General features: G+C 71.9%; 48 protein-coding genes and 1 tRNA gene (1 of these 49 cut by a window edge). 20 read left to right on the top strand and 29 right to left on the bottom strand.

All coding sequences use genetic code 11. The features are described from left to right. Positions 1-40 precede the first annotated feature (40 nt). The 3 genes from E4U91_RS17460 to E4U91_RS17450 are packed head-to-tail and all read right to left on the bottom strand — an operon-like array spanning position 41 to position 2,056. Complete coding sequence (locus E4U91_RS17460; RefSeq protein ID WP_137307718.1) at positions 41-1,186, bottom strand: cystathionine gamma-lyase; 1,146 nt, start codon at positions 1,184-1,186, stop codon at positions 41-43. Then, positions 1,183-1,674 carry a low molecular weight protein-tyrosine-phosphatase gene (locus tag E4U91_RS17455; RefSeq protein WP_137307717.1) on the bottom strand — a complete coding sequence of 164 codons (492 nt, stop codon included), beginning with the start codon at positions 1,672-1,674 and terminating at the stop codon, positions 1,183-1,185. The genes E4U91_RS17460 and E4U91_RS17455 overlap by 4 nt, the downstream gene beginning before the upstream one ends. 4 nt (positions 1,675-1,678) lie before the next feature. Further along, positions 1,679-2,056 (bottom strand): phage holin family protein, encoded by a 378-nt coding sequence (locus E4U91_RS17450; protein WP_137307716.1) that lies wholly within the window; start codon positions 2,054-2,056, stop codon positions 1,679-1,681. A 57-nt stretch (positions 2,057-2,113) separates the two neighbouring features. On the opposite strand from E4U91_RS17450, the gene E4U91_RS17445 reads away from it, so the two are divergent. The 4 genes from E4U91_RS17445 (at position 2,114) to E4U91_RS17430 (ending at position 4,414) form a co-directional block, all read left to right on the top strand. After that, entirely contained in the window at positions 2,114-2,431 is a 318-nt protein-coding gene (locus E4U91_RS17445) for a cupin domain-containing protein (protein WP_137307715.1), read from the top strand. 178 nt (positions 2,432-2,609) lie between these two features. Then, complete coding sequence (locus E4U91_RS17440) at positions 2,610-2,822, top strand: DUF5326 family protein (protein ID WP_137307714.1); 213 nt, start codon at positions 2,610-2,612, stop codon at positions 2,820-2,822. Positions 2,823-3,016: 194 nt separating this feature from the next. Next, a complete protein-coding gene (locus tag E4U91_RS17435) occupies positions 3,017-3,868 on the top strand; it encodes an IclR family transcriptional regulator (RefSeq protein ID WP_241678613.1) in 852 nt (283 codons plus the stop codon). 99 nt (positions 3,869-3,967) lie between these two features. Next, entirely contained in the window at positions 3,968-4,414 is a 447-nt protein-coding gene (locus E4U91_RS17430; protein ID WP_137307713.1) for an SsgA family sporulation/cell division regulator, read from the top strand. A gap of 168 nt (positions 4,415-4,582) precedes the next feature. Here E4U91_RS17430 and E4U91_RS17425 read toward each other — a convergent pair whose 3' ends face one another. Next, positions 4,583-6,205 (bottom strand): YibE/F family protein, encoded by a 1,623-nt coding sequence (locus tag E4U91_RS17425; protein ID WP_137307712.1) that lies wholly within the window; start codon positions 6,203-6,205, stop codon positions 4,583-4,585. Between the two features lie 244 nt (positions 6,206-6,449). Here E4U91_RS17425 and thiC point away from each other — a divergent pair, with 244 nt between their 5' ends. Together thiC and E4U91_RS17415 are read left to right on the top strand one after the other, a co-directional pair. Continuing rightward, a complete protein-coding gene (gene thiC / locus E4U91_RS17420; protein WP_137307711.1) occupies positions 6,450-8,258 on the top strand; it encodes a phosphomethylpyrimidine synthase ThiC in 1,809 nt (602 codons plus the stop codon). Positions 8,259-8,343: 85 nt separating this feature from the next. Next, positions 8,344-9,843: a VWA domain-containing protein gene (locus E4U91_RS17415; protein ID WP_137307710.1), complete on the top strand. Its 1,500-nt coding sequence runs from the start codon at positions 8,344-8,346 to the stop codon at positions 9,841-9,843. A gap of 78 nt (positions 9,844-9,921) precedes the next feature. On the opposite strand, the gene E4U91_RS17410 is transcribed toward E4U91_RS17415, so the two are convergent. The 3 genes from E4U91_RS17410 to E4U91_RS17400 form a co-directional block, all read right to left on the bottom strand. Beyond that, the gene (locus tag E4U91_RS17410) at positions 9,922-10,794 is read right to left on the bottom strand and encodes a hypothetical protein (protein ID WP_137307709.1); all 873 of its coding nucleotides are present in this window, start codon (positions 10,792-10,794) and stop codon (positions 9,922-9,924) included. A 191-nt stretch (positions 10,795-10,985) separates the two neighbouring features. Then, positions 10,986-12,071, bottom strand: coding sequence for a metallophosphoesterase (locus E4U91_RS17405; RefSeq protein ID WP_137307708.1), 1,086 nt, complete (start codon positions 12,069-12,071; stop codon positions 10,986-10,988). A 458-nt stretch (positions 12,072-12,529) separates the two neighbouring features. Continuing rightward, a complete protein-coding gene (locus E4U91_RS17400; protein WP_137307707.1) occupies positions 12,530-13,642 on the bottom strand; it encodes a LacI family DNA-binding transcriptional regulator in 1,113 nt (370 codons plus the stop codon). A 453-nt stretch (positions 13,643-14,095) separates the two neighbouring features. Between E4U91_RS17400 and hisC the strand changes: the two genes are divergently transcribed. From hisC to cydD, 4 genes are all read left to right on the top strand, one after another. After that, positions 14,096-15,175, top strand: coding sequence for a histidinol-phosphate transaminase (gene hisC / locus E4U91_RS17395; protein ID WP_137307706.1), 1,080 nt, complete (start codon positions 14,096-14,098; stop codon positions 15,173-15,175). 402 nt (positions 15,176-15,577) lie between these two features. After that, positions 15,578-17,086 carry a cytochrome ubiquinol oxidase subunit I gene (locus E4U91_RS17390; RefSeq protein ID WP_137307705.1) on the top strand — a complete coding sequence of 503 codons (1,509 nt, stop codon included), beginning with the start codon at positions 15,578-15,580 and terminating at the stop codon, positions 17,084-17,086. Between the two features lie 20 nt (positions 17,087-17,106). Then, on the top strand, positions 17,107-18,111 hold the full coding sequence (cydB, locus tag E4U91_RS17385) for a cytochrome d ubiquinol oxidase subunit II (RefSeq protein WP_137307704.1): 1,005 nt from the start codon (positions 17,107-17,109) through the stop codon (positions 18,109-18,111). Positions 18,112-18,123: 12 nt separating this feature from the next. Continuing rightward, positions 18,124-21,672: a thiol reductant ABC exporter subunit CydD gene (cydD, locus tag E4U91_RS17380; protein ID WP_137307703.1), complete on the top strand. Its 3,549-nt coding sequence runs from the start codon at positions 18,124-18,126 to the stop codon at positions 21,670-21,672. A 17-nt stretch (positions 21,673-21,689) separates the two neighbouring features. Here the strand turns inward: cydD and E4U91_RS17375 are convergent, their stop codons facing one another. From E4U91_RS17375 to E4U91_RS17360, 4 genes are all read right to left on the bottom strand, one after another. Then, complete coding sequence (locus E4U91_RS17375; RefSeq protein WP_174867814.1) at positions 21,690-22,577, bottom strand: HAD hydrolase family protein; 888 nt, start codon at positions 22,575-22,577, stop codon at positions 21,690-21,692. A gap of 83 nt (positions 22,578-22,660) precedes the next feature. Further along, a complete protein-coding gene (locus tag E4U91_RS17370; protein ID WP_137307701.1) occupies positions 22,661-23,563 on the bottom strand; it encodes an LLM class flavin-dependent oxidoreductase in 903 nt (300 codons plus the stop codon). Between the two features lie 102 nt (positions 23,564-23,665). Beyond that, complete coding sequence (locus E4U91_RS17365) at positions 23,666-24,214, bottom strand: RNA 2'-phosphotransferase (protein WP_137307700.1); 549 nt, start codon at positions 24,212-24,214, stop codon at positions 23,666-23,668. Between the two features lie 231 nt (positions 24,215-24,445). After that, positions 24,446-26,200 carry an SDR family oxidoreductase gene (locus E4U91_RS17360; protein WP_137307699.1) on the bottom strand — a complete coding sequence of 585 codons (1,755 nt, stop codon included), beginning with the start codon at positions 26,198-26,200 and terminating at the stop codon, positions 24,446-24,448. 270 nt (positions 26,201-26,470) lie between these two features. Here E4U91_RS17360 and E4U91_RS17355 point away from each other — a divergent pair, with 270 nt between their 5' ends. From E4U91_RS17355 to E4U91_RS17340, 4 genes are read left to right on the top strand one after another with little or no spacing between them, the layout of a single operon-like run. Next, a complete protein-coding gene (locus E4U91_RS17355; RefSeq protein WP_137310873.1) occupies positions 26,471-27,433 on the top strand; it encodes an ABC transporter ATP-binding protein in 963 nt (320 codons plus the stop codon). Further along, a complete protein-coding gene (locus E4U91_RS17350; RefSeq protein WP_137307698.1) occupies positions 27,423-28,331 on the top strand; it encodes an ABC transporter permease subunit in 909 nt (302 codons plus the stop codon). Before E4U91_RS17355 ends, E4U91_RS17350 begins: the two co-directional genes overlap by 11 nt. Further along, a complete protein-coding gene (locus tag E4U91_RS17345; protein ID WP_137307697.1) occupies positions 28,328-29,239 on the top strand; it encodes an ABC transporter ATP-binding protein in 912 nt (303 codons plus the stop codon). Before E4U91_RS17350 ends, E4U91_RS17345 begins: the two co-directional genes overlap by 4 nt. Before the next feature lie 10 nt (positions 29,240-29,249). Continuing rightward, on the top strand, positions 29,250-29,969 hold the full coding sequence (locus E4U91_RS17340; protein WP_137307696.1) for an ABC transporter permease subunit: 720 nt from the start codon (positions 29,250-29,252) through the stop codon (positions 29,967-29,969). Positions 29,970-30,356: 387 nt separating this feature from the next. Here E4U91_RS17340 and E4U91_RS17335 read toward each other — a convergent pair whose 3' ends face one another. From E4U91_RS17335 to E4U91_RS17295, 9 genes are all read right to left on the bottom strand, one after another. Next, positions 30,357-31,154 carry an HAD family hydrolase gene (locus tag E4U91_RS17335; RefSeq protein ID WP_137307695.1) on the bottom strand — a complete coding sequence of 266 codons (798 nt, stop codon included), beginning with the start codon at positions 31,152-31,154 and terminating at the stop codon, positions 30,357-30,359. After that, the gene (gene serS, locus E4U91_RS17330; protein WP_137307694.1) at positions 31,151-32,428 is read right to left on the bottom strand and encodes a serine--tRNA ligase; all 1,278 of its coding nucleotides are present in this window, start codon (positions 32,426-32,428) and stop codon (positions 31,151-31,153) included. Before serS ends, E4U91_RS17335 begins: the two co-directional genes overlap by 4 nt. Positions 32,429-32,958: 530 nt before the next feature. Beyond that, positions 32,959-33,894 carry a prephenate dehydratase gene (gene pheA / locus E4U91_RS17325; protein WP_137307693.1) on the bottom strand — a complete coding sequence of 312 codons (936 nt, stop codon included), beginning with the start codon at positions 33,892-33,894 and terminating at the stop codon, positions 32,959-32,961. Between the two features lie 118 nt (positions 33,895-34,012). Then, positions 34,013-35,302 (bottom strand): iron uptake transporter deferrochelatase/peroxidase subunit, encoded by a 1,290-nt coding sequence (gene efeB, locus E4U91_RS17320; RefSeq protein WP_137307692.1) that lies wholly within the window; start codon positions 35,300-35,302, stop codon positions 34,013-34,015. A gap of 8 nt (positions 35,303-35,310) precedes the next feature. Continuing rightward, positions 35,311-37,347, bottom strand: a complete 2,037-nt coding sequence (locus E4U91_RS17315; RefSeq protein ID WP_137307691.1) for a copper resistance CopC/CopD family protein — start codon at positions 37,345-37,347, stop codon at positions 35,311-35,313. A 13-nt stretch (positions 37,348-37,360) separates the two neighbouring features. Then, positions 37,361-37,813: a copper chaperone PCu(A)C gene (locus tag E4U91_RS17310; protein WP_241678612.1), complete on the bottom strand. Its 453-nt coding sequence runs from the start codon at positions 37,811-37,813 to the stop codon at positions 37,361-37,363. Continuing rightward, positions 37,810-38,460, bottom strand: coding sequence for an SCO family protein (locus tag E4U91_RS17305; protein WP_137307690.1), 651 nt, complete (start codon positions 38,458-38,460; stop codon positions 37,810-37,812). Before E4U91_RS17305 ends, E4U91_RS17310 begins: the two co-directional genes overlap by 4 nt. An 89-nt stretch (positions 38,461-38,549) precedes the next feature. Further along, positions 38,550-39,305, bottom strand: coding sequence for a YcnI family copper-binding membrane protein (locus E4U91_RS17300; RefSeq protein ID WP_137307689.1), 756 nt, complete (start codon positions 39,303-39,305; stop codon positions 38,550-38,552). 122 nt (positions 39,306-39,427) lie between these two features. Continuing rightward, entirely contained in the window at positions 39,428-40,264 is an 837-nt protein-coding gene (locus E4U91_RS17295; protein ID WP_137307688.1) for a hypothetical protein, read from the bottom strand. A gap of 254 nt (positions 40,265-40,518) precedes the next feature. Between E4U91_RS17295 and E4U91_RS17290 the strand changes: the two genes are divergently transcribed. Further along, the gene (locus E4U91_RS17290) at positions 40,519-40,965 is read left to right on the top strand and encodes an ATP-binding protein (protein WP_137307687.1); all 447 of its coding nucleotides are present in this window, start codon (positions 40,519-40,521) and stop codon (positions 40,963-40,965) included. Here E4U91_RS17290 and E4U91_RS17285 read toward each other — a convergent pair. The 4 genes from E4U91_RS17285 to E4U91_RS17270 form a co-directional block, all read right to left on the bottom strand. Beyond that, a complete protein-coding gene (locus tag E4U91_RS17285) occupies positions 40,928-42,175 on the bottom strand; it encodes an MFS transporter (protein ID WP_137307686.1) in 1,248 nt (415 codons plus the stop codon). The genes E4U91_RS17290 and E4U91_RS17285 overlap by 38 nt on opposite strands. A gap of 95 nt (positions 42,176-42,270) precedes the next feature. After that, entirely contained in the window at positions 42,271-43,629 is a 1,359-nt protein-coding gene (pdxR, locus tag E4U91_RS17280; protein WP_137307685.1) for a MocR-like pyridoxine biosynthesis transcription factor PdxR, read from the bottom strand. 119 nt (positions 43,630-43,748) lie between these two features. Beyond that, positions 43,749-45,215, bottom strand: a complete 1,467-nt coding sequence (locus E4U91_RS17275; protein WP_137307684.1) for an aminopeptidase P family protein — start codon at positions 45,213-45,215, stop codon at positions 43,749-43,751. A gap of 116 nt (positions 45,216-45,331) precedes the next feature. Beyond that, positions 45,332-46,864: a PP2C family protein-serine/threonine phosphatase gene (locus E4U91_RS17270; RefSeq protein ID WP_137307683.1), complete on the bottom strand. Its 1,533-nt coding sequence runs from the start codon at positions 46,862-46,864 to the stop codon at positions 45,332-45,334. A 449-nt stretch (positions 46,865-47,313) separates the two neighbouring features. On the opposite strand from E4U91_RS17270, the gene E4U91_RS17265 reads away from it, so the two are divergent. Both E4U91_RS17265 and E4U91_RS17260 read left to right on the top strand, forming a co-directional pair. Next, on the top strand, positions 47,314-47,988 hold the full coding sequence (locus E4U91_RS17265) for a bifunctional DNA primase/polymerase (protein ID WP_137307682.1): 675 nt from the start codon (positions 47,314-47,316) through the stop codon (positions 47,986-47,988). 55 nt (positions 47,989-48,043) lie between these two features. Then, complete coding sequence (locus E4U91_RS17260; protein ID WP_137307681.1) at positions 48,044-48,745, top strand: hypothetical protein; 702 nt, start codon at positions 48,044-48,046, stop codon at positions 48,743-48,745. A 291-nt stretch (positions 48,746-49,036) separates the two neighbouring features. Here E4U91_RS17260 and E4U91_RS17255 read toward each other — a convergent pair whose 3' ends face one another. The 3 genes from E4U91_RS17255 to E4U91_RS17245 all read right to left on the bottom strand — a co-directional run bounded on the left by E4U91_RS17255 (position 49,037) and on the right by E4U91_RS17245 (position 51,897). After that, a complete protein-coding gene (locus E4U91_RS17255) occupies positions 49,037-50,002 on the bottom strand; it encodes a DUF5926 family protein (RefSeq protein WP_137307680.1) in 966 nt (321 codons plus the stop codon). Between the two features lie 149 nt (positions 50,003-50,151). Continuing rightward, complete coding sequence (locus E4U91_RS17250; protein WP_168218128.1) at positions 50,152-50,703, bottom strand: ATP-binding protein; 552 nt, start codon at positions 50,701-50,703, stop codon at positions 50,152-50,154. 363 nt (positions 50,704-51,066) lie between these two features. Continuing rightward, positions 51,067-51,897 carry a glycerophosphodiester phosphodiesterase gene (locus E4U91_RS17245; RefSeq protein WP_137307679.1) on the bottom strand — a complete coding sequence of 277 codons (831 nt, stop codon included), beginning with the start codon at positions 51,895-51,897 and terminating at the stop codon, positions 51,067-51,069. A gap of 314 nt (positions 51,898-52,211) precedes the next feature. Here E4U91_RS17245 and E4U91_RS17240 point away from each other — a divergent pair, with 314 nt between their 5' ends. From E4U91_RS17240 to E4U91_RS17230, 3 genes are all read left to right on the top strand, one after another. After that, on the top strand, positions 52,212-53,798 hold the full coding sequence (locus E4U91_RS17240) for a S1C family serine protease (protein ID WP_137307678.1): 1,587 nt from the start codon (positions 52,212-52,214) through the stop codon (positions 53,796-53,798). Between the two features lie 71 nt (positions 53,799-53,869). Next, positions 53,870-53,956, top strand: a tRNA-Ser gene (locus E4U91_RS17235). A gap of 447 nt (positions 53,957-54,403) precedes the next feature. Further along, positions 54,404-55,954 (top strand): ATP-dependent nuclease, encoded by a 1,551-nt coding sequence (locus E4U91_RS17230; protein WP_168218127.1) that lies wholly within the window; start codon positions 54,404-54,406, stop codon positions 55,952-55,954. Positions 55,955-56,190: 236 nt separating this feature from the next. Here E4U91_RS17230 and E4U91_RS17225 read toward each other — a convergent pair whose 3' ends face one another. Both E4U91_RS17225 and E4U91_RS17220 read right to left on the bottom strand, forming a co-directional pair. Beyond that, entirely contained in the window at positions 56,191-57,567 is a 1,377-nt protein-coding gene (locus E4U91_RS17225) for a tyrosine-type recombinase/integrase (protein ID WP_137307676.1), read from the bottom strand. Positions 57,568-57,630: 63 nt separating this feature from the next. Continuing rightward, positions 57,631-57,671: the 3' portion of a helix-turn-helix transcriptional regulator gene (locus E4U91_RS17220; RefSeq protein ID WP_137307675.1), read on the bottom strand. The gene runs 145 nt beyond the window's last position; 41 of the gene's 186 nt are visible here — the last part of the coding sequence; its start codon lies beyond the right edge, outside the window; the stop codon is at positions 57,631-57,633.

Here is a 57,671-nt window from a genome sequence, read left to right as displayed (position 1 = left end):
CGTCGGCAGGGGAGGCCCGCCGGACCGCATGATCAGCCGGTCACGCCGACTCGTCCAGCGCCCGCACCACGTCCGCCAGCAGGTCGTCCGCGTCCTCGGCGCCGACCGACAGCCGGATGAAGCCCTCCGGCACCGCGTCCCCGCCCCAGCGCCCGCGCCGCTCGGCCGTCGACCGCACCCCGCCGAAGCTGGTCGCGTCGTCCACCAGGCGCAGCGCGTCCAGGAAACGCTCGGCCCGCTCACGCGAGGGCAGCGCGAAGGACACCACACAGCCGAAGCGCCGCATCTGCTGCGCGGCGATCCGGTGCGACGGGTCGTCGGGCAGCCCCGGGTAGCGCACACCGGTCACGTCGGAACGCTGCCGCAGCGTCTCCGCCACCGCCAGCGCGGTCGCGTTCTGCCGCTCGACCCGCAGGGCCAGGGTGGCGATCGAGCGGTGCGCGAGCCAGGCCTCCATGGGGCCGGGCACGGCACCGACGATCTTCCGCCAGCGCCGGACCGCCGTCATGGCGTCGCCGGAGCGCCCGGTGACGTACCCCAGCAGGACGTCCCCGTGCCCCGTGAGCTGCTTGGTGCCGCTCGCGACGGAGAAGTCCGCGCCGAGCTCCAGCGGGCGCTGGCCGAGCGGCGTGGCGAGCGTGTTGTCCACGGCGACCAGGGCGCCCTGCCCGTGGGCGGCGTCGACGAGCCGGCGGATGTCGCACACGTCGAGCCCGGGGTTGGACGGCGACTCGATCCACAGCAGCTTCGCCCCGTCCAGCACGGCGAGCTGGGCGTCGCCGCCGGTCGGCGCGGTGCGCACCTCGATGCCGTACGCCTCCAGCTGGGCACGCACCAGCGGGAGCGCCTGGTAGCCGTCGTCGGGCATCACCACGGCGTCCCCGGCGCGCAGCTGGGAGAACAGCGCCGCCGAGATCGCCGCCATGCCGGAGGCGAACACCAGCGTCTCCACGCCGTCCTGGCCGGGCGCCTCGAGTTCACCGATGGCCTGTTCCAGACGGGTCCACGTGGGGTTCTCGTCGCGGCCGTAGGTGTACGGTCCGGTGGGCTCGCCCGGCAGGTGGTAGTGGGCGGCGAACACGGGCCCGGGAAGCGTCGGCTCGTACTTCACCGGTTCGGGCAGCCCCGCCCGCACCGCGCGCGTGCTCTCGCCGCCGCCGATGACACCGTCCTCCGCACCACTCATGCCGCTCGTCCCTCCACATCGTCGCGTACCGCGGCGAGCAGGCCCTCGCTCGCCGCCTCCACCATCTCAAGACACTCCTCGAACCCGTCACGCCCCCCGTAGTAGGGGTCCGGCACGTCCAGGTCGTGGCCCGCGCCGGGGTCGTACGAGCGCAGCAGGCGGACCTTGGCGGCGTCCTCCGCGGTGGGCGCGAGACGGCGCAGGGCCCTGAGGTGACCCGCGTCCAGCGCGATCACCAGGTCGAGGCGGCCGAACCACGCCGGCCGGAACTGCCGTGCGGTGTGTTCGAGGGGGTAGCCGTGCTCCTCGAGGACGGAGAGGGTGCGCGGATCGGCGCCCTCGCCCTCGTGCCAGCCGTCCGTGCCGGCGCTGTCGACCTGCACCGCGCCGTCCAGCCCGGCCTCCGTCACGTGTGCGCGGAAGACGGCCTCGGCCATCGGGGAGCGGCAGATGTTGCCGGTGCAGACGAAGCAGACGCGGTAGGTCATGGGGTCAGTCCTCGTCCGGCAGGACCATGTTCAGCGCCCAGGACACGATCGAGATGATCAGACCGCCGATGACCGCGGTCCAGAAGCCCTCGACGTGGAAGCTCAGGTCGAGCTTGTCGGCCAGCCAGGAGGTGAGCAGCAGCATGAGCGCGTTCACCACCAGCGTGATCAGGCCCAGCGTCAGGACGAACAGCGGGAAGGTCAGTACCTGCACCACCGGCTTGACCAGGAAGTTCACCAGACCGAACAGCAGGGCGACGACGATCAGCGTGCCGACCTCCTTGCCCGTGCTGTCACCGGTCAGGGTGATCTTGTCGAGCAGCCAGACGGCCACCGCCAGGGCGCCCGCGTTGGCGATCGTCTTGACTACGAAATTCTTCATGTGTCTGATCGTCGCAGAGAGATCGGACACGAGCACCGGGCAGGGGCGGACCAAGCGATGAAGGCATTCCGGCTGGACGAACTGGAGGCGGAGCGGGCCGCCAACGACGGCGCCTACCTGCAGTTCCTGCGGGAACGGAACATGTCCGTGGGGCTGTACGCGCTCGACGCGGGCGCGCACGACCCGCAGAACCCGCACGACCAGGACGAGGTGTACTTCGTGGCGAGCGGCCGCGCCTCCATCACCGTCGGCCTGGAGACCACGCAGGTGGCACGCGGCAGCGTGATCTACGTGCCTGCCGGGGTCGCCCACAAGTTCCACCACATCAGCGAGGACCTGCGGGTCCTGGTGGTGTTCTCTCCCCCGGAAGCCTGAGCCGCGACCCCGGCATTCCCTAGGGGATCGGTCAGGGGAGGACAAGGGATGCGAGGTCCCCGCCGGGCCACCTCACGGCCCTAGCATCGGGTGCAGGACAACGAAAGGCTCCGGTCGCGGACGTACCGGGCCGACAGGGACCCGGCACAGCGACGGGCGGAGAGGTAGGACGAGGGCGATGCGAGAGATCTTCGCGGGACTGCCGTGGTGGGTGAAGTGGGTCGCGGTGCCGGTCATCGCCCTCGTCGTCTTCGGCGGGCTGATAGCCAGCGTCGTCGGCTTCCTGATCGGCCTGCTGTTCAAGCTGCTGATCTTCGTCGCCCTGGTCGGCGGACTCCTCTACGTCGTACGGAAGTTCAGGGCGGGGTCCTCCTCGCGCAGCGACTGGTGAGCGGGACGGGACACCGCTGACCGGTAACACGGAGCAGCGGTTCCCTCGGGCGGGGGAAGTTTCCCGCGCAGCCCGGCCGCACGCGGTGGCGGCCGGTTAGAGTCCGGAACTCGACGCGGGGACACCCCGCGAGCAGCGCACCCCCTCCCGTGTTCCCCGGCACGGGCCGCCCCCTCGCGCCTCGGGAGTGACTCTTGGCCACGGTCGACACCGCATCCGGACAGCCGCACGCGCCCGGGCCGCGTACGGTCACCTTCCCGCGGGCCCCCGCACCGGCCGTCCCCGAGCAGCCGCAGCCCGCGACCACCCTCATCGGATCCGTCCAGCGGGCCATGCGCCTGCTGGAGTGCGTGGCCGAGCACGAGTGCGGGGCCCCCGCCAAGCAACTCGCCCGCGAGACCGGCCTGGCCCTCCCCACGGCCTACCACCTGCTGCGCACCCTGGTGCACGAGGGCTATCTCCGCCGCGACAAGGGCCTGTTCTTCCTCGGCGAGGCAGCCGAACGGCTGAGCAGTACCGGAGCAGCGCAGAAACGTCGCAGCACCGTCGTGGACGCCCTCGCGCACTGGCGCGATTCGATCGGCGTCCCCGTGTACTACGCCGTGTACCGCGACGGCGAGATCGAGGTCATGTGCGTCTCCGACACCCCCGGCAATCCGGCCGTCGAGGAGTGGGCCGACTTCCGCGAAACCGGCCACGCACACGCCATCGGCCAGTGCCTGCTCTCCCAGCTCGACGTGGAGGCCCGCCGCGACCACCTGTCCCGCTACCCCGTGCAGTCCGTCACTCCGTACACGGTGCGTGACGGCCTCACCCTTCTGCGCCGCCTCGAACGCATGCGCAGGATGCAGCCGGTGACGGAGCGGCAGGAGTACGCGCTAGGCACCGTCTGCGCGGCGATCCCGATCACCGTGGGCACCACGGCGGCCACGATGGCCCTGTCCCTGCCGGTCCACCAAGAGGACCGGCTCCTGCTCGCGGCCCAGCGGCTGCAGAGCGAGGTGGGCCGGAAACTGGGGTCGCTCGCCCTCTCTATCAGCATCTGAAAACTCACTCCTTGTGATCTGCCATACACGTTCAGCAAGATGCGGGGCAGAGTCAGGGGTCCATTCCCGGCCAGTCGACGGCAACGACGGGGTTAGGCGATGCGCGAGTCCGTACAGGCGGTAGAGGCAGAGGTCATGATGAGCTTTCTCGTGTCCGAGGAGCTGTCGTTCCGCATCCCGGTCGAGCTGAGTTACGACAGCAGCGATCCCTACGCCGTCCGGCTCACCTTCCACCTTCCCGGGGACGCCCCGGTGACCTGGGCGTTCGGTCGGGAGCTGCTCATCGACGGGGTGGGCAGACCGTGCGGTGAGGGCGACGTGCGGGTCGCTCCCGTGGAAGCGGACACGCTGGGCGAGGTCCTGATCCGGCTCCAGGTGGGCATGGACCAGGCGCTGTTCCGCTCCTCGGCCGCGCCGCTGGTGGCCTTCCTGGACCGCACCGACAAGCTGGTGCCGCTGGGGCAGGAGACCGCACTGGCCGACTTCGACGCCCACCTCGACGAGGCGCTGGACCGGATCCTGGCGGAGGAGCAGAGCGCCGGTTGAGCCGCGCCGCCGCAGCAGTGGCGGAACGCTTCATCGCTGGAGGGGAGGACGTGCAGGAACGGTTCTGCAGGAAGGGGCCGGGAGGGACCGCCCCTGACCGCCCGGGGTGGCGCCATGGCCGGCCCCCTGAGCGCCTGACGCCCGGCTGGACGCCGTAATCGGCAGCCCTCAGCGCTTGCGGCGCCGCCCCCGTCCTCCGCGCGACGGAGCCGCCGCCGGGGCCGATGACGTCGGGCCGGACCCGGCCCCGACGGCTCCCGGCACCGTGGCGCCGGCCTTCGCTTCCCGCCCCCGGCCCGCGTCCGGTGCAGGCCGGTCGGCCGCGACGACCAGGGCCGCCAGCGCCGTGGTGACCGGCACCGAGGCGACCAGGCCGATCGAGCCCACCAGCGTGCGCACGATCTCCTCCGCGACCAACTCGCTGTTGGCGACCGTGCCGACGCTGCTCTGCGCGATGGAGAACAGCAGCAGCAGCGGCAGCGCGGCGCCCGCGTAGGCGAGGACCAGGGTGTTGACCACGGACGCGATGTGGTCGCGGCCGATCCGGATGCCCGCCCGGTACAGCCCGCGCCAGCTCATCGCCGGGTTGGCCTCGTGCAGCTCCCAGACCGCCGAGGTCTGCGTGACCGTGACGTCGTCGAGGACACCGAGCGAGCCGATGATGACGCCGGCGAGCAGCAGACCGCTCATGTCGATCGACGGGTACAGCCCGTGGATCAGGCCGGTGTTGTCGTCGGTGTTGCCGGTGAGCGCGGCCCAGTCGATGAACAGCGAGCCGAGCACGCCGATCAGCAGCAGGGAGATCAGCGTCCCGAGCACCGCCACGGACGTACGGGCCGACAGGCCGTGGCACAGGTAGAGCGCGATCAGCATGATCGCGCTGGCGCCCACCACCGCCACGACCAGGGGGTTCGAGCCCTCGAGGATCGCGGGCAGGATGAAGAAGTTCAGGATCAGGAAGCTGATCGCCAGTGCCACCAGCGCCATGACACCGCGCAGGCGCCCGACGACCACCACGGCGACGGCGAAGATGCCGGCCAGCAGCGCCATGGGGAAGCCGCGGTCGACGTCGGTGACCGAGTACTGCAGGTCCTTCGGAGCGGAGGGCTCATAGGCGACCACGACCTTCTGGCCCTCGTGCAACTGCCGTGTCTGGTCCGGCTGGACGATCTCGGTGAACGTACGGCCCTCGTCCTTGCCGGTGTCGACCCGGATCGTGGCCTTCTTGCAGGTGCCGTTCGCCTGTTGCTGGGCGGAGGAGCCCTCGGCCGTGGAGGTGTCACCGGTCGGGGTGCCTCCCGAGGCGTTCACCGACTGGCAGCTGACCTCGACGACCTGGGTGACCGTGGCGTGCTGCGTCTGCCGGTCGAAACCGACGCCGGTGCGCTCGTGCGCGGGCGCCCCGCCCGGCCAGAGCACCGCGAGCCCGATGAGCACCGCCGCGCCGAACGGGATCAGGATGGCGGCGATGACCTTCCGCAGATGCTGGGAGACGGGCGCGGCCGGACCATGACTGTGGCTGTGCCCGTGCCCACCGTGTCCGGATCCGCCGTGGCTCCCGTGGCTCCCGTGGCTCCCGTGGCTCCCGTGACCTCCGTGTCCGGATCCCCCGTGGCCCCCGTGGCCGCCGTGCCCGGATCCGCCGTGACCACCGTCCCCCGGACTTCCGGGTCCGTGACCGTCCCCGGGGTCCGGGGCGTACCCCTGCGCGGGCTCGTGGCCGAACGCCTCGCCGGTGGGCGGGCGGCGGGGTTCCGGGGGCGGGTACGGGGGGCGGGATGTCGTGGTCACCGCCCGATCATCGCAAGAACGACAGGGGCCCTCTGTTCACCGCGCCCGAACGGACGCTAGCGTGGGGGCACCTTTGCACACGCGGGAGCTCGGAGCACCGGGCTGAGAGGGCGCTGACCTCCGTCTTCGCGATGTTTCACGTGGAACGAGAGATGTTCCACACGAGACGTCGGTGAGGGACGGTGACCGCTGCGTCGACCGCCGAACCTGTTACCGGGTAATGCCGGCGTAGGGAGTAGGTCTCATGACCAACAAGGACGCACGCACGCCTGCCTCCGTCCAGGACGGGACGCCGCTCGAGACGGCTCCCCACACGTCCCAGGAGGCCGGGAAGTCCATCGGCTGGCACAAGGCGTACGTCGAGGGCACCCGCCCCGACCTGCGGGTGCCGGTCCGTCAGGTGCACCTCACCAACGGGCAGTCGGTCACGCTGTACGACACGTCGGGCCCGTACACCGATCCGCTCGTCGACACCGACGTCCGCAGGGGGCTGTCGCCGCTGCGGGAGAACTGGATCATCGGCCGCGGCGACACGGAGGAGTACGCCGGGCGGCCCGTCCGTCCGGAGGACGACGGCATCAAGCACACCGCCCCGCGCGGCGGCCTGCGCAACCTGGACGCGGTCTTCCCGGGCCGTCCGCGCCAGCCGCGCCGCGGCCGCGACGGCCGGGCGGTCACCCAGCTCGCCTATGCGCGCCGGGGCGAGATCACGCCGGAGATGGAGTTCGTGGCCCTCCGGGAGAACGTCTCTCCCGAGGTGGTGCGCGAGGAGATCGCGGCGGGCCGTGCGGTCCTGCCGGCGAACGTCAACCACCCGGAGATCGAGCCGATGATCATCGGCAAGCGGTTCCTGGTGAAGGTCAACGCCAACATCGGCAACTCGGCGGTGACGTCCTCCATCGAGGAGGAGGTCGAGAAGATGACCTGGGCGACCCGCTGGGGCGCCGACACGGTCATGGACCTGTCCACGGGCCGCAACATCCACACCACCCGCGAGTGGGTGCTGCGCAACTCCCCCGTCCCCATCGGCACCGTCCCGCTCTACCAGGCGCTGGAGAAGGTCGACGGCAGGGCCGAGGAGCTGACCTGGGAGATCTACAAGGACACCGTGATCGAGCAGGCCGAGCAGGGCGTGGACTACATGACGGTCCACGCGGGCGTGCGCCTGGCGTACGTGCCGCTGACGGCGAACCGCAAGACCGGCATCGTCTCGCGCGGCGGCTCCATCATGGCGGCCTGGTGCCTGGCCCACCACAAGGAGTCGTTCCTCTACGAGCACTTCGAGGAGCTCTGCGAGATCCTCGCCGCCTACGACGTCACCTACTCGCTGGGCGACGGCCTGCGTCCCGGCTCCATCGCGGACGCCAACGACGAGGCGCAGTTCGCGGAGTTGCGCACGCTCGGGGAACTCAACCGGATCGCCAGGCGTTTCGACGTACAGACGATGATCGAGGGCCCGGGACACGTCCCGATGCACAAGATCAAGGAGAACATCGACCTGCAGCAGGAGATCTGCGATGAAGCTCCGTTCTATACGCTCGGACCGCTGACGACGGACGTCGCGCCGGCGTACGACCACATCACCTCCGGCATCGGTGCCGCGATGATCGCCTGGTGGGGCACGGCGATGCTCTGCTACGTCACCCCCAAGGAACACCTGGGGCTGCCCAACCGTGACGACGTCAAGACCGGCGTCATCACCTACAAGATCGCCGCCCACGCAGCCGACCTCGCCAAGGGGCACCCCGGTGCCCAGGAATGGGACGACGCACTGTCCGACGCCCGCTTCGAGTTCCGCTGGGAGGACCAGTTCAACCTGGCCCTCGACCCGGACACGGCACGGGAGTTCCACGACGAGACCCTCCCGGCCGAGCCGGCCAAGACCGCCCACTTCTGCTCGATGTGCGGGCCGAAGTTCTGCTCGATGAAGATCTCCCAGGACATCCGCCGCGAGCACGGCGGCAGCCGGACGGAGATCGAGGAGGGCATGGCCCAGAAGTCCAAGGAGTTCGCGGCCGCCGGCAACAGGGTGTACCTGCCGCTGGCGGACTGACACCGCGCTCCGGCGCGCAGGGTCCGGCTCCGGGATCTCACTCCCGGAGCCGCCCGTTCCCCCAGGAAGTAGGCACACTGAGCCCATGACAGCGCGATCCTTGAGCAAGGGTGCCAATCTGGCCGTCGACGCGGCGGGCGTGTGTGCCGAACTCAGCTGGCAGCACGGGCCGGGTGCGCCGGACGTGGACGCCTCGGCCCTGCTGCTGACCGGGGCGGGACGGGTGCGGGACGACGGGGACTTCGTCTTCTACAACCAGCCGCGTCACGCCTCCGGCGCCGTGCGCCACCTGGGCAAGGGCAGCTCGGGCGCCGTCACGACGGACACGGTCGCCGTGGACCTGCGCGCGCTGGAGAGTGCCGTGGACCGGGTCGTGCTGTGCGCGTCGGCCGACGGCGGGACGTTCGGGCAGGTGACCGGGCTGACCTTGCGGCTCCTGGACGCCGGGAGCCGGAGCGAGCTGGCCCGGTTCGAGATGGCGGCCGACACCGAGACGGCGTTCATCGGTGGCGAGCTCTACCGGCGGGCGGGACAGTGGAAGTTCCGTGCGGTCGGGCAGGGGTACGCCTCCGGACTCGCCGGGCTGGCCACGGACTTCGGGATCACCGTGGACGACGACGCCCCGACGGCACCGACGCCCACCCCGTCCCCCAGCCCCGCACCGACCCCCCTCCCGCCGCAGCCCCCCACCTCGCCCACACCTGCACCGCCTCCGCCCACCTCGCCCGCACCCCCGCCGGCCCCGCCCACCGCGCCGGCGTTCCCGCCGCCGGCCCCCGCGGTCCCGCCCGCCCAGCCCCCGGCCCCCGGTGCCGCCCGTCTGACCAAGGGCGAGGAGCAGTTGCCCGTGGACATGCGCAAGCGGCTCTCCCTGCGCAAGGAGCAGGTCGCCGTCAGTCTGCGCAAGCACGGCGCCGCGGATGTCACGGCACGGGTGATCCTCGTGCTGGACGCCTCCGGCTCGATGTCGTTCCTGTACTCCAAGGGCGTCGTCGCCGACGTGGTCGAGCGGATGGCGGCGGTCGCGGCCCAGCTCGACGACGACGGCGAGATGCAGGCGTGGACGTTCGCCACCCACCCCGCCCGGCTGCCCGACCTGCGCCTGGCCGAACTCCCGCAGTGGCTGCGGCTGCACGTCAGGGTGGGGGAGCTGAGCTTGTTCCGGCGGAGCAAGAAGCGCGGCCTGGAGCCCGGCCAGGTGGACATGCGGGCGATCGGCATCGGCAACGAGGAGCAGAAGGTGATCGCCGAGGTGCGGGCGTACGTGCGGGCGAACCCCGCCGCGGCCCCGACCCTGGTGCTGTTCTTCTCGGACGGGGGGATCTACCGCGACAGCGCGATCGAGAGCGAGCTGCGGGCCGCGGTGGGCGAGCCCATCTTCTGGCAGTTCGTGGGGCTGGGCCGCGCCCGGTACGGCGTCCTGGAGCGCTTCGACACGCTTCCCGGCCGCCAGGTCGACAACGTCGGGTTCTTCGCGGTCGACGACATCAGCACCGTGCCCGACCCGGAGCTCTACGACCGGCTGCTCTCCGAGTTCCCGACGTGGATCCGGGAGGCGGGCAGACTCGGAATCCTGGGACCGTGACCCGGCTCGCGCTCCCCGCGCGAAGAACCCGCGAGCCGGTGGACCCAGGGGCCCGGGGGAGCCGGGCCGAGCGCCGGATCACTCCGGCCGGTGTTCCGGGCCTCCGAAGTCCGGGCTGGTGTAGTCGGGGCTCGTGAAGCGCGGGCGGTGGCCCCGGCCCGGCCCCTCATCGGGGCTGCTGAACCCGGGACGGTCGTACCCGATCTTGGGGAAGCGGTCGGCCGGGCCCTGCGGGGCCGTCGTACGGGACACGGCCGCCGCGGTGTCCGGGTCGGCCAGTGCCTCCCGCAGGAACGGCAGGATGCCGCGTTCCAGGAGGGCGTCCCGCCAGGCCTCCCGGGCCCGTTCGACCTCCTCGGCGAGTTCGCCGTGGGAGCCGGCGTCGAGCGAGGGACGGTTGCGCAGGGCGGTGAGCAGCAGGCCGACCGTGGCGACGAGGATGGCGACCGCGGTCACCGCGCCGAACACCCAGCCCGTCGTGAGCAGGGTGTCGGCGAAGGCCGGCCGGGGCTCGATCATCTTGAGCAGGTAACCGACGAGCAGGAAGATCACCGCGGCGGTGCCCGCCAGGACGGGCGTGAGGACGGCCGCGACGGCGACGGCGCCCGCACCGGCGGTCTCGGCCGCCTCCCCCACGGTGGTGACGAGCCCCATCGCGCCCAGGCCCGGCTCCCCCGGGCCGGAGTCGTGGGCGGACGCAGCGGCGGCGGGCGCGGGCCGGCGCAGCTCGTCACGGACCTCGATGTAGTGCCGGTACTCGGTGGCCGCGGCCGCCGTGATGAGCGCGGTGGCGTCGAGCGCCATGGTGCGCAGTTGTTCGGTGTTGAGCCGCTGTCCGACAGCGGTCAGTTCCGGGTGGGCCGGGGCGGAGCGCAGCGCCTCGTCGAGGATCCGCTCGTACTCCTGGCGGTCCTCGGTGTGCAGGTGCTGCGGAACGCTGTTCATGTGCATCCCCCGATGCTCCGTGAGGCTTGGGGCTCGCATGCCAACGAGCCGTCGGGCAGAAACGGAGGGGAGCCTGCTACGGATAAGCCGATGGTAGAGCGGCGACGGCTCCAGGTGACAGGGGGTTTGCGGAAATTGGCCCCTGGCCTGCACGGTCCGTGAAGGGACCGGAGGCCGGCACGGCGCCCTGTGAAAAGTCAGTTCTCCAGGGGGAGTTGCTGGACCAGCAGCTTTCCGGCCATGGTCACGCCGCCGTCCATCGCGATGGCCAGCCCGTCGGCGTACACGTGCGGGCCGACGACCACCGGGCCCGCCTCGTCCTCGCCCTCCTCGGAGCCGACCTCGCCCAGCAGGTAGGGGATGGGGCTGTGACCGTGAACGATCCGGGTGCCGCCGTACGTATCCAGCAGGGAGCGCACGGCGTCGGCGCCGCCCTCGTCGCGGAAGGAGAAGCGCTTGGTGAACTTGCGGAACAGGTCCCACACCTCGTCCGCGTCGTTGCGCGTGAGGGTGTCGTGGACGGTGTCGTTGACCTCCTCGATCGAGGAGCCGTAGTCGAGGTAGGCGGTGGTGTCGGAGTGGACCAGCAGGTGTCCGTCGATCTCGGTGAGCGCGTCGAGGCGGGCCATCCACTGCAGGTGGTGGTCCTGGAGGCGGTCCATGTCCGATTTCTGCCCGCCGTTGAGCAGCCAGGCGGCCTGGAAGGTGGCGGTGCCGGCGCCGGAGTGGACGGGGGTGTCGGCGAAGCGCTTGGCGCCGAGCAGCAGCAGTTCGTGGTTGCCCATGAGGGCCTTGCAGTAGCCGCCCGCCGCGGCCGCCTCGGCCGACAGCCGCATCACCAGGTCGATGACGCCGATGCCGTCCGGGCCGCGGTCGGTGAAGTCACCGAGGAACCACAGGCGCGAGGTGCCGGCGCACCAGTGGCCCGCCGCGTCGATGAGGCCCTTGTCCTGGAGGGCGGCGAGGAGTTCGTCGAGGTAGCCGTGGACGTCGCCGACGACGTACAGCGGTCCGGGGCCCGTCGCGGGCACCGGGGCGGGAGCGGCCGTCGTGGGGTCCACGGTCACCTGCAGCGTGTCGCCCCGGTTGATGACGGGCAGGTCGCGCTGGGTCGGGGTGTACCCCTCGGGGGAGTCCACCGGTTCCTCGACCGGCGGTACGGCGTTGCCGGGGTGCGTGCTGTGGGCGTACGGACCGGTCTCGTGGACGTACGCCGGCACCCGGAAGTCGCGCAGCGTCGCCGTCCGCTCCACCTCGGGTCCCTGACCGGCCCCCTGAGTCATCAGACCCCTCCACCATCGCGCCGCATCTGCACCGCTTCGGACTGCCTGGTCGCAGCGGCCCGCGGTGTCGTGCGCCCATCATAGGAATGCGGATCGTGCCGTGTGATGACCCAGGGGTGGTGAATCGGAGCAAGGCTCCAGTTCACCGTGGCATTCGCCCCGATTGGGCCGGGCTTGGTCCCCCGCCGCACACCCGCCCCACGGTTCCCACTACCCGGTGAGCGGAGGGAGTCGGGGTGACCGTCCCCTCCCCCTCGACGGCCACCGCTTCCCCGATCGCCCCCGCGCACCCCCCTCGGGCCCCTGGTTGTACCCCCCGGGTTCGGGCCGTCCCCCCTCGGGCCCCGGCCATCCCCTCAGGGTTCCCGCTCAGCCTTTGGGTGCCGCCCCCGACCATCCCCCGCGAGCCCCGGCCGTCCCCCCTCGGACCGCTCCCCCGACCGCACCCCCTCGGACCGCTACCCCCGCTCGGGCCCCCGCGGCGGACTCACCGTCGTCCTCGGCGGACGGCGCTGCGACGACGTGCGCACGATCAGCTCCGTCGGTATCACCTGCTCGACCGGGTGGTCGGACTCCACGCCCTCGATCGCGTCGATGAGGAGCTGGACGACCGCCGTGCCGATGCGCCGCGGCTTCAGCGACAGGGTGGTGACGGGCGGTTCGGTGTTCGCGTACACCGTGGACTCGGAGCAGCACACCAGCAGCAGGTCCTCCGGCACGCGCAGCCCGTAGCGGCGGGCGGCGGCGAGCAGGTCGGTGCCGTTGGGGTCGAACAGGCCGTACACGGCGTCGGGCCGGTCGGGGCGGGCGAGCAGCCGGTCGGCGGCGACGGCGCCGGCGCACGGGTCGTGCGCGGGGTACGCCTCGTAGACGGGGTCCTGTCCGACCCGCTCGCACCAGCGCAGGTAGGCCGTGGTCGACAGGTGGGTGTAGGTGTCCGTCGTGGTGCCGGTGAGCAGGCCGATCCGGCGCGCGCCCGCGTCGGCGAGGTGGTCGAGGATGTCGAGGACGGCGGCCTCGTGGTCGTTGTCGACCCACGCGGTGACCGGCAGGGGGCCGGCGGGGCGGCCGTCGGAGACGACGGGTAAGCCCTGGCGGAGGAGTTCGCCGACCACGGGGTCCTGGTCGGAGGGGTCGATGACGACCGTGCCGTCCAGGGCCACGTTCGACCACACGTCGTGGCGGGAGGTGGCGGGCAGGATGACGAGCGCGTAGCCCCGGGCGAGCGCGGCGGAGGTGGCGGCCCGCGCCATCTCGGCGAAGTACGCGAACTCGGTGAAGGTGAAAGGTTCATCCCCGTACGTGGTCACGGTCAGGCCGATGAGGCCCGACTTACCGGTACGGAGCGTGCGGGCCGCGGCCGAGGGGCGGTAGCCCAGCCGGTCGGCGACCTCGCGCACATGGCGCCGGGTGGCATCGGGAAGTCTGCCCTTGCCGTTCAGGGCGTCGGAGACGGTCGTGATGGAGACTCCGGCGGCGGCGGCGACGTCCCTGATCCCCGCCCGACCCGGCCGGCTGCCTCGGCGTGAGGTTTCCGCGCGGCTCACCTGGTGCTTCCCTGCTGCTGTCATGGCGAGCCGATAGTAGGGCTCATCCGGTGGGGTAGGGCGGACGCATATGCACGCGTTGACAGGCACGTTTCTGCAAGGTCACATGCCGTCAGATGCCTTGGAAACAAAGCCCGTTGGTGACCTTCGTGCCAGGACGTGACGTGTCGGCGCGCATGAGCCTGCCAAGGCGGTCATGTTTCGAAGAGGTCTCAACTCACCTGCACGAGCGACGCGCGCCACGGCGCGAGCCACCGGCGCATAGATATATGTGGGGTGCGCCCCTGGCCGTTCCCTGGTTCGTCCCGCTTCATCCGGCGGTGCCCGGGATGTGTCCGGGGTCTCCGTGACCGCGTCGGCGCAGGGGCGAGGAGTGCCGCTGTGACGCAGCACCGTCGTCCGACCGGTACGCAGCGAGAGCGAATCCTCATAAGGTGAGCAGTATTGAAGCCGGTGGTGGTCACGAGGAGGACTGCGGTGAGCGAGACGAACCCGAAGCTGCGTGCCGAGCTGGCGGGGATCCCCACCTACAAGCCGGGCAAGCCGGCCGCGGCGGGTGGGCCCGCGGCCTACAAGCTGTCCTCCAACGAGAACCCCTACCCGCCGCTGCCCGGTGTGCTGGAGAGCGTGACGGCGGCCGCGGAATCGTTCAACCGCTACCCGGACATGGCCTGCACCGGGCTGATGAACGAGTTGTCCGACCGGTTCGGCGTCCCGCTCTCCCACCTGGCCACCGGCACCGGTTCGGTGGGGGTCGCCCAGCAGCTGATCCAGGCCACTGCGGGCCCGGGCGACGAGGTCGTCTACGCCTGGCGTTCCTTCGAGGCGTACCCGATCATCACCCAGATCAGCGGCGCCACCTCCGTGCGGGTGCCGCTCACCCCGGGTGACGTGCACGACCTGGACGCGATGGCCGACGCGATCACCGACCGGACCCGGCTGGTATTCGTCTGCAACCCGAACAACCCGACCGGCACGGTCGTACGGCGGGAGGAGCTGGAGCGCTTCCTGGACCGTGTGCCCGCCGACTGCCTGGTGGTGCTGGACGAGGCCTACCGCGAGTTCATCCGCGACCCCGAGGTGCCGGACGGCGTGGAGCTGTACCGGGAGCGGCCGAACGTCTGCGTGCTGCGCACGTTCTCCAAGGCGTACGGCCTGGCCGGGCTGCGGGTGGGCTTCGCCATCGCCCACGAGCCGGTGGCGGCGGCGCTGCGCAAGACGGCGGTGCCGTTCGGCGTGAGCCAGCTGGCCCAGGAGGCGGCCATCGCCTCGTTGCGCGCCGAGGACGAGCTGCTCGGCCGGGTCGGCTCGCTGGTGTGCGAGCGCACCCGCGTGGTCGACGCGCTGCGCGCCCAGGGCTGGACGGTGCCGGAGTCCCAGGCCAACTTCGTGTGGCTGCGGCTGGGGGAGCGCACCGTCGACTTCGCCGCCGCGTGCGAGCAGGCCGGCGTGGTGGTCCGGCCGTTCGCGGGCGAGGGTGTGCGGGTGACGGTCGGCGAGGCCGAGGCGAACGACATCTTCCTGAAGGTGACGGAGGCGTTCCACAAGGAGCTCTGACCGGGCCGTCGAGCCCGGTCGCAGCGCGCCCCGGAAGCAGCAACCGCTGCCTCCGGGGCGCTTCGTCGTGCGCGGCGGGCGCCGCCTCGGGCGGTCATCGGCTGATGTGACGAAATGCACCTCGACGTCCCGCTGTGCGGTCCGAGGCGCGACCTCAGCCCCTGGTCCTCTCCTCGCTGCCGCTATACCCACTCCCACCTGCTGTTTCTTCGCGGGCGGGGCGGTCCTTCCCGGCAGGGGCCAGGGGTCCGGGCGGGGGACCCCCCGCCGACCTCGAACGAGTATGCGCCATAATTGCTTGTGAATGTGAACGCGTTCACAAGCTCGTCCCTGGTCGTTCCCTGACCCGAGGGACACGAGGGGCAAACTGCCGCAACCACGGCGATGTAAGGAGACTGCGACGTGGACATGGCCTTGGCGCCGGAAACCCTGGCGCGTTGGCAGTTCGGCATCACCACCGTCTACCACTTCCTCTTCGTCCCCCTGACGATCTCGCTCGCGGCCCTCACCGCCGGCCTCCAGACCGCCTGGGTGCGCACCAGCAAGGAGAAGTACCTCAGGGCGACCAAGTTCTGGGGCAAGCTCTTCCTGATCAACATCGCGATGGGCGTCGTCACCGGCATCGTGCAGGAGTTCCAGTTCGGCATGAACTGGTCCGACTACTCGCGCTTCGTCGGGGACATCTTCGGTGCCCCGCTCGCCTTCGAGGCCCTGATCGCCTTCTTCTTCGAGTCCACCTTCATCGGCCTGTGGATCTTCGGCTGGGACAAGCTGCCGAAGAAGATCCACCTGGCCTGCATCTGGATGGTCTCGATCGGCACGATCCTGTCGGCGTACTTCATCCTGGCGGCCAACTCCTGGATGCAGCACCCGGTCGGCTACCGGATCAACAAGGCGAAGGGCCGGGCCGAGCTCACCGACTTCTGGCAGGTGCTGACCCAGAACACCGCGCTCGCCCAGGCCTTCCACACCCTGTCCGCGGCCTTCCTGACCGGCGGCGCCTTCATGGTCGGCATCGCGGCCTTCCACCTGGTCCGCAAGCGGCACGTGCCCGTGATGAAGACCTCGCTGCGGCTGGGACTGGTCACCGTCGTCGTCGGCGGTCTGCTCACCGCGGTCAGCGGCGACACGCTCGGCAAGATCATGTACCAGCAGCAGCCGATGAAGATGGCCGCGGCCGAGGCACTGTGGGACGGCGAGAAGCCCGCGCCCTTCTCCGTGTTCGCCGTCGGCGACGTCGACAAGGGCCACAACAGGGTCGCCATCGAGGTCCCCGGCCTGCTCTCCTTCCTCGCCAAGGACGACTTCACCTCGTACGTCCCCGGCATCAACGACGTCAACAAGGCCGAGCAGGCGAAGTACGGTCCCGGCGACTACCGGCCCAACATCCCGGTCGCCTACTGGGGCTTCCGCTGGATGATCGGCTTCGGCATGACGTCCTTCGCCCTCGGCATGGCCGGACTGTGGCTGACCCGCAAGAAGTTCCTGCTGCCGCAGCACCTGCGGGTCGGCGAGGACGAGGTGCCCCACCTGGTGCTGCTGCCGAAGAAGGCGCTCGGCCCGAAGCTGACCACGTGGTACTGGCGCCTGGCGATCCTCACCCTGGGCTTCCCGCTGATCGCCAACTCCTGGGGCTGGATCTTCACCGAGATGGGCCGTCAGCCGTGGGTCGTCTACGGCCTGTTCCAGACGCGTGACGCGGTCTCCCCCGGTGTCTCCCAGACCGAGGTCCTCATCTCGATGCTGACCTTCACCGCGCTGTACGCGATCCTCGCCGTCGTCGAGGTGAAGCTGATGGCGAAGTACGTGAAGGCCGGGCCGCCCGAGCTGACGGAGGCCGACCTCAACCCGCCCACGAAGATCGGCGGCGACTCCCGGGACGCCGACAAGCCGATGGCCTTCTCGTACTAGGCCGAGGGAGCTGCACAGTCATGGAACTGCACGACGTCTGGTTCGTCCTCATCGCCGTCCTGTGGATCGGCTACTTCTTCCTGGAGGGCTTCGACTTCGGGGTCGGTGTCCTCACCAAGCTGCTGGCCCGCGACCGGACCGAGAAGCGGGTGCTGATCAACACGATCGGCCCCGTCTGGGACGGCAACGAGGTCTGGCTGCTCACCGCGGGCGGGGCGACGTTCGCCGCCTTCCCGGAGTGGTACGCCACCCTCTTCTCGGGCTTTTACCTGCCGCTGCTCGTCATCCTGGTCTGCCTGATCGTCCGGGGCGTCGCCTTCGAGTACCGGGCCAAGCGGCCCGAGGAGAACTGGCAGCGCAACTGGGAGACGGCGATCTTCTGGTGCTCGCTGATCCCCGCCTTCCTGTGGGGTGTCGCCTTCGGCAACATCACCCGCGGTGTGAAGATCGACGCCCACCTGGAGTACGTGGGCGGCCTCGGTGACCTGCTCAACCCGTACGCCCTGCTGGGCGGCCTGGTCACGCTGTCGCTGTTCACCTTCCACGGCGCGGTGTTCGTGGGCCTCAAGACGGTCGGGGACATCCGGGAGCGCGCACGCGCCACGGCCCTGCGGGTCGGCCTGGTGACCGCCGTGCTGGCGCTCGTCTTCCTGGGCTGGACCCAGGCCGACAAGGGGGACGGCACCTCGCTCGTCGCCCTGGTGGTGGCCGTGGCCGCACTGCTCGGGGCACTGGCCACCGCCCGCGCCGGCCGCGAGGGCTGGGCGTTCGCCCTGTCGGGCCTCACCATCGTTGCCGCGGTGTCGATGCTCTTCCTGACGCTGTTCCCGAACGTCATGCCCTCGACGCTGAACGAGCAGTGGAGCCTGACGGTGACCAACGCCTCCTCCAGCGCGTACACGCTCAAGATCATGACCTGGCTCGCGGCCATCGCGACGCCCCTCGTCCTGCTCTACCAGGGCTGGACCTACTGGGTCTTCCGCAAGCGGATCGGCACCCAGCACATCGCCGATGCCGCGCACTGAGGTGTGTTTCACGTGAAACCGATCGATCCACGACTCCTCCGGTACGCCCGGGCCACCCGGTTCTTCCTGGCGGCCGTCGTCGGACTGGGTGCCCTCGGCGCCGGGCTCGTCATCGCCCAGGCGATGCTCGTCGCCGAGGTGGTCGTCGGGGCCTTCCAGCACGGTGAGTCCGCCTCCGCCCTGCGCACGCCCCTGGTGCTGCTGGTGGCGGTGGCGGGCGGCCGGGCCCTGCTCTCCTGGCTCACCGAACTCGCCGCCCACCGGGCCGGCGCCGCCGTGAAGTCGGAGCTGCGGGGACGGCTGCTGGAGCGGGCCGGCGCGCTCGGCCCCGGCTGGCTGAGCGGGCAGCGCACCGGGTCGCTGGTCGCCCTCGCCACGCGCGGGATCGACGCCCTGGACGACTACTTCTCCCGCTACCTCCCGCAGTTGGGGCTCGCGGTGGTGGTGCCGGTGGCGGTGCTGGCGCGGATCGTGACCGAGGACTGGGTGTCCGCGGCGATCATCGTCGGCACCCTGCCGCTGATCCCGGTCTTCATGATGCTGATCGGCTGGGCCACCCAGTCCCGCATGGACCGGCAGTGGCGCCTGCTGTCCCGGCTGTCCGGCCACTTCCTGGACGTCGTCGCCGGTCTGCCCACGCTGAAGGTGTTCGGCCGGGCCAAGGCACAGGCCGAGTCGATCAAGCGCATCACCGGTGAGTACCGGCAGGCGACCCTGCGGACCCTGCGGATCGCCTTCCTGTCCTCCTTCGCCCTGGAACTGCTCGCCACGCTCTCGGTCGCCCTGGTCGCCGTCACCATCGGCATGCGCCTGGTCCACGGCGACATGGACCTGTACATCGGCCTGGTGATCCTCGTGCTGGCGCCCGAGGCGTACCTGCCGCTGCGCCAGGTCGGCGCGCAGTACCACGCGGCGGCCGAGGGCCTGGCCGCCGCGGAGGAGGTCTTCGCGGTCCTGGAGACGCCCCTGCCGTCGTCCGGCACGGCCGCCGTGCCCACGGGGGTCCTGGCCTTCGAGCACGTGGACGTCCGCCACCCCGGCCGCTCCACGGACGCGGTGACGGACGTGAGCTTCACCGTCGAGCCGGGGGAGACCGTCGCGCTCGTCGGCCCGAGCGGCGCGGGCAAGTCCACGCTGCTCGACGTCCTGCTGGGCTTCGTCCGCCCCACCGCGGGCCGGGTGTGCGTCGGCGGGACCGACCTGGCCGACCTCGACCTGGCGCAGTGGCACGCGCGGGTCGCCTGGGTGCCCCAGCGGCCGCACCTGTACGCCGGGACCATCGCCGAGAACGTACGGCTCGCCCGTCCCGACGCCGACGACACCGCCGTGCGCCGGGCCCTCGCGGACGCGGGGGCGCTGGAGTTCGTGGACGCGCTGCCCGACGGGCCCGCCACCGTGCTCGGCGAGGACGGGGTCGGGCTGTCCGCCGGGCAGCGGCAACGCCTCGCGCTGGCCCGGGCGTTCCTCGCAGACCGTCCCGTGCTGCTGCTCGACGAGCCGACGGCCGCGCTGGACGGCGAGACCGAGGCGGAGGTCGTGACCGCCGTGCGCCGCCTGGCGGCCGGGCGGACCGTCCTGCTGGTGGTGCACCGCCCGGCGCTGCTGGGGATCGCCGACCGGGTGGTGCGGCTGACGGGGAGCGAGGAGCCGGGAGCCCTCACCGACCCAGTCCGCGCGGGCCGTTCGGCCGAGCACCGTGCCGCGGACACGACCGTCGCGGCGGAGTCGGCCGAGCCGGCCGACGAGGCGGCGCCCGCCGCCGGGCCGGGGCCGGCCGCGACCCCCGGCACGAGGCGCGGGCGCTCCACCCGCCGGGGTGTCCTCGCCCGCGTCCGCGCCCTGTCCGGGGCGCGGCGGGGCCGGCTGGTCCTCGCCCTGCTGCTCGGGAGCCTCGCGCTCGGCAGCGCGGTCGGCCTCATGGCCACCTCCGGCTGGCTCATCTCGCGGGCCTCGCAGCAGCCGCCGGTGCTCTACCTGATGGTGGCGGTGACCGCGACGCGCGCCTTCGGCATCGGACGCGCCGTGTTCCGGTACGCCGAGCGGCTGGTGTCCCACGACACCGTGCTGCGGATGCTGGCCGACACCCGGGTCGCCGTCTACCGGCGACTGGAGCGGCTGGCCCCCGCCGGGCTGCGCACCACCCGCCGGGGCGACCTCTTGTCCCGGCTGGTGGCCGACGTGGACGCCCTCCAGGACTACTGGCTGCGCTGGCTGCTGCCGGCCGGCGCCGCGACCGTCGTGTGCGCCGGGTCGGTGGCCTTCACCGCCTGGCTGCTGCCCGAGGCGGGCGCCGTGCTCGCCGCCGGGCTCCTCGCGGCCGGCGTGGGCGTCCCGCTGGTCACCGGCGCGGTGGCCCGGCGCGCCGACCGCCGGCTCGCTCCGGCGCGGGGCGTGCTGGCCACCCGCGTGGCGGACCTGCTGACCGGCACCGCCGAACTGACGGTCGCCGGCGCCCTGCCCGCCCGCACCGCCGGGGCCCGGGAGGCCGACGGGGTGCTCACCCGGATCGCCACGCGGGCGGCCACCGCGACCGCGCTCGGCGACGGGCTGACCGCGCTGGTCTCGGGACTGACCCTCGCGTCCGCGGCCCTGGTCGGCGTGCAGGCGGTCGCCGCGGGACGGCTCGGCGGGGTCGCCCTGGCCGTCGTGGTGCTCACCCCGCTCGCCGCCTTCGAGGCGGTGCTGGGGCTGCCGCTCGCCGTGCAGTACCGGCAGCGGGTGCGCCGCAGCGCCGAGCGGGTGTACGAGGTGCTGGACTTCCCCGAGCCCGTGCGGGAGCCGGAGCAGCCGCGCCGGGCGCCCGCGTCGCCGTTCCCGCTGCTGGTCAAGGGACTCACCGCCCGGTACACCGGGCAGCACCGGGACGCGCTGGCCGGGATCGACCTCCGGCTCACCGAGGGCCGGCGGATCGCCGTGGTCGGCGCGTCCGGCTCCGGCAAGACGACCTTGGCCCAGGTGCTGCTGCGGTTCCTGGACCCGGACGCCGGCACGTACACGCTGGGCGGCGTCGACGCCTTCGCCCTGGACGGCGACGCGGTGCGGCGGCTGGTCGGGCTGTGCGCGCAGGACGCGCACCTCTTCGACAGCTCGGTGCGCGAGAACCTGCTGCTGGCCCGGAAGGACGCCGGCGAGGCCGACCTGCGGGACGCGCTCGGCCGGGCCCGGCTGCTGGAGTGGGTGGACTCCCTGCCCGACGGGCTCGACACGCTCGTGGGGGAGCACGGGGCCCGGCTGTCGGGCGGGCAGCGGCAGCGGCTCGCGCTGGCCCGCGCGCTGCTCGCCGACTTCCCCGTGCTGGTGCTCGACGAGCCCGCCGAGCACCTGGACCTGCCGACGGCCGACGCGCTCACCGCGGACCTGCTGGCCGCGACCGAGGGCCGCACGACCCTGCTGATCACCCACCGGCTGACCGGCCTGGAGGCCGTGGACGAGGTGATCGTGCTGGACGGCGGCCGGGTCGTGCAGCGGGGCACGTACGCGGACCTGACCGCCGAGGAAGGCCCGCTGCGCGCGATGGCCGCACGCGAGGAGGCGGCCGAACTGCTTGCGGGCGCCCGCTGACACCCGGGCCGTACGCCCTACGCGCGCTCGGCCAGCAGCTGTTCGATGACGAGGGCCACGCCGTCCTCGTTGTTGGCGGCCGTCCGCCCGGACGCGGCGGCGAGCACGTCGGGGTGGGCGTTGCCCATGGCGTACGAGCGGCCCGCCCAGGTCAGCATCTCCAGGTCGTTGGGCATGTCCCCGAACGCGACGACCTCCTCGTGCGAGATGCCGCGCTCCGCGCAGCACAGGGCCAGGGTGCTGGCCTTGGAGACCTCCGGTCCGCTGAGCTCCAGCAGCGCGCTGGGGCTGGAGCGGGTGACGTTGGCACGGTCGCCCACGGACAGCCGGGCCACGGTGAGGAAGGCGTCCGGGTCGAGGGTGGGGTGGTAGGCGAGGATCTTCAGGATCGGCTCGCGCGAGGCCACGCCGTCGGGCGCCAGCAGCTCCTCCGCGGGCGCCAGGTCGTCGGGGGCCTCCATGTGCAGCTTCGGGTAGTCCGGCTCCTGGTGGAAGCCGTACGTCTGCTCCACCGCGTACACCGTGCCCGGTGCCGCGTCGCGCAGCAGCCCCACGGCGTCCAGGGCGTTCTGCCGCGGCAGCTCCCGCACCTTCACGAAGCGGTGGGCGCCGGGGCCGCCGTGCAGGTCGACCACGGCGGCGCCGTTGCCGCAGATCGCGAGGCCGTGCCCGTGGACGTGGTCACTGACGACGTCCATCCAGCGGGCCGGGCGGCCGGTGACGAAGAAGACGTCGATGCCCGCCTGCTCGGCGGCCGCGAGGGCGGCGACCGTGCGCGGCGAGACGGTCTTGTCGTCGCGCAGCAGGGTTCCGTCCAGATCGGTGGCGATCAGCCGCGGCGGAACGGTGGAGGCCGGGGTCTCGGGCTGTCGAGTCGCTGAGGTCACCGCCTCATTCTCGCGCATATGCCCGCACGCCCGTGCGGGAGACCGCACGGATGAGATCCGGACGACACCGGCCGCCGCGGCCGCGTCCTGGGGCTCCCGGTTCAGCGCAGCTGCGCCGGGGCCTCGGTCGCGATCTGCTCGAAGACCTTCTCGTCGGCGGCGAAGTCGGAGTCCGGGATCGGCCAGTGGATCACGATCTCGGTGAAGCCCAGCTCCTGGTGGCGTCCGGCGAAGTCCACGAAGGCGTCCAGGGACGTCAGGGGCCGGTCCCGGTCCGGGGTGAAGCCGGTCAGGAGGACCTTGTCGAGCTCCGCCACGTCCCGGCCGGCCTCGGCGCAGGCAGCGGCCAGCTTCTCGGTCTGCCCGCGCAGCGCCTGCACGGACTGCTCGGGGGTGCCGTTCTCGAAGAGCTTGGGGTCGCCCGTCGTCACCCAGGCCTGTCCGTACCGCGCGGCCAGCCGCAGTCCCCGGGGACCGGTCGCCGCCACCGCGAAGGGCAGGCGGGGGCGCTGCACACAGCCGGGGATGGTGCGCGCCTCCACCGCCGAGTAGTAGGTCCCCTCGTGGGTGACCGCGTCCTCGGTCAGCAGCCGGTCGAGCAGCGGCACGAACTCGGCGAACCGGTCCGCACGCTCCCGCGGGCTCCACGGCTCCTGGCCGAGGGCCGTGGCGTCGAACCCGGTGCCGCCCGCGCCGATGCCGAGGGTGACCCGGCCGCCGGAGATGTCGTCCAGGGAGATCAGCTCCTTGGCGAGGGTCACCGGGTGCCGGAAGTTCGGGGAGGTCACGAGCGTGCCCAGGCGGACCCGGTCGGTCACCGACGCGGCGGCGGTCAGCGTGGGGACCGCCCCGAACCACGGGCCGTCGCGGAAGGTGCGCCAGGACAGGTGGTCGTAGGTGTACGCCGTGTGGAAGCCGAGCTGCTCGGCGCGCGTCCAGGAGGAACGGCCACCGTCGTTCCAGCGGCGGTAGGGCAGGATCACGGTGCTCAGACGCAGACTCATGGGCCCCACGGTAAGCGCCGACCGGTGTTCCACGTGAAACAGTCACCGCGCACGGCCCGACCGCCAGGGGCCGGCTGGTCCACGCGACGGATCGTGCCCGGCTCAGTGAGCGTCGGGGAAGCGCAGGTACTGCGGCGGCACCGCACGGGTCAGCCACACCCCGTTGGCGCTCACGTGGAAGACGTGGCCGTCACAGTGCATGGCTCCGGCGTCCACGGCGAGCACCACGGGGCGTCCGCGCCGCGCACCGACGCGGGTGGCGGTCTCCCGGTCGGCCGAGAGGTGCACGTCGTGCCGGTTCATCGGGCGCAGTCCCTCGGCCCGGATCGCGTCCAGGGAGCGGGCCACCGTGCCGTGGTAGAGGGACGGCGGCGGGGTCGCCGGGGGCAGTCCCAGGTCGACGTCGACGCTGTGGCCCTGGCTGGCGCGGATGCGGGTGCCGTCGACCGCGAAGCGCTGCTTGTCGTTGGCGGCGACGACGTGGTCCAGTTCCTCCCGGGTGAAGGGGAAGCCGTGCGCGGCGGCGGCCGCGATCAGGGTGTCGATCTCGACCCACCCGCCCTCGTCGAGGACCAGGCCGATCCGCCCGGGCTGGTGGCGCAGGTGTTTCGAGAGGTACTTCGACACCTTCACGGTGCGTCTGTCATCCATCCCCCCAGCATGGCGGGAGAGACACGCGTCACGCATTTTCTTTACCGCTGGAGGTTTGGTCCACAACCAACGGCAGTTATCCACAGGGACGTTGGCGGATCTGTGGACAACGGACCACCCTGTACGAGCGATTGGCCAACTCGGCCCGCGATTGCCGCCTTTGCCCAACTCCCTCGCTGAAGGGCCCGTCTGGTCAACTCCGCTGCCGTAAGCTCCTCTTGCCCAAATCACTCAGATCCGCGGCTTGATGCGCGCCGCCGCCCTCAACAGGCCCGGAGCGAGCCGGGACAGGGCCCGTGCGCCCTTCGCCTCCGGCGTCACCGGTACGACCGCCTCGTTGCGCACCACGGCGCGCAGGACCGCGTCGGCCACCTTCCTCGCCGGGTAGTTGCGCCGTGCGTACGCGCGGGTGGAGTTCTTGCGCAGGCGGTCCTGTTCCTCGGGGGCGACGCCCACGAAGCTCGCCGTCGAGGTGATCCCGGTGCTGACGATCCCCGGGCAGATCGCGGTCACGCCGATGCCCCGCTCGGTCAACTCCGCGCGCAGGCACTCGCTCAGCATCAGCACCGCCGCCTTGGAGGTGCTGTAGGCCGGCAGCGTGCGCGAGGGCAGGTAGGCGGCGGCCGACGCCGTGTTCACGATGTGTCCGCCCTGTCCGCGCTCCGCCATCCGCGCGCCGAACAGACGGCAACCGTGGATGACGCCCCACAGGTTGACGTCCAGCACCCGGCGCCAGTCCTCCGGGGTGGTGGCGAAGAAGGAGCCCGACAGGCCGATGCCGGCGTTGTTCACCAGTACGTCCAGCACGCCGAGTTCGGAGTGGACCTTCTCCGCGAGTTTCTCCATCGCCTCGGCGTCGGAGACGTCCACCGTCTCGGCCCAGGCCTCGGGCGCGCCGATCCGCCGGCTCATCTCGGCCGTGCGCGCGGCGCTTTCGCCGTCCCGGTCGACCGCGATCACCCGGGCGCCGGCCTCGGCGAAGGCGTACGCCGTGGCTTGTCCGATGCCGCTGCCCGCTCCCGTGACCAGGACGAGTTGGCCCCCGAAGCGCTCGGCGTACGGGCCCCTGCCCGGCGTGGGGCGGGGCGTGCCTCCCTCGACCGAGGTGACGAAGTCGGCGATCCACGTCGCGAGTTGGTCGGGCCGCGTGCGCGGGACCCAGTGCCGGTCGGGCAGGGCGCGCCGGGTCAGCTGCGGCACCCACTCCTCCAACGCGTCGTAGAGCCGCGGCGAGAGGAAGGCGTCACCCAGCGGGGTGATGAGCTGCACCGGCACGTGCGCGTACGCGTCGGGGCGCGGGCGGCGCAGCCGGGAGCGGACGTTGTCGCGGTACAGCCAGGCGCCGTGGGCCGCGTCGGACGGCAGCGACGAGGTCGGGTAGCCGTCGCCGGGAACCTTCTCCAGGCGCCGCAGGATCGCCGGCCAGCGCCGGCCGAGCGGCCCGCGCCAGGCGAGTTCGGGCACCACCGGCGTGTGCAGCAGGTACACGTACCAGGACTTGGCCCCCTGGCCCAGGAGCTGCCCGATCCGCCGGGGGGTCGGGCGCTTCACGCGCGCGTCGATCCAGTGGCCGAAGTGGTCCAGGGACGGTCCCGACATCGAGGTGAAGGACGCGACGCGGCCCTTCGTGCGCGGCACGGTCACGAACTCCCAGGACTGCACCGACCCCCAGTCGTGCCCCACCAGGTGCACGGGACGGCCGGGGCTGACCGCGTCCACGACGGCCAGGAAGTCGTCCGTCAGCTTCTCCAGCGTGAAGCCGCCGCGCAGCGGCTTGGGCGCGGTGGAGCCGCCGTGGCCCCGGACGTCGTACAGCACGACGTGGAAGCGGTCGGCGAGGCGTGCGGCGACCTGGGACCACACCTCCTTGCTGTCCGGGTAGCCGTGCACCAGGACCAAGGTCGGCCGGTCCACGTCGCCCAGTTCGGCCACGCACAGCTCGATCCCGCCGGTCCGCACCCGGCGCTCGCGCGCGCCCTCCAGCATGTCGCTTCCCCTCTGCCCGGCCTGCCCGTTCCGCTCGGCGTGCCCGCGTACCCGTGACGTGACCTCGCGAATCTCGCACTTGTTAGAGAAAGCGTCAATAGGGCGTCGGTCGGGGGCCCTCGAGCAGCCTGCGAGGGACCGCGGACCGGTTCCCGTACCTCTCAGGCAGGGGGTCCCCTACGGGCCCCGTACACCTGAGGTCTGATCCGAAGACGGCTCTCCGGTCTGACGACCCACGTGGTCCACGTCACTACCGTGGACCACGTGACTGTGATCGCGACCGAAAGCCTGAGCAAGCGGTTCCCCAGGGTGACCGCGCTCGACCGGCTGTCCGTGGACATCGGAGCCGGAGTGACCGGACTCGTCGGAGCCAACGGCGCCGGCAAGTCCACCCTGATCAAGATCCTGCTGGGTCTGTCGCCGGCCTCGGAGGGCCGAGCCGAGGTCCTCGGCCTCGACGTCGCCACCAGGGGCGCCACCATCCGCGAGCGCGTGGGCTACATGCCGGAGCACGACTGCCTGCCGCCCGACGTCTCGGCCACCGAGTTCGTCGTCCACATGGCGCGCATGTCCGGGCTCCCGCCGGCCGCCGCGCGCGAGCGCACCGCGGACACCCTGCGCCACGTCGGTCTGTACGAGGAGCGCTACCGTCCCATCGGCGGCTACTCGACCGGCATGAAGCAGCGCGTGAAGCTCGCCCAGGCGCTGGTGCACGACCCCCAGCTGGTCTTCCTCGACGAGCCGACCAACGGCCTCGACCCGGTCGGCCGCGACGACATGCTGGCCCTGATCCGCCGCATCCACACCGACTTCGGCATCTCGGTCCTGGTCACCTCGCACCTCCTGGGCGAACTGGAACGCACCTGCGACCACGTCGTCGTGGTCGACGGCGGCAAGCTGCTGCGCTCCAGCTCCACCACCGACTTCACCCAGACCACCACCACCCTCGCGGTCGAGGTCACCGACACCGACGAGCACCCCGACGGCACGCGTGCGCTGCGCGAGGCGCTGCACGCGCGCGGGACGACCGTCGAGGACGGCGGCGGCCTGCCGGGCGCCGGGCACATCCTGTTGCTCACGGCGCAGGGCGAGGACACCTACGACCTGGTGCGCGACGTGGTGGCCGACCTCGGCCTGGGACTGGTGCGCATGGAGCAGCGCCGGCACCACATCTCCGAGGTCTTCCGCAGCAGCGACGAGGAAAGGAAGGAGGCCGCCGGACATGTCAGCTGAGCACCCCGTGGCAGCCGTCCCGGGTGACCAGACCCGCATCCACAACATCGGCTACCGCACCTACGACGGCCCCCGCCTGGGCCGCTCCTACGCGACCCGCTCGCTGTACTCGCAGTCGCTGCGTGGCGCCTACGGCCTCGGCCGCTCGGTCAAGTCCAAGGTGCTGCCGATGCTGTTGTTCGTGGTGATGTGCGTGCCCGCGGCCATCATGGTCGCCGTCGCGGTCGCCACGAAGGCCAAGGAACTGCCGGTCGACTACACGCGCTACGCGATCATCATGCAGGCCGTCATCAGCCTGTACGTCGCCTCCCAGGCACCCCAGTCCGTCTCGCGCGACCTGCGCTTCAAGACGGTGCCGCTGTACTTCTCCCGGCCGATCGAGACCGCCGACTACGTGCGCGCCAAGTACGCGGCGCTGGCCTCGGCGCTGTTCGTCCTCACCGCGGCGCCGCTGCTCGTGCTCTACGTGGGCGCGCTGCTGGCCAAGCTGGACTTCACCGACCAGACCAAGGGATTCGGGCAGGGACTCGTGTCCGTCGCACTGCTCTCACTGCTGTTCGCCGGCCTCGGCCTGGTGATCGCCTCGGTCACCCCGCGGCGCGGCTTCGGCATCGCCGCCGTGATCGCCGTGCTGACCATCTCCTACGGCGCCGTCTCCACCCTCCAGGCCATCGCTGACGCGCAGAACAGCACCGGCGCCATCCCCTGGATCGGCCTCTTCTCGCCCGTCACGCTCATCGACGGCGTGCAGTCCGCGTTCCTCGGCGCGACCTCGGCGTTCCCCGGCGCGGTCGGCCCCACCCACGGCGAGGGCGCGGTGTACGTCCTGGTCGTGCTGGGCCTGATCGCCGCCTGCTACGGCCTCCTGCTGCGCCGCTACCGGAAGGTGGGACTGTGACCACGCTCTCCATCGACCACGTCTCCCGCTGGTTCGGCAACGTGGTCGCCGTCAACGACATCACCATGACCATCGGCCCGGGCGTCACCGGCCTGCTCGGCCCCAACGGCGCCGGCAAGTCCACCCTGATCAACATGATGGGCGGCTTCCTCGCCCCCTCCACCGGCAGCGTCACCCTCGACGGACAGCCGGTCTGGCGCAACGAGGCGATCTACCGGCACATCGGCATCGTCCCCGAGCGCGAGGCGATGTACGACTTCCTCACCGGCCGCGAGTTCGTCGTCGCCAACGCCGAGCTGCACGGCCTGGGCGCCAAGGCCGCCCAGCGGGCGCTGGCCACGGTCGAGATGGAGTACGCGCAGGACCGCAAGATCTCCACGTACTCCAAGGGCATGCGCCAGCGCGTGAAGATGGCCAGCGCCCTGGTCCACGACCCCTCGCTGCTCCTGCTGGACGAGCCGTTCAACGGCATGGACCCGCGCCAGCGCATGCAGCTGATGGACCTGCTGCGGCGCATGGGCGACGAGGGACGCACCGTGCTGTTCTCCTCGCACATCCTCGAGGAGGTCGAGCAGCTCGCCTGGCACATCGAGGTGGTCGTCGCCGGACGGCACGCGGCCAGCGGTGACTTCCGCAAGATCCGCCGCCTGATGACCGACCGCCCCCACCGCTACCTGGTGCGCTCCAGCGACGACCGCGCGCTCGCGGCCGCGCTGATCGCGGACCCCTCGACGTCCGGCATCGAGGTCGACGTCACCGAGGGGGCGCTGCGCATCCAGGCCGTCGACTTCGGCCGTTTCACCGCGCTGCTGCCGAGGGTCGCCCGCGACCACGGCATCCGGTTGCTGACCGTCTCGCCGTCCGACGAGTCGCTCGAGTCCGTGTTCTCTTACCTGGTCGCGGCGTAGGAGGCCGAAGATGTACGACCCCACTGTCGCCCGGCTCACCTACCGGGCCCTGCTCGGCCGCCGGCGCGCCCTCATCCTCGGCGCCCTGCCCCTGCTGCTCATCGCGATCTCCGTGGTCGTGCGGGCCCTCGCGGGCGCCGACGACCAGACCGCGTCCGACCTGCTGGGCGGGCTCGCGCTCGCCACGATGGTCCCGATCATCGGGGTCATCGCCGGCACGGGCGCAATCGGCCCCGAGATCGACGACGGCTCCGTCGTCTACCTGCTCTCCAAGCCGCTGAAGCGGCCCACGATCATCTTCACCAAGCTGATCGTGGCGGTCGCGGTGACCATGGTGTTCTCGGCGCTGCCGACGCTGGTCGCCGGGTACATCCTCAACGGCAACGGCCAGCAGATCGCCGTGGCCTACACGGTCGCGGCCCTGGTCTCCTCCATCGCCTACGCCGCGCTGTTCCTGCTGCTGGGCACGGTGTCCCGGCACGCGGTGGTCTTCGGGCTGGTCTACGCCCTGGTGTGGGAGGCGCTGTTCGGCTCGCTGGTGCCCGGTGCGCGCACGCTCAGCGTCCAGCAGTGGTCGCTGGCCGTCGCCCACAAGGTGGCAGGCGGTGACCTGGTGACCTCCGACGTCGGCCTCACGACGGCGACCGTGCTGCTCGTCGCGGTGACCGTCCTGGCGACCTGGTACGCCGGACAGAAGCTGCGCACGCTGACGCTGGCCGGGGAGGAGTGACGGTCTCCCCCCGACCGACTTAATCGGTGGCGACCGACTCGCCCCGGAGAGACCCTGTTCGCACAGGGGCGGCCGCTTCGAGCACGCGACCCGTTCGCGTGGGCCGCCCCTGTCTTACGTGAGAAAAACGCCGCTGGCTCGGCGAGGGCATCGCCACACCCGACCCAGGGGCGCGGGGAACTGCGCGACCAGCCATGACGCACCCGCACCCGAAACCCGGGGCCGAGGCGAGGGGCACGCCGGGCACGTCGACGGGAGCGTCACCGCACCCGACCCAGGGGCGCGAGGAACTGCGCGACCAGCCACCACGCACCCGCACCCGCACCCGCACCCGCACCCGAAAGCCAGGGCGCGCCCCCGTGGCCCGCCCCGCCCCCGGAGGGCCCGTCAGCCCAGCAACCGCTCCAGCACCACCGCGATCCCGTCCTCCTCGTTGGAGGACGTCACCTCGTCGGCCACCGCCTTGAGCTCCTCGTGCGCGTTGGCCATCGCCACTCCCCGCGCCGCCCAGGCGAACATCGGGATGTCGTTCGGCATGTCGCCGAAGGCGAGCGTCCCCGCGGCCTTGATGCCGAGGCGGCGCGCGGCGAGGGACAGCCCCGTCGCCTTGGACAGCCCCAGCGGCAGCAGTTCCACGATGCCCGCGCCGGCCATCGCGACGGTCACGAAGCCTCCCGCGGCCCGGCGGGCGGCCTCGGCCAGCTCGTCGTCGGACAGCTCGGGGTGCTGTATGTAGATCTTGTTCAGGGGGGCGGACCACAGGTCGGACGCGTCGGTGAACGGCGTCGCCGGCAGCGCGCCGGTCAGGGCGTAGCCCGGTCCGACCAGCACCTCGCCGTCCAGCCCGTCCCGGCTCGCCGCCAGGTGCAGCGGACCGACCTCGGCCTCGATCTTGGCGAGCGCGACCCCGGCCAGCTGCCGGTCCAGGGTCACGGACGTCAGCAGCCGGTGCGCCCCGGCGTCGTAGACCTGCGCGCCCTGGCCGCAGACGGCGAGGCCGTCGTAGCCCAGGTCGTCGAGGATGTGCCGGGTCCAGGGGACGGCGCGGCCGGTGACGACGATGTGGGCGGCGCCCGCCGCGGTGGCGGCGGCGAGCGCGTCACGCGTGCGCTGCGAGATCGACTCGTCGGACCGCAGCAGCGTGCCGTCGAGGTCGGTGGCGACGAGCCCGTACGGGAAACTCACCGGACCACCGGCTCCAGGACCTCCCGGCCACCGAGGTACGGGCGCAGCACCTCGGGCACCCGCACGGAGCCGTCGGCCTGCTGGTGGTTCTCCAGGATCGCCACGATGGTGCGGGGCACGGCGCACAGCGTGCCGTTCAGCGTCGCCAGCGGGCGGACGGTCTTGCCCTCGCGGACGCGGATCGACAGCCGGCGGGACTGGAACTCGGTGCAGTCCGAGGTGGAGGTCAGCTCGCGGTACTTGCCCTGGGTCGGGATCCACGCCTCGCAGTCGTACTTGCGGGCGGCGGAGGAGCCGAGGTCACCTGAGGCCACGTCGATCACCCGGAACGGCAGCTCCAGGGAGGTCAGCCACTGCTTCTCCCAGTCCAGCAGGCGCTGGTGCTCGGCCTGGGAGTCCTCGGGGGCGACGTACGAGAACATCTCGACCTTGTCGAACTGGTGCACGCGGAAGATGCCCCGGGTGTCCTTGCCGTGCGAGCCGGCCTCGCGGCGGAAGCAGGGGGAGAACCCGGCGTAGCGCAGCGGCAGGCGCTCGGCGTCGATGATCTCGTCCATGTGGTACGCGGCGAGGGGGACCTCGGAGGTGCCGACCAGGTAGAGGTCGTCCTTGTCGAGGTGGTAGACGTCCTGCGCGGCCTGGCCGAGGAAGCCGGTGCCGGCCATGGACTGCGGGCGCACCAGCGCGGGCGTGAGCATCGGGGTGAAGCCGGCCGCGGTGGCCTGCGCGATCGCCGCGTTGACCAGGGCGAGCTCCAGCAGCGCGCCGACGCCGGTCAGGAAGTAGAAGCGGGAGCCGGAGACCTTGGCGCCGCGCTCGACGTCGATGGCGCCGAGCAGCTGGCCGAGCTCCAGGTGGTCCCTGGGCTCGAAGCCCTCGGTGGAGAAGTCGCGGATCTCGCCGTGCGTCTCCAGGGTGACGAAGTCCTCCTCGCCGCCGACGGGCACGTCGGGGTGGACGAGGTTGCCGAGCCGGAGCAGCAGCTGCTGGGTCTCGGCGTCGGCGGCGTCGCGCTCCGCCTCGGCGGACTTGACGTCGGCCTTGAGCTGCTCGGCCCGCTTGAGCAGGTCGGCCTTCTCCTCGGGCGAGGCCTTGGAGATCAGCTTGCCGAACGACTTCTGCTCGTTGCGCAGCTCGTCGAAGCGGACGCCGGACGACCTGCGCCGCTCGTCGGCAGACAGGAGGGAGTCGACGAGCGCGACGTCCTCTCCACGGGCGCGCTGGGAGGCGCGCGCACGGTCGGGGTCCTCACGGAGCAGGCGAAGGTCAATCACGCGCTCCAGGCTACCGGTGTGCGGTTGCGCCTCACGACCCACCATTCCGACAAGATCCGAAAGGCGGCTCACGTTCCGTTGTGGGCGAATTGCCGCACGTGTCAAGGAAAAGGGTTCCCCTCCCTGGGACGGGCTAGCCGAGGGGCTCCGTGTTGACCGGATTTCCTTGTGGAGAGGGCGACTTGGCGGGGCCCTTGTCCACAGGAATCCACCCGCTGAACGGAGTTATCCACAGGGTGTGAGGAAGATCTGTGGACATTCGAATTGATCATTGTCGGGCCGGTTTCCCCGGGCGCGCATTCACGGCCCGAACCGGTCCTACCCCCACTTTCGGGTGGAAAAGGGTCGCTCCAACGGATGGCGAGACGAAAACAGGTGGACGAGGGGTGACCTGTGAGGTGAACGCCCGGCATCGACCCTCCAGGGCGATTTGTCGACCGGATCGCCCTCCTGTGTCGACTTGTCCCCAGGTCGAGAAGGCTGCCTGTGGATAACTTCTGTGGACAACGACGATATGGCCGTACGACTGGCTAGAACCGGCCGTCCTGGCAGCGCGTCACCCAGTCCGCCGCCGACGTGAACTCCTCGTCCGAGGTGCCCGGACGCGGCGGCCGGACCTCTGCCGCCGTGACGTCGGCCCGCGGGTACGAACCGAGGTAGCGCACCTCCCGGCAGATGCGCTTCAGCCCGGTCAGCGCCTCCGCCACCCGCCGGTCGGAGATGTGCCCCTCGGCGTCGACGCAGAAGCAGTAGTTGCCGATCCCGGCGCCGGTCGGGCGGGACTGCAGCAGCATGAGGTTGATGCCCCGGGTGGCGAACTCGCCGAGGAGGTCACGCAGCCCGCCGGGGTGGTCGTCGCGCTGCCACAGCACCACGGAGGTCTTGTCGGCGCCGGTCGGCGCGGCGGGCCGGGCGGGCCGGCCGACCAGCACGAACCGGGTCTGGGCGGTCTCGGGGAAGTCGTGGATCCCGGTCTCCAGCGCCTCCAGGCCGTAGCGCGCGGCGGCGAACTCACCGGCGAAGGCGGCGTCGTAGCGGCCCTCCTGCACCAGGCGGGCGGCGTCCGCGTTGGAGGCGGAGGACTCCCAGTCGACGTCGGGCAGGTGGGCGCGCAGCCAGTTGCGCACCTGCGACTGGGCCGCCGGGTGGGCGGAGACCGTCTTGATGTCGGACAGCGTCGTGCCCGGCCGGACCAGCAGCGCGAAGGTGATCGACAGCAGCACCTCGCGGTAGATCATCAGCGGGCTGCCCGCGACCAGCTCGTCCAGGGTGGTGGTGATTCCGCCCTCGACGGAGTTCTCGATCGGCACGAACGCGGCCTCGGCCTCGCCGGTGCGCACGGCGTCCAGCGCCGACTGCACCGACACGTACGGGATCAGCTGCCGGGTGGCCGCCTCGGGAAGCGTGCGCAGGGCGACTTCGGTGAAGGTGCCCTCGGGGCCGAGATACGCATAGCTCGCTGGCATGGGCTCACCCTAATGGGCCCGCGCGAAGACGGCCGAGGTGTCTCACGACAACCACTCGACCGGGTGGTTTGGGACCCGGCCGCGCAGGTCGGCCCGTCAGCGACGCGCACACACCGCTTCACCCCTCCAGCAGCGCCTGCCCCACGTACTCCCCCTCCGCCGCCCCGCCGGGCACCGCGAACAGCCCGCTCGCCTCGTGCCGGACGAAGCGCGACAGCGCGTCCCCGCGGTCGAGCTTGCGCTGCACGGTGACGAAGCCCCGCAGCGGGTCCGCCTGCCAGCAGACGAACAACAGGCCCGCGTCCGGGGTGCCGTCCGCGTCGAAGCCGTCGTGGTACGAGAACGGCCGGCGCAGCATCGCCGCGCCGCCGTTCTGGTCGGGCCGGGTGATGCGGGCGTGCGCGTTCAGCGGGATCACCAGGTCGCCGTTGGCGTCCGTCTTCTCCAGGTCCATCCCGGTGGTCTCCGTGCCCCCGGTCAGCGGCGCCCCGTCGGCCTTGCGGCGCCCGATGACCTGCTCCTGCGCCGCCCGGGACAGCTGCTCCCAGTCGTCGAGGAGCATGCGGATGCGGCGTACGACGACGTACGAGCCGTTCGCCATCCAGGCGGGGTCGGCCGAGCCGGACGCCGGCACGAAGATCCGCCGGTCGAAGTCGGCGTCGGACGGCTTGGGATTGCGGGTGCCGTCGACCTGGCCCATGAGGTTGCGGGCCGTCATGGGGTGGGCGGTGGCGCCCGGCGAGCGGTTGAAGCCGTTCATCTGCCAGCGCACCCGGGCCACGCCGCCCGCGTCCTTCTGCAGTGCGCGCAGGGCGTGGAAGGCGACCAGGGCGTCGTTCGCGCCGATCTGCACCCACAGGTCGCCGTTGCTGCGCCGGGCGTCGAGGTGGTCGGAGGAGAAGGCCGGCAGCGGGTCCAGGGCGACCGGCCGCCGCTTCTCCAGCCCGGTGCGGGCGAAGAAGCTGTGGCCGAAGCCGAAGGTGACCGTCAGGGACGACGGCCCCGCGTCCCGGGCCACGTCCGTGTCGCCGTGGGCCGCGGCCTCGCCCGCCATCAGCCGCCGGGCGGTCTCGGACCAGCGGCGCAGCAGCGCGGCCGCCCCGGTGCGTCCGGAGCCGGGTGTGAGGTCGAAGGCGACGAGGTGGCCGTGGGCCTGGAGGCCCTGGAGGATGCCGGGCTGATGTTTCCCGTGAAACATCACCTGGTCGCTGCCGACGGACGACAGGGGCGTGGCCGACGCGGGTGCGGCGGCGTACCCCACGGCGCCGCCCGCCGCGCCGAGCACGAGCCCGGTGGCGCCGGCGGTGCCGAGGAGGGCGCGCCGGGACAGCCCCCGGTCGGCGGGCGCCTGCGGCGGGGCGTCCTGCGCGGCGGACGGGGGAGCCTGGGGGAGGGACTGGTCGGGCATGGTGCGGTTCAGCCGATCTGCGCGTTCTTGGAGACGGTCACCTGGTCGATGTCGGAGGTCCGCACGGTCACGGCGATCTTCCACTCGCCGGCCATGGGGATCTGCACTCCGCTCGCCGACCAGTGGCCGGTGGTGATGTGGTCGGGGGCCACGGGCAGCGGACCGATGCTCTTGGACTCCAGGGTGAGGGCGACCTTGACCTCGGGGACGTCGAAGGCACGGCCGTTGGGCCGGGTGACGTAGACGTGCATCTCGTTGCCGCCGGCCCGGGCGGGGTCGAGGTCCACGCTGACGACGCCCTTGCCGTTCGTGCCGCCGGCGTCGAAGGGCATGTCCAGCGTCAGGGCGCCGGAGGAGCTGCCCGTGCCGGACGACGAGGACGACGAAGCCGCCGTGGCCGCCTTGGCGTCCTGCTCCGTACGGCCCGGCTCGGTGGACGTCAGCGCGGTGGTGACGGCGAGCAGCACCACCGCGACACCGGCCTCGGCGAGCACCGAGCGGCGCAGCCCGAAGCGGTGCGGGTCGGCGTCGCGCAGCCGCTTCTGCCGTGCGGTGTCCTCGGCGGCCCGCTGCCGTGCCAGCTGGGCGGCCCGCTCGGTGCCCACGGCCCCGGTCGCGGCGTCGCCGGGTTCCTCGCCCGACCCCCGGCCGGCGCCGGCCCGCGCGGCGCCCTGCTTCCCGGCGTCCTGCTTCTTGCTCTGCTTGGTTCCGGTGCCGGTTCCGGTGCCGGTGCCGGTGCCCGGGTCCTTGCCCCCGCCCCCGCCGACACCGGCCCCGACGCCCGCGGCCACGGTGGCCCGCGACCCCGGCGCACCGGTCCCGGCCAGCCGCCCGGTCCACCGCCGCGAGATCGACGCGACGCCCACCAGCAGCGCCACCAGCCCGATCTTGACCAGCAGCAGCTGGCCGTACCGCGTGTCGGTGAACGCCGACCACGAGCCCAGCTGCCGCCACGACTGGTAGGTCCCGGTCGCGACCAGCGTGACCACGCTGCCGAAGGCGACGGTGGAGAAGCGCCGTACGGCGGACGCCTCGACCGGCTGGTCGGCGGGCGCGCGGTACAGCGCGACGAGCAGGGTCGCCAGGCCGCCGAGCCAGGTGGCGACGGCGAACAGGTGCAGCACGTCGACGGGCATGGCGATGCCGGGCTGGAGTCCGGTCGAGGCGTGCTCGGCCATGGCCCAGCTGGCGGCGAGCCCGGCCGCCACGACCGCCCCGCCGATCGCCAGCCCGAAGGTCAGGTCCCGCTTCTCCTCGTCGTCGCGCTTGTCGTACGCGCCGAACAGCACGGCGATGAAGAGCGCCGCGGCGGCGAGCAGCAGCAGCCGGGACACGAGGGCCGCGCCCGTCTTGGTCTGGAGGACGTCGCCCAGCAGGTCCAGGTCGAAGATGTCCGCGACCTTGCCGGAGCCGGTGTACGAGCCGCGCAGCAGCAGCAGGGAGAGCGTGGCGGCGGTGAGCGCGAGCCAGCCGGAGACGACGAGCCGCTGCACGGCCCGCACCGAGGTCCCGCGCGGCCAGCAGGCCAGCACGAAGGCGGCCCCGCCGACCAGCACGATGTACCCGGCGTACGACAGGTACCGCCCGAAGCCGTACAGCCCGCCGACGACGCCGCCGCCCACCTCCTGGCCGGACACCGGGACGCTCGTCCGGGAGGGCGCGCCGATGGAGAAGGTGTAGGCGCCGGAGACGGGGTGGCTGTCCTCGGACACCACCTGGTAGGTCACGGTGTAGGTGCCGTCGGGCAGTCCGGCGTGCAGCTGGACGGCGTACGTCGTGCCGGAGACGTTGGCCGGCTTGCCCGTGTCGACCCGCTTGCCCTTGGGGTCGAGGACGCGCAGCGAGCCGTCGGTGGTCGCGACCTTCTCGGAGAAGGTCAGCGACACCTGGGTGGGTGTCGTGTCGACCACCGTCCCCTGCGCGGGGTCGCTGCCGGTGAGGGCGGCGTGCGCGGCGGCCGGTCCGGCGCCGACCAGCAGCGCCGCGACGGCCGCCAGGAACAGCAGCACCAGCGTCCGGGCGCGGGGGGCGATGGCCTGGGTCACGGTGGTCCCTCCGTCAGTGTCCGGTCGTGGGGGTGTACGTGGCGGACCGCACCGGCATCTCGACCGTCACGGCGCCGGAGTCGGCGAAGTGGAGGGTGACGGACACCTTCTGGCCCTCGCGCGGCCGGCTCTTCAGGTCCTCGAACATCAGGTGGTTCCCGCCGCTCTCGAACACGAGCCGCCCGTGCGCGGGCACCTCGATCCGGTCGACCTCCCGCATGGACCCGCCGACCGTCTCGTGGACGGTGACGTCGCCGGCCGCGTCGCTGGTGACCGAGGTCAGCTCGTCCGTGGCGCCGCCCTTGTTGGTGACGGTCAGGAAGCCGGCCGCCATGGAGCCGGAGACCGGCTGGGGCATGTAGGCGGAGCCTATGGACAGCTCGGGCTCGCCGGCGCCGCCGTCGCCGCAGCCACCGAGGAGCAGCGCCCCGGCCAGCACCGCCACGGGCACGGCGAGGTGCCTCACGGCTTCTCCCCCTGGATGAGCTTGGGGAGGTCCTTGACGTAGTCGTCCACGGAGGCCTGCTCCGTGAACAGGACGTACCCGCCGTCGGTCTTCGGGGAGAAGGCGACGACCTGGGTGCCGTGCGTGGAGACCGTCTTGCCGTTCTTGTCCTTGTGCGGCGGCTCGATGGTGATGCCGACCGAGCGGGCCGCGGTCTGGATGGCCGTGAAGTCACCGGACAGCCCGACGACCTGCGGGTCGATGCCCTTGAGCCAGGTGCCGAGGGCGGCCGGGGTGTCACGGGCCGGGTCGGTGGTGACGAACACGACGCGCAGCCGGTCCTGTTCGGCCTTGGGGAGCTGCTTCTTGGCGACGGCGATGTTGTTCATCGTCAGCGGGCAGACGTCGGGGCAGTTGGTGTAGCCGAAGTACAGCAGCGTCGGCCTGCCCTTGGTCTCGGCGCGCAGGTCGTACTTCTTGCCCTGGGTGTCGGTGAGCACCAGGTCCGGCTTGGTGAACGGCTGGTCGAGCACGATCGCGGACTGCTGGGTGGCGTCGGCGGAGACCTCGGCGACCGGGCTGCTGCCGCCGTCGTCGCCGCCGCAGCCGGAGAGGGTGAGCGTGGCGGCGGCGAGCAGGGCCGCCGCGGCGAACGTCTTCTTGCGCATAAGGAAATGTCCCAGATGTATGGAATCCGACGCGCACCGGGGCCGGCGGGGTGACCGCCGCCCCCGGTGCGCGGCACGGACGAGCAGGGTCAGGCGTCGGACCGGCGGCGGCCGGCGAACACGCCGTAGGCCACGCCGGCGGCGCCGACGACGATGCCGGCCACGCCGAGGACGCGGGCGGTGGTGTCGGTGCCGCCGTCGTCGGAGTCGGTGCCGGAGGCCTCGGCGCCGGTGTGCGCCGTCTTCGCGTCGTCGGCGTCGTCGGAGTCGTCCGAGGCGCCCTTGGCGCCGCCGCCGTGGTGGTCGTCGGAGGCGGCCGACAGCTGGAGCACCGGCGCGGGGTTCTCCGGCTCCTCCTGGCCGTCCTGCTGGACCTCGATCCAGCGCACGACCTCCTTGTTGGAGTACGTCTGGATCGCCTTGAAGACCAGTTCGTCGGCGTCCTCGGGCAGCGGGCCCACGGACAGCGGGAACTTCTGGAAGTAGCCGGGCTCGATGCCCTTGCCGGAGGCGGTCCAGGTGACCTTGGAGACGGCCTCGGAGATCTGCTGTCCGTGCACGGTCAGCGGCTTGGCCAGCTTGGCCTTGGTGACCTGGGCGGTCCAGCCGGGGATGGGCTCCGGCATCACGGAGGCCAGCGGGTGGTCGGTCGGGAAGGCCACCTCGAGCTTGGTGGTCGAGGCGTTGTCGCGCTCGTTGGGGACCTTGAAGTCCACGGTCGCGTAGCCGCCCTTGGCGGCGGTGCCCTCGGGGCTCACGCTGACGTGGGCGAACGCGGGACCGGACAGGACGAGCACGGCCGAGCCGGCGACGGCCGCGGCGGCGGCGAGACGGGAAGCCTTCATGGCAGCAAGCACTCCACTCTGAGTGAGGTCGGGTGTCGGCGTGCGCTCGGGCGCACGCGCGCGTGCCGCACGACGGCGGCCGCGCCTCCCGGTGGTGCGGTGGAGGTGCCGGTCGTGTCGTGTCAGGCAGCGAGAAGCAGAGCGGAGGCGGCCGGCGGGCCGCGCCGGATCACCGAGTGCTGGAGCAGCACGCCGTGCGGGACGGGCACGGGCGTGGTGAACGCGGGGCGCGCGACGCGCGGGCCGGGCGCCCCGGGCAGTCCGGCGAGCAGGGCCCGCACCAGCGCGAGCGCCCCGCGCAGGGACCGTACGAGCGCCCCCTCGGCGACTCCGTGCGCCGACAGGGCGAGCAGGCGCAGCAGCGCGAGGTCGCCGTGGCGCAGCAGCCAGCCGGCGGCCACGGCCGCGAGGACGTGTCCGAGGAGCATCGGCAGGGACGGCAGCAGGGACGCGGAGGACGCCCCCGCGGTCAGTGCGTCGCCCGAGTGGTCCATCCCGCTCATGCCGCTCATGGCGCCGCCGGAGCCGCCGGCGGCGCTGGAGCCGCCGTCAAGGATTCGCGCGTCGGCGAGGATCCGCTGGGCCTGGGCGGGGCTGAGCGGGGCCGCGGCACTGCCGCACAGGATGCGGGCGGCCTGTCGTACGACGGCGTCGTCGGCCGTCGCCGTCACGGCGCGGGTGCCGTGCCGGCCCAGCCCGAACAGCGTGTGCAGCACGGTCTGCCCGAGCGTCAGGACCACCGCGATGCCCGGCAGGGTCCGGGCCCGGCCGGCGAGCGGCGCGACCACGGCGAGGACCCCGAGGAAGCCCGCGCCGAGCGTCCACAGCGGGACGGTCGCGCAGGAGGCCAGGGTGTGTCCGGCCGCGGCCAGCACGACGCAGACCGCGGCGAAGACCGCGGCCCGCAGCAGCCGGAGACCGTCTCCTGCACGCGCCGGAGACTGGTGGGGGACACTCATGGCGGGCTCATCATCGCACTGGCGCCCCGGCCGCCGTACGCCAGGTCCGCAAGATTCCGGTGCACCCGGATGCGTACCGGTGTGCCCGGGGAAGATCACCTTCTGGTACCACTGGGGCAAGTGGCCCTGCATACACCGGTTGGTGCGCGTGGCGCATCCCCCGTATGGGCGGTATCACGTCGAACGGGCGGTTACGCAGGGCCACCGGCGGCAATACGTAGGGGTATGTCGAGCCGCGGCCGGGAGGCTGGAGCATGAGCATCTGGTGGTCACTGCACCTGCGGCGCGAAGCCGCGAGCGTGCCGCTCGCCCGGCGCCTCCTGCTCGGCACGATGGAGACCGCGGGCGTCGACCCCGACGTCTGCTACGACCTGTCCGTCGCCCTCAGCGAGGCCTGTGCCAACGCCGTCGAGCACGGCGGGGCCGGCGCGCAGGACGGCGGCGCGGAGTACCGGGTGACCGCGTACCTCGACGGCCAGATGTGCCGGATCGAGGTCACCGACTCGGGCCCCGGCTTCGCCGGCGAGGACACCACCGTGCGCCCCGCGCGCACTGACGCCGAGCAGGGCCGCGGCCTCTACCTCATCCGTGAGCTCGCCGACCACGTCCGGATCGGCAACCACCCGGGGGTCGGCGGCGCGATGGTGAGCTTCGACAAGATCCTCAAGTGGCGCGAGAACGCGCCGCTCGTGGCCGTCTGAGGTACACCGTCCCGCCCTGGGCCCGCCGCGCCGCGGGGCCCATCGCGTACGACGCCCCCAGCGTCACCGCGCCGAGCAGCAGCCAGCCCGGTGTGCCCCACTCCACCAGCAGCGAGGTCAGCACCAGTGGGCCCAGGGTGCGGGCGACGGTGACGCCGGTGCCGAAGAACCCCTGGTACTCGCCCACCCGGTCGGGCGGGGCCAGCTCGAACGACAGCTGCCAGGACCCGGCCGACTGCCCCATCTCGGCCACGACCTGGAGCACCGCGCCCAGCACCAGCAGCCCCACCGCCCACGCCGTCCCGCCCCCGGCGGACAGCGCGAAGACGACACACGCGGCCAGCATCACCCAGCCCGCCCGCCGCACCGCGCGCGTGGCCGGGGCGACGCCGTCCACCCCGCGGGCCGCCCGCACCTGGAACAGCGTCACCGCGGCCGTGTTCAGCACGAACAGCCCCGACACCAGCCAGACGGGCGCCTCGGTGCGCGTGGTGATCCACAGCGGCAGCACCAGGCTCAGCAGCGGCAGCCGCAGCAGCAGCACGGTGTTGAGCAACGCCACGCGCGCGTACGGCCGGTCGCGCAGCACCCCCAGCCCCGCCGGCCGGCGGCCGGGCGCGACGCCGGGCACCGCGCCCGCCACCGCCCCCGCAGCCGGCAGCGCCGACAGCAGCCCCGCGCACACCAGGAAGCTCACCGCGTCCAGCACGAACGCCGCGAGGTACGCCCCGCGCGTCCCGGAGTGCAGCGCGAGTCCGCCGAGCCCCGCGCCGACGGCCAGCCCGGCGTTCAGCGTGGACTGCAGCCGCGCCAGCAGCCCGGTCCGCTCCCCGGCGGGCACCAGCACCGCCAGCAGCGCCTGGCGCGCCGCCGCGAGCCCGGACTGTGCGGCGGCGTACCCGCACGCCACCAGCACGAACGGCAGGAAGCCCCGCACCACGGTGAAGGACGCCACCGCGAGCGCCGTGCCCAGGGCCAGCAGCACGGCCGTACCGCGCGCGCCACGCCGGTCGGCGAGCCGTCCCAGGGGCACCCCGGCGAGTGAGCCGGCCGCCCAGCCGACGGTCAGCCCGAGCCCCACGCGCGCGGGGGAGAGCCCGACGACCTGAGTGAAGTAGAGGGCGGAGGTCGTGTAGTACGCGCCGTCGCCCACGGAGTTGCTCAACTGGGCGAGCGCGAGGAGGTGCCGGGGTGCCGGGCGCTGCGTCATGCCACTGACGCTACGGACCTATTGGAGCTATCCACAGTCCCAATGTGGAGCGCTTTTCGTGGTCCAATTCTGGCTCTCCCAGGGGCCGCAGAGGCTCACGCCCCCCGTCCGAGCACCCCCGCCAGCACTTCCAGCGCCTGCGGGTAGACCCGCTCCCGGGGCGTGCCGTACCCCACCACGAGGCCCTGCGGCCGCCCGGCCGTGCCCGGGGTGTGCCAGTGCTCCCCGAGCCGTCCGACCGCCAGCCCCGCCGCCTCGGCGCGGGACACGACGTCCGCCTCGTCGGCGACCTCCACGAGCGCGTGCAGCCCGGCCGCGATCCCGCGCACGCCCCTGCGCCCGCCCAGGCGGTCCAGCAGCAGGTCGCGGCGGCGCCGGTAGCGCAGCCGGCTGGCCCGCACGTGCCGGTCGTAGGCGTGGCTGTCGATCAGCTCGGCGAGCGCCAGCTGTCCGATGGTCTCGGTGTGGTGGTCGCTGTGCAGCTTGGCGTCGGCGACCGCGTCGACCAGGTGCGGCGGCAGCACCATCCAGCCCAGCCGCAGCGCGGGCCCGAGGGTCTTGGACGCGGTGCCGAGGTACACGACCTGGCCCGGCGCCATGCCCTGGAGGGCGCCCACGGGCTGCCGGTCGTAGCGGAACTCCCCGTCGTAGTCGTCCTCGACGACCAGGGCGTCCCGGGCGCGGGCCCAGTCGCCGAGCGCCCGCCGCCGCCCGGGGTGCAGCGTCACCCCGGTCGGGTACTGGTGCGCGGGCGTGACCACCACGGCGGCGGCGTTCCCCAACTCCTCGACCAGCAGGCCCCGGTCGTCGACGGGCACGGGCACCACCCGGCCCCCGTTGCGCCGCACCACCTCCCGGTGGAACGGCAGCCCGGGGTCCTCCATGGCGAGGGTGGAGCCGTCCAGCACGCGGGTGAGGAGCGCGAGTGCCTGCACGTAGCCCGAGGTGATCACGATCCGCTCCGGCGGCGCGACGACCCCGCGCGCCCGCCCCAGGTACCCGGACAGCGCGGTCCGCAGCTCGATCCGCCCGCGCGGGTCGCCGTAGTCGTAGGCGAGGGACGGCGCGGAGGCGATGGCCCGGCGCAGCGCACGCAGCCAGGCGGCGGCCGGGAACGCCCCGACGTCCGGGCTGCCGGGTCGCAGGTCGAAGCGGGGCTCACGCGCGCGTGCGGCGGCCTCGGCCGGCCCGGCGTCCGGGGCGGGCAGCGAGGCGACCCGGGTGCCCGATCCCTGACGGGCCGTCAGGAAGCCCTCGGCGACGAGCTGGTCGTACGCCGCCTTGACGGTGTTGCGCGAGATGCCGAGCTCCTCGGCCAGCCGTCGGGTCGCCGGCAGCCGCTCCCCGGGGGCCAGCCGCCCGTCCCGGACAGCGTCCCTCAGGGCACGCTCGAGCCCGACGCGCCGGCCCTCGGCCGCGATCACGTCCGGACGCAGCTCCAGATGCAGGTCCACACCCACTCCCCCGAGGGGGCGCGGGGCAGGCGCGAACGAGCCCCCCGGCGACCCCCGGACGCAGCGAAAGGCCGGGCACCCCGGTGGTGCCCGGCCGTCTCCTGTCCCGCGGCGCTCCCTCAGCCCCTGAGGGAGGCCATCCAGCTCTCGACCTCCTCGGACCGCCGGGGCAGCGCGGCGCTGAGGTTCCGGTTGCCGTCCCGGGTGACCAGGATGTCGTCCTCGATCCGCACGCCGATGCCGCGGTACTCCTCCGGCACGGTCAGGTCGTCGGCCTGGAAGTACAGACCGGGCTCCACGGTCAGCACCATGCCGGGCTCCAGCACGCCGTCCACGTAGGTCTCGGTGCGCGCGGCGGCGCAGTCGTGGACGTCCATGCCGAGCATGTGGCCCGTGCCGTGCAGCGTCCAGCGCCGCTGCAGCCCGAGCTCCAGCACCCGCTCGACCGGCCCCTCGACGAGCCCCCACTCCACGAGCCGCTCGGTGAGCACCCGCTGGGCGGCGTCGTGGAAGTCCCGGTACTTGGCGCCCGGCTGCACGGCCGCGATCCCGGCCTCCTGGGCGTCGTACACGGCGTCGTAGATCTTCTTCTGGATCTCCGTGAACCGGCCGTCGACCGGCAGCGTCCGCGTGACGTCGGCGGTGTAGTACGTGTGCGTCTCCACGCCCGCGTCCAGCAGGAGCAGGTCGCCGGAGCGCACGGGCCCGTCGTTGCGCACCCAGTGCAGCGTGCAGGCGTGCGGGCCGGCCGCGGCGATGGTGCCGTAGCCGACGTCGTTGCCCTCCACGCGGGCGCGCAGGAAGAACGTGCCCTCGATGTAGCGCTCGGAGGTGGCCTCGGCCTTGTCGAGGACCTTGACGACGTCCTCGAAGCCGCGCACCGTCGAGTCGACGGCCTTCTGCAGCTCGGCGACCTCGAAGTCGTCCTTGACCAGCCGCATCTCGGAGAGGACGACGCGCAGCTCCTCGTCGCGCTCGGCGGTGACCTTGTCGGTCAGCGCCGCCTCGATCCCGGCGTCGTGGCCGCGCACGACCCGCACCGGGCCGGTGGCCTCGCGCAGCGCGTCGGCCAGCTCACGCACGTCGGAGGCGGGGATGCCGTACCGCTTCCCGGCCTCGGTCAGGGAGTGGCGGCGGCCGACCCACAGCTCGCCCTGCCCGGACAGCCAGAACTCGCCGTTCTCCCGGTCGGAGCGCGGCAGCAGGTACAGCGTCTCCCGGTGGCCGTCGGCGGTGGGCTCCATGACCAGGACGCCGTCCTCGGTCTGGTTGCCGGTGAGGTACGCGTACTCGACGGACGCGCGGAACGGGTAGTCCGTGTCGTTGGAGCGGACCTTGAGGTTGCCCGCGGGGACCACCAGGCGCTCGCCGGGGAAGCGGGCCGACAGCGCGGCGCGGCGGGCGGCGGTCTCGGCGGCCTGGGGGAGCGGCTCGAGGTCGTGCAGCTCGGTGTCCGCCCAGCCGGACTTCATGTTCTCGGCAAGCTCGTCGGACACGCCCGGGTACAGGCCGTTCTTCCGCTGCTTGATGGGCTCCTCGGCATCGCCTTCCGGGGTCTCCGGGGTGAGCTCGTCGGCCACGGTCATCCTCCTCGATACGGCACTGGACCTCCCCCATCGTACGGTCGCACGGAAGGGGGCCCAGGGCCGGAGGACCTGTTACACCGGGCCTGCCCGGCCAGGTGGAGGTCCACCATGGAGGGCTACTCGAACCGCGCCGCCAGCACCACCACGTCCTCCGCGCCGTCCTGCGCGTCCAGGCCGTCCGGCAGCACCGTGCGCAGCACGTGGTCGGCGACCGCGCCCGGGTCCTGGCGCAGCGCCCGGGGCACCCCGGCGGCGGCCGCGTGCAGCCGCGCGAACGCCCGGTCGGTGGTCTCGCCGGTACGGTGCAGCAGCCCGTCGGTGTAGAGCAGGACCGTCTCCCCGGCTTCCGCCTCCAGCTCCACGCTCGGCGCCTCCCAGCAGGCGAGCATGCCCAGCGGCGCCGACACGGACGTCTCCACGAACTCGGTGCGGCGCACCCCCGTCAGCAGCGGCGGGCAGTGTCCGGCACCGGCCAGGGTGACCTTGCGCAGCGCGGGCTCGCAGTAGGCGAACAGGGCGGTGGCCGAGCGGGCGGGCTCGGTCAGGCGCAGCAGCAGCTCCAGGTCGGACAGCACGGCGACCGGGTCCTCGCCCTCCATGACGGCGTAGGCCCGCAGCGAGGCGCGCAGCCGGCCCATCGCGGCGACGGCGCTGGGCCCCGAGCCGGTGACCGCGCCGACGGAGAGGCCGAGGGCGGCGTCCGGCAGCGGCAGCGCGTCGTACCAGTCGCCACCGCCGTGCGGGCCGGTGCGGTGCCGGGCCGCGAGCTGGACGCCGGCGACGCGCGGGAGGCGGGACGGCAGCAGTTCCTCCGCGATCGTCCGCATGCACGCGCGCGTGCGCTCGACCTCGCGCAGCCGGGCCAGGTGTTCGGCGGCGTGGCGGACGTACAGGCCGACGAGGTGGCGGCGGCGCTCGTCCGGTTCGGCGGGCTCGTCGTACAGCCAGACGGCGGCGCCGAGGCGGCCGGTGGTCTCGCCGGCGAGGGGGAGGGCGTAGCTGGCGGCGTACCCGAGGCGGGCGGCGACCTCGCGGTGGCGGGGGTCGAGGCCGTCCTCGGCGGACAGGTCGGGTTCGGCGACGCCGTCCTCGCCGCCGGGCAGGCCGTCGAGGATGCGGCCGAACGGCAGGGCGTTGCGCGGCACGGTCACCAGGTGGCCGAGGTCGGCGCGGCCGAGTCCCAGTCCGAGGGTGGTGTCCGGGCCGAGGCCGTCGGCGGGTTCCAGGGCGACCAGTCCGCGCTGGGCGCCGACGAGGGCGGCACCCGCGCGCAGCAGCTCCTGCAGGGCGTCGTCCAGGACGTTCGTGCGGGCGAGGCGTTCGGTGAGTTCGTGGAGGGTCGTGAGGTCCGAGACCCAGCCGGCGAGCCGGTCCTGGAGGAGGGCTCCGGGTGCGCACGGCACGGTGGGGACGGTGGGGGCGGCGGCGACCGGTGGGGCCTCCGGGGCTGCGGGGGCGGGCGCGACAGTGTGTGCCGGTGAGGGAACCGTTGAATCGATTCCGGCCACTTTCGGAGGGTGGGGGGCGTTCATGGCGTCCGGCTCTCGGACCGGTGCGTATTGCTCAAAAGCATCGCAAACCCCCATGTGATTCTGCGCCGCTAGCAGTGTCTCCACATGTACACGCACTCGTGAGGGGATGTCCAGCATTGTCCTGCTGGGATTCCTGGTGTCCGTGGGGAGGCGCGGCACCCCTTGTGGAAAAGCAAAGTTGGCTTAAAACTGACTCGGGTAACGGGCTATTGCGGTCGACTGGACTGGCTCCACGGAGCGTCACAACGGTTGTGATGGGTACCTACTCGGTACGGCCGGGGTGGCGGACAGCCGCCCGGAACCTGGTGCCCGACCCGAGCGTCCTAGCCATCGACGACCGTGCCCCATCCTCCCGTGGCGGAGGCGGAGAGAACCAGCGGCGCGGCAAAACGCCAGACTTCGCCACCCCACGCCACGCCCAGGCATTTGATAGACCGCAGTGTGGGGTTTCCCTTGCCTCAGCAAGGGTGTGATGCGCCAACAGGTACGCCCAGTGAAGTGATCGACACATGGTGTGATGTGGCCCTCGGTGTTGCCAGCGGTGCAACGGAAAGGAACGAGCGCTCATGCGCGAGATCCTCGGAAGGCGACGCAGGCTCCTGTCCCAGCGCAAACGCTCCCAGCGCGGCGACGGGGGGCCTGAGTTGATCGGCGCGGCCCTGGCCTGTGCGACTCAATGGCAGTGGCCCGTGCTCCCCGGCGTGGCGGCCGACGCGCGCGGCCGCTGCGCCTGCCCGGACCCGGACTGCACAGTGCCCGGAGCACACCCCTTCGACCCCGGCCTCCTCGCGGCCAGCACCGACGCCCGCATGGTGCGCTGGTGGTGGACCAACCGGCCGTCGGCGCCGATCGTCCTGGCCACCGGGGGCAGCGCGCCCTGCGCGGTCAGCCTCCCCGCCCTCGCGGCCTCCCGCGCGCTCGCCGCGCTCGACCGCCAGGGCATGCGCCTCGGCCCGGTGGTCGCCTCGCCGACCCGCTGGTCGATCCTCGTCCGGCCGTACGGCCTGGAGCAGTTGGGCGAGCTGCTGTACGCGAAGGACTTCGTCCCCGGCTCCCTGCGCTTCCACGGCGAGGGCGGCTACCTGGCGCTCCCGCCGTCGAACACCGGCCAGGGCGGCGTCCGCTGGGAGCGCGCCCCGCTGCCCGGCTCGTCCTCCCCCTGGGTGCCCGACGTGGAGGCCGTGGTGGACGCGGTCGTCGACGCCCTCACTCGTACGGGTGTGAGCGCCCCCGAGTTGTAGGGGTGTCGGGGCGCGCGCGGGCCGGCCGGACGGTTCCGCCCCGTATCTTCCGCCCATGAACGTTCGTCTCCTCGCCCTCGGCGCCGTCGCGACCTGCGCGCTCGTCCTTCCCCTGGCCGCGGCGTCCGCCGGGCCGGTCGGCGGCGGGGGCGAGGCCGTACGGTCCGTCGCGCGCGCGGTCGTCCACCAGCCGTCGTACGACGACGGCGCGGCCGGCCACGCGGCGGGCGGCGGGCGGCCGTACGAGCACCGGACGGACGACGGGAGCGCCAACGGCCCGAGGGACACGCGCGCGGTCGACGGACGCCCGGCGGACGGACGGGCGCGGGACGGTGCCGACGGTGACGCGAAGGGCCCGGCGGCCGACGCCTCCTCCCCCCGCACGCTCGGACTCGGCCTCGCCACGGCCGCCCGCTGCGGTCCGGAACTGTCCTCCCCGGAAGGCGTCGAGGCGCAGACCTGCGTGCTGACGCAGGGCGACGAGACCTGGGCGCGCACCTACTACCGCAACGCCACCGGCCGCCCCCTGGACGCCGCGCTGAGCCTGATGGGGCCCGACGGGCGGACGGTGCGGACGCGGTGCGCGGTGAGCGCCGACGACGAGCCCGCGAGCTGTGAGACCCCGCGCGGGCCCGGCGGGGGCGGGCCGGAGGACCACTGGGCGGTCGCGGAGTTCGCCGCGTCGGCCGCGGACGGCGCCGACGCCCCGCTGCTGCTGCGTTCCGGAAGCAACTCCGGGGCGGACACGGGCAGTTGACGCCCGACCCCGTTGTGTACAGCCGGCCGGGCAGAAAAAGACCCGGTTGCTGGCGACGGGGGATGCACCAGCAACCGGGCTACTGGAACGGTAACAAGAGATCGGCTCCAAGCAAATTCGATCTCCTGTTTTCATCGGCTTTCCGGACACGCGCCGAGCGGCACGCTTGGCTTCGACTCCCCTTGTGCGAACGGCAGTTGTGAGCGGAGTCACCCCGTCAACGGAGTCGGCGCCAGGCCGGGCGGGTCGCCTCGCCGCCCGGTCGCGCGTCCGGTCGCATGTGCGATCGGATCAGCTGAGCGTGACCTGCCGATTGGTGAGGCCGCCGCGCGCCCGGCGCTCCTCGGGGGTCAGCGGCGCGTCGGAGGCCAGCGCGGCGGCCAGCCGCTCGGCGAACTCGGCGGCGGGCTTCTCCACGTCGTCGGCGCCGACCCCGCTCGGCAGGTCCCACACGGGAACCGTCAGGCCGTGCGCCCGGAAGGACCCCACCAGACGGGTGCCCTCACCGAGGCTCGACCGGCCCGCCGCGTGCAGCCGCGCCAGCGCGTCCAGCAGCTGCTCCTCGGGGTGCGGCATGACCCACCGCAGGTGGTTCTTCTCCGGCGTCTCGCACCAGTACGCGGCGTCCACGCCGGCCAGCTTCACGGTCGGGATCGCGGCGGCGTTGGCCCGCTCCAGGGAGGCGGTCACCTCCGGCGTGGCGTTCTCCGTGTCCGGAATCCAGAACTCGAATCCGCTGTGCACGACCGGCTCGAAAGTGCCCTCCGCGTCCAGCAGGTCCTGCAGCCGGGGACCGTCGGCGGGCGCGCGGCGCGCCTGCACCGGCGTACCGGGCTCGGCGGTGAGCGCGCGCTGGAGGGTGTCGGCGAGGTCGCGGCTGATGTCGCCGGACGCCGTGTCGTTCTGCAGGCCGAGCAGGACCGAACCGTCGTCGCGGCGCAGGGCCGGCCACGCCATCGGCAGCACGGTGGCGAGCGTGACCGACGGGACGTCCTCGGGGAGCCCGTCCTTCAGGGGCAGCTCCACGGTGGCCGCGGGGACCAGCTCGCGCAGGGCGACCCAGTCGCACTCGCCCGGCAGCCCCTCGAACGGGCGGTGCACCAGCTCGGTCACCGCGTGCGCGGCGGCCCGGCCGTGGCAGGCCTTGTACCGGCGGCCGCTGCCGCAGGGACAGGGCTCACGGGCGCCGACGACCGGGATCTCCCCGTCGGTGAGCTGGGGTCGCGTGGCCCTCGTCTGGGGGCGCTTCTTGGCCATCTGGCTGTCTCCCGGGTACGGCTCGTCTGGTACGGGCGGGAGCCTAGCCGTTCGCGGGGGGAGCGACGGGAACCTGTGGACGACGGGCTCGTTCGACGGGCCCGCGGAGGACGGACCCTGGAAGACGCATCCGGGAGGCGAGCCGGTCGTCAGTCCAGGTCGTCGAACGCGTCCGCGAAGTCCAGTCCCGGGAGGGCCGCCACCGGTGGCGCCGCAACCCGCGAGGCGAAGTCGTCACGGCGGTGCAGGGTGGCGGGGTCGTGGACGTCGCGGTGCACGACGACCCATACGGTGACCTCGCCCCGTACGTCGTCCCGGACGCCCCAGTCGTCGGCCAGCGCCCGGATGATGTTCAGCCCGCGACCGCCGTGCGCGGTGACGGAGGGGGTGGCCGGGGCGGGGCGGGTCGGGCCGCCGCCGTCGGTCACCTCCACGACGAGCCGTCCGGCCGGGTCCACCCGCCAGGCGGCCCGGACGTCGCCGTCCCCGGCCAGGGCGTCGCCCAGGGGCCGGCCGTGCTTGCACGCATTGCTGAGGAGTTCCGACAGGATCAGTACGGCGTCGTCGATGACCGTTTCCGACACTCCGCGCCCCCGCAGCTGGTCCCGCATGCGGTGTCGCGCTTCACCCACGCCCGCAGGGCCATGGGGTACGGCCATGCTCGACGACGTGGGCACCTCCTGTGCCACCACCAACGCCACCCCCGAGACCTCCTTCGCCCCACGCCACGGTGTGGATGCCCCATTGGCCTGAACCGGAAACCGGCCAATCCGCCTCCGGTTGACGCATTCGCAGCGTTCGAACACGGAGCGAACGCGCCGGTGCACTCCCCGTGAGGAGCCAGTGGTCGCGCGCCTGTCCGTGGCCGGATTTCGATGGTGTGGCCGATTCGGAGAATGCTGTAGGAGGGCTGTGTGGTCAAGAGGTGAGGGTGGGACTCGGGCGCCCTTTTGGGACTTCTGTGACGTGAGGGGGGACGAAACGCCACGAAACCGCTGCCGGGGAGCCGGCTGGGTCGCCGTTGCGCGAGGCGGTGCCACGCGTCGTCGTCCGGGTCGTCCGGCTCAGCGGCGGCCCAGCTGGCTCAGCACCGCGCGGGGGCGGTTGGTGATGATGGCGTCCACGCCGAGCCCCACGCACAGCTCGACGTCCGCGGGCTCGTTCACCGTCCAGACGTGCACGCCGTGGCCCGCCCGCTTCAGCCGCTCCACGTACGCGGGGTGGCTGCGGACGATGCGGATCGACGGGCCCGCGATGCCGACGCCGGCCGGCAGGCGGCCGTCGCGCAGCCGGGGCGAGACGAACTGGGTGAGGTAGACCGTCGGCAGCGTCGGTGCCGCGGCACGCACGCGGTGCAGCGAACGCGGCGAGAAGCTCATGATCCGCACCGGCGACTCGGCCGGGCTCGGCGGCGCGTCCAGCCCGAACCGCTTCAGCAGGTGCAGCAGCCGCTCCTCCACCTGCCCCGCCCAGCGCGTGGGGTGCTTGGTCTCGACGGCCAGCTCCACGCGCCGGCCCGCGTCGGCGACCAGCTCCAGCAGGCGCTCCAGGGTCAGCACGGAGGTCTGCTCGCGGTCCTCCGGGCGGAACTCCCAGTCGGGTTCCTCGTCCCGGCTGCGCAGCGCCTCCCGCGCCTTCCAGGAACCGAAGTCCAGCGCGGCGAGGTCGGCGAGCTCCAGCGCGGAGACCGCGCCGCGCCCGTTGGACGTACGGTTGACGCGACGGTCGTGCACGCACACGAGGTGGCCGTCCGCGGAGAGCCGTACGTCGCACTCGAGGGCGTCCGCGCCGTCCTCGATCGCCTTCCGGTAGGCGGCCAGGGTGTGCTCGGGCGCCTCTTCGGAGGCTCCTCGGTGGGCGACGATTTGAATCGGGTGCTGTCGTGCGAGGGTCACCGCGTCATGGTGCCACCGCGGCGGGGCAGTCGTCCTTCGGAAGGGCTCCTCGGGAGCCGGACGGAGCGGCTTTCTGAGAAGCGTCTGAGAACAGTCTGAGATGTTCCGGTGAAGCGGCGGGATTACCCCGAATGTCGGATATAAGGACTGGCTTCACCCCCACAGCCACCGCTTATGGTGCTCTGACGGCCCGTGGGAAAAGCTGACCGTACAACAACACATGCACAGCTGCCGCGCACCGGGCCGACGAGACAGCGTGACAGGCGTGACCCAGTGCGTCCGACGACAACAGCCGTGGATCGAGGAGAAGAGCTGTGAGCACCGAGAACGAGGGCACCGCGGTACCCCCCGCCCCGTCCGCACCTCCCGTGCCGGTGGCATCTCCCGAGGCTTCCCGGCCGCACCAAACGAGCGACGCGGGCGCCCCGACGACTCCCCTCCCCCCGACGCCGTCCGCCCCGCCCCCCGCGACGCCCCCGGCGCCCGGTGCCGCGGGCGCCGCGCCGGCGAGCGCGGCCGAGGCGGGCTGGCCTCCGCCGGCCCCGTCCGCACCGCCGCAGGACCCGTACGCGGGAGCACCCCAGGCAGCGCACCCGGGCCACCAGGGCGGCCCGACGGTCGGCGGCGGCGCCGACGGAGCGGGCGCCTGGCCTCCCCCGCCGCCCGCCACCCCGTCGTACGCGGACCCGGGCGCGGGTGCGGGTACGGCCGAAGGCGTCGGAGGCGCGGGAGGGGGCTCCGACTGGGGCACCACGTACGCCCAGCACCCGGCGCCGAAGGCGGGCCGGGGCCGGGGCGGTCTGGTCGCGGCGGTCCTGGTGGCCGCGCTGGCCGCGGGCGGCCTGGGCGGCGGCCTCGGCTACACCCTGGCCAAGAACGACGACACCAGCGGCTCCACGACGGTCTCCGCGTCGGACAGCGGCGGCTCGGTCAAGCGCGACCCGGGCACGGTGGCGGGTGTGGCCGCGAAGGCGCTGCCCAGCACCGTGACGATCGAGGCGGAGTCGACGAACGGCGAGGGCGGCACCGGCACCGGGTTCGTGTTCGACACGCAGGGCCACATCGTCACCAACAACCACGTGGTGGCCGACGCCGTGGACGGCGGCAAGCTGACGGCGACCTTCCCCGACGGCAAGAAGTACAACGCCGAGGTGGTCGGCCACGCGCAGGGCTACGACGTGGCGGTCATCAAGCTGAAGAGCGCCCCCTCGGACCTGAAGCCCCTGACGCTCGGCAACTCGGACAAGGTGGCCGTGGGCGACTCCACGATCGCCATCGGCGCGCCCTTCGGCCTGTCCAACACGGTCACCACCGGCATCATCAGCGCCAAGAACCGCCCGGTCGCCTCGAGCGACGGCACCGGCAGCAACGCCTCCTACATGAGCGCGCTGCAGACCGACGCGTCGATCAACCCGGGCAACTCCGGCGGCCCGCTGCTGGACGCCCAGGGCAACGTCATCGGCATCAACTCCGCGATCCAGTCGGCGAGCAGCGGCGGCCTGGGCAGCACCGGCCAGGCCGGCTCGATCGGCCTGGGCTTCGCCATCCCGATCAACCAGGCGAAGTACGTCGCCCAGCAGCTGATCAAGACCGGCAAGCCGGTCTACGCCAAGATCGGCGCGTCCGTCTCCCTGGAGGAGAGCGCGGGCGGGGCGAAGATCAGCGACCAGGGCTCGGGCGGCACCGAGGCGGTGGAGGCGGGCGGCCCCGCGGCGCAGGCCGGCCTCAAGTCCGGCGACGTGATCACCAAGCTCGACGACCGGGTGATCGACAGCGGCCCGACCCTCATCGGCGAGATCTGGACCCACAAGCCCGGCGACAAGGTGACGCTCACCTACGAGCGCGGCGGCAAGACCCACACCGTCGACCTCACCCTCGGCTCCCGCACCGGAGACAGCTGACCGACCGCCCCACGCGCGCGTGCCCAACGGTTACTCTTGTCCCCGCGCCACGATGAAGATCGCCGGCGCGGGGTGGGTTGCCCGAGCGGCCTAAGGGAACGGTCTTGAAAACCGTCGTGGCAGCGATGTCACCGTGGGTTCAAATCCCACACCCACCGCTGCAGGCTGCAGCGTCGCACGTCAGAAGGGGTGTCACTCTCCGGAGGGGCACCCCTTGCGCATGACCTTGTCTCACCTTGGCTCGCTGGTGTGTCAGCCTTGACCAGCGCGTGCGGCCAACCTGCGGCCAGGATCACAGGGGCGCCGACAGCTTGGCGATGACGTCGGGAAGGCTGTTGTCCTGGGTGTCCGCTCGAGTTCGGCAAGGATCGTGCGCTTGGCCGAGTAGCTCCCGTGTATGGCGCGGACGAAGTAGCTGCGCTTCGGCACCCGGAAGACTTTTCGCCAGCGGGCTTGCAGGGTGGCCATCAGCACAGCGCGGACGACCTGCACATGACGACGACACAGAGTCTCGCTGTGTGGTGACGCCCGAGTACATAAGTGTCCGCAGGCAATTTTCCCAAGGAAGCTCGGACGTGAGGTGTTCGAGTAGTAGTGTCCCTATCATGATGGACGTCGAGTTCCGGGTTAGAAACTATCGCTGCTTCGGCGACGAACCAATCGTCTTCCGTGTTCGTGACGGTTTCACTGCGCTTGTGGGTACTAATAACTCTGGGAAGAGTTCCTTGCTTCGCCTTCTCTACGAGGTAAGGCCGCTCCTTGCACAGATGTATCAGTCTGACGTGCATTCTCTCTTTCCATTTTCGTCGCGCCATTCCCGTACATTCTCTTGGATACCTCAAATTCTGCCAGGCGAGCGCATCGTTCGGGCGGGGAGTGAGCGTCCAATGGAGTTGCAAATTATTGTCCATGACGGTCCAGACGGGCCGTTTGTAGATGAACATGGCGACCAACTGGTAGTGTCTGCTTATTTCTTGCGGCAAGACGTGGAATTTCACCTTGAACTCCGGCGGCTGTCCGGAGCTAAAATTGAAGCATTGAGTCGAAAACAGTTCATGTCGCTTAGGACGGCGATGGCTACATTGCACGGAGCGATGTATATTGGACCGTTCAGAAATGCCATCCATGTTGGCGGCAATAAGAGTTATTACGACATTCAAACTGGCGACTCTTTCATTAGCACTTTTCGTACATATAAATCCGGTGCAGATCCGGCGGCCAATGAGGCCATCCATGAGATGACTGAAGATCTTCGGCGTATCTTTGGATTCGAAAGGCTGGAGATCAATCCAGCGGATGACACGCTCCAGCTAATCATCGATGGTCGCAGTCATCGGCTGAGTGAGATGGGTGCTGGCTTTGCGCATTTCGTGGTCGTTATGGTGAATGTCCTAGTGCACAGGCCAAACGTGTTGCTCATTGATGAGCCGGAGCTCAATTTGCATGCTTCGTTGCAGCTCGACTTCTTGCAGACGCTGGCGAGGTACACGCGGCATGGCGTCGTCTTTGCTACACATAGCCTGGGCTTGGCGCGGACTGCAGCCGACAAAATTTACACACTTGCCAAGCCGCTGGGTGGTACGAGTAGGGTTCAACCGTACGAGGACAACCAGGACCTCGTCACCCTGCTTGGTCAGCTATCTTTTGATAGCCGACCGGAGATGGGCTTCAGTAAGGTGTTGCTTGTTGAGGGGAAGACGGAAGTCCGTGCCCTAATGCAACTTCTTCGCATTTACGGGAAAGAGCATGAGGTTCTCATGGTTCCTCTCCATGGGGCTGACCTAATTCGCGGCGATTCGCAACAAGAACTAATCGATCTCCTCCGTATTGGCAAAGACGTGCGTTATCTCATTGATAGTGAACGCACGACTGCAGAAGAACCCCTGGCGGCAGAGCGACAGAAATTTATTGACCTCTGCCAACGGTTGGAGATCCCAGGTAGTGTGCTCGAACGACGTGCACTGGAGAATTACTTCCCAGAACGCGCGGTAAAGCGTGTCTTCGGTGAAGCAGCGGTGGCTCTTGGACCCTATGACAAGTTGGCTAAAATGCCTGGGGCTGTTTGGAGGAAGACGGAAAACTGGCGAGTGGCAGCCGAGATGCGTAGGGAGGAGCTTGACGGAACGGATCTCGGCACCTTCTTGCAAAACTTGTAGCAGTTGCCATCGTCGCAGCCGTTGCTATGAGCGACAGCGGCCCGGTGCATGCCGTTGGTAGCAGCCTAGAGCGCCACCAGGTTAGAGCATATCGACGCTTTTGCCGGGTACGTACAGGACAAGTCAGAAAGGGGTGCAGCTCTCGAAGCGGCACCCCTTCGCTTGCAGTCTGTCTCACCTTGTTCCAGATGCATTCTACGTGCGACCAGTGCGTGCGGCCAACCTGCGCCCAGGAGCTATAGCCCCTCTGCCGTGCTTTCGTGCTCCGCCAAACCCCGTTCGATCAGCGCGTTTATCGTTGCCTCCTCGCCGTCCAGCGCCTTGGCGTAGTAGCGCTGCAAAACTGCGACGCTCTGACCGGCCCGCCGAGCGGTCTCGGCGAGACTCACTCCGGACCGGAGCCAGAACGACACGCAAGCATGCCGCAGGTCGTACGGAATGGCTGCGAGCGGAGAGGCGACCTGCGCCGGCGTGAAAGCCTTCCGCCGGGCCTCCTTCCACACGGAGCCGTACTCCTGCGACCGGATGGGCCCGCCGCGTACAGCGCTGAACAGCCGACCTTCCTTCGTGGTCCCGAACGTCTCCAAATGGGTCCGCAGAATGGCGACCAGGACGGGCGGGATCGGCACGGGCCGAACCGCGCGCCGGGCCCGGTGCTTCAACTGGCGCTCCTCGTACGGCTTGCCGTCGTCCGTCCAAGCCGAACCGACCTGCGGCCGGGCGCCAGCGAGCATAAGCCGCCCCCACCCCTCCTCCGGGAGATCGCACTGGTCGGCGCTGAGCATGGAGACTTCCTCCGGTCGCATGGCCGCGTAGTACATGCACGCGAAGAACGCGACCAGGTGGGTACCGCGCACCCCCTGGGCACGCACGGCATCCAGCAGGGCGCGTGCTTGCGCCGGCGTGGCGACGCTCCGGGTGTCCAGCTCCTCCACTGCCTTGGGGGTCTCCCAGTGGACGCGGAGCAGTGGGTTGCCAGGCAGCAACTCGTTCTCGACGGCGAGCCGCAGGCAGTTGCTCAGCACGGCGCGACGCCGGCGGAAGGTGTTCGCGGCGGCCGGCTTCCCGTCCTGGCGCTTGGCCAGGTGTTCCAGTACGGTGCGCACCCGCTTGGCACTGTCCAGGTCGACCACGGCCGGTGCGTTGGCCTCCACCCACGCCAGGGCCTTGGCCTCCGGGCCCGGAGGCTCCTGGTCGTGACGTCCGGCGTTGAATGCCCACTGGTAGAGGGCACGGCGCAAGAGATCGTCTGCCGGGCGACCCTTCCCGGACGGACAGAGCGCCATCGTCGCGATGGTCAGGCTCTCTGCGATGCTCGCGCGGTGCTTGGCCGCAGCGGTCGGCCACTTCCGGGCCGCGTGGGCGCGCGCGTGGCTGTACCAACTTGTGCGGTTGCGCTCGCGCACCTCCGACACGGGGAGTCCGGTCTCCGTGTCGAACGGTTCCCCTTTGCGTGCCGCAGACAGCAGCTCCGACCGGCGGGAGTCGGCCAGGGTCTTGGTCGCGAACTTCTCCTGAAACTGTTCGCCACCGACCAGCCAGCGGAGCTGGTAGGGCGCGACCTTGCTGTTGCGCTTGCGGACGCTCCAGAGGCGCACGTCGTAGCTGTGCATTGTTCTCCTCACGAGAGAGGGACCCCCACCAGTCGGCGGGGGTCCCTCTGGGGCGGTTAGGGGTCAGGCGCTCAGCTCGTGCTTGGCCCACCAGGCGTCGAGGT

Origin of the sequence: Streptomyces lasalocidi (genome assembly GCF_005280215.1) — a bacterium.
Classification (GTDB): domain Bacteria; phylum Actinomycetota; class Actinomycetes; order Streptomycetales; family Streptomycetaceae; genus Streptomyces; species Streptomyces longwoodensis.
The sequence above is the reverse complement of the archived record's forward strand: the minus strand, read 5'-3'. Positions and strand labels throughout refer to the sequence as shown.

Bases quoted from the DNA above. Each gene is read 5' to 3' on its own strand.
- E4U91_RS17460 (WP_137307718.1), bottom strand. From the start codon at position 1,186: ATGAGTGGTGCGGAGGACGGTGTCATCGGCGGCGGCGAGAGCACGCGC.
- E4U91_RS17455 (WP_137307717.1), bottom strand. From the start codon at position 1,674: ATGACCTACCGCGTCTGCTTCGTCTGCACCGGCAACATCTGCCGCTCC.
- E4U91_RS17450 (WP_137307716.1), bottom strand. From the start codon at position 2,056: ATGAAGAATTTCGTAGTCAAGACGATCGCCAACGCGGGCGCCCTGGCG.
- E4U91_RS17445 (WP_137307715.1), top strand. From the start codon at position 2,114: ATGAAGGCATTCCGGCTGGACGAACTGGAGGCGGAGCGGGCCGCCAAC.
- E4U91_RS17440 (WP_137307714.1), top strand. From the start codon at position 2,610: ATGCGAGAGATCTTCGCGGGACTGCCGTGGTGGGTGAAGTGGGTCGCG.
- E4U91_RS17430 (WP_137307713.1), top strand. From the start codon at position 3,968: ATGCGCGAGTCCGTACAGGCGGTAGAGGCAGAGGTCATGATGAGCTTT.
- thiC (WP_137307711.1), top strand. From the start codon at position 6,450: ATGACCAACAAGGACGCACGCACGCCTGCCTCCGTCCAGGACGGGACG.
- E4U91_RS17415 (WP_137307710.1), top strand. From the start codon at position 8,344: ATGACAGCGCGATCCTTGAGCAAGGGTGCCAATCTGGCCGTCGACGCG.
- E4U91_RS17410 (WP_137307709.1), bottom strand. From the start codon at position 10,794: ATGCACATGAACAGCGTTCCGCAGCACCTGCACACCGAGGACCGCCAG.
- E4U91_RS17405 (WP_137307708.1), bottom strand. From the start codon at position 12,071: ATGACTCAGGGGGCCGGTCAGGGACCCGAGGTGGAGCGGACGGCGACG.
- E4U91_RS17400 (WP_137307707.1), bottom strand. From the start codon at position 13,642: ATGACAGCAGCAGGGAAGCACCAGGTGAGCCGCGCGGAAACCTCACGC.
- cydB (WP_137307704.1), top strand. From the start codon at position 17,107: ATGGAACTGCACGACGTCTGGTTCGTCCTCATCGCCGTCCTGTGGATC.
- E4U91_RS17375 (WP_174867814.1), bottom strand. From the start codon at position 22,577: ATGCGCGAGAATGAGGCGGTGACCTCAGCGACTCGACAGCCCGAGACC.
- E4U91_RS17370 (WP_137307701.1), bottom strand. From the start codon at position 23,563: ATGAGTCTGCGTCTGAGCACCGTGATCCTGCCCTACCGCCGCTGGAAC.
- E4U91_RS17365 (WP_137307700.1), bottom strand. From the start codon at position 24,214: ATGGATGACAGACGCACCGTGAAGGTGTCGAAGTACCTCTCGAAACAC.
- E4U91_RS17360 (WP_137307699.1), bottom strand. From the start codon at position 26,200: ATGCTGGAGGGCGCGCGCGAGCGCCGGGTGCGGACCGGCGGGATCGAG.
- E4U91_RS17350 (WP_137307698.1), top strand. From the start codon at position 27,423: ATGTCAGCTGAGCACCCCGTGGCAGCCGTCCCGGGTGACCAGACCCGC.
- E4U91_RS17340 (WP_137307696.1), top strand. From the start codon at position 29,250: ATGTACGACCCCACTGTCGCCCGGCTCACCTACCGGGCCCTGCTCGGC.
- pheA (WP_137307693.1), bottom strand. From the start codon at position 33,894: ATGCCAGCGAGCTATGCGTATCTCGGCCCCGAGGGCACCTTCACCGAA.
- efeB (WP_137307692.1), bottom strand. From the start codon at position 35,302: ATGCCCGACCAGTCCCTCCCCCAGGCTCCCCCGTCCGCCGCGCAGGAC.
- E4U91_RS17305 (WP_137307690.1), bottom strand. From the start codon at position 38,460: ATGCGCAAGAAGACGTTCGCCGCGGCGGCCCTGCTCGCCGCCGCCACG.
- E4U91_RS17300 (WP_137307689.1), bottom strand. From the start codon at position 39,305: ATGAAGGCTTCCCGTCTCGCCGCCGCCGCGGCCGTCGCCGGCTCGGCC.
- E4U91_RS17295 (WP_137307688.1), bottom strand. From the start codon at position 40,264: ATGAGTGTCCCCCACCAGTCTCCGGCGCGTGCAGGAGACGGTCTCCGG.
- E4U91_RS17290 (WP_137307687.1), top strand. From the start codon at position 40,519: ATGAGCATCTGGTGGTCACTGCACCTGCGGCGCGAAGCCGCGAGCGTG.
- E4U91_RS17285 (WP_137307686.1), bottom strand. From the start codon at position 42,175: ATGACGCAGCGCCCGGCACCCCGGCACCTCCTCGCGCTCGCCCAGTTG.
- E4U91_RS17275 (WP_137307684.1), bottom strand. From the start codon at position 45,215: ATGACCGTGGCCGACGAGCTCACCCCGGAGACCCCGGAAGGCGATGCC.
- E4U91_RS17270 (WP_137307683.1), bottom strand. From the start codon at position 46,864: ATGCTGGACATCCCCTCACGAGTGCGTGTACATGTGGAGACACTGCTA.
- E4U91_RS17265 (WP_137307682.1), top strand. From the start codon at position 47,314: ATGCGCGAGATCCTCGGAAGGCGACGCAGGCTCCTGTCCCAGCGCAAA.
- E4U91_RS17260 (WP_137307681.1), top strand. From the start codon at position 48,044: ATGAACGTTCGTCTCCTCGCCCTCGGCGCCGTCGCGACCTGCGCGCTC.
- E4U91_RS17255 (WP_137307680.1), bottom strand. From the start codon at position 50,002: ATGGCCAAGAAGCGCCCCCAGACGAGGGCCACGCGACCCCAGCTCACC.
- E4U91_RS17230 (WP_168218127.1), top strand. From the start codon at position 54,404: ATGATGGACGTCGAGTTCCGGGTTAGAAACTATCGCTGCTTCGGCGAC.
- E4U91_RS17225 (WP_137307676.1), bottom strand. From the start codon at position 57,567: ATGCACAGCTACGACGTGCGCCTCTGGAGCGTCCGCAAGCGCAACAGC.